This is a genomic window from Pseudaeromonas sp. HNCC25DJ182 (assembly GCF_055413365.1).
In genome coordinates this window covers 1-55,443 of record NZ_JBVAYG010000017.1, presented here as the reverse complement: position 1 = coordinate 55,443, position 55,443 = coordinate 1, and the positions used below count along the sequence as shown (strand labels likewise).

Sequence of the window (55,443 nt, the reverse complement as noted above, 5' to 3'; positions counted from 1 at the left end):
TTTTATCTGCTGTACGTGGTGAAACCGATCTTCGATTCGGCCACTATCACTCGCAAAGCCGAAATTACCCTGCCGGTGCAGGGGCAAACCGCCTTGCTGGGGATTGATGACCAGAACCAGATTGGCTACCGCTTCAGTCGAGAAGGGCAACTGGATTTTTTTGCGCTGGATAGCGGTTCGGGTTTTCCGGTTGGTCAACTCATCAAGCATGATGCGGTGGCTGGTCAGGTGACGAGCGTAACGACCACTTCGCTGGGTAAGCGTCAGGTGGTTTACGGCTTTGCTGATGGCTCCGCCCAGGTGGTTCAGCCTGATTTTGTGGTCACTTATCCCAACGACAAGCGGGTCACGGAAGCTGTGCTCAAGTACCCACTGGGGAGTGAGCCGATTGTACTCGACGAGCGTGGGCGCGCCATTACCCATCTGGCTTATGAGGCGACCAGTGCACTGGCGGTGTTTGCCGCGACCACAGCCGATGGCGAGACATTGCTGACGGCTCGCGTCGGGGAAGAGAATTTCCTTTCCGGCGAGGTGGAGTGGACGACCAAGCGTTATGCCTTGCCGCCGCTACCTGGTACCGTCGAGCAGGTCTTGCTGACGCCGGATCTGCGTTATCTGCTAGCCCGCTCCGGCAATCTGCTGTCGATTTTCGATATTCGCGATCTGGACAATATTCGTCTGAGTTCGGCGATCCAAATCAATGCCCAGGGCGGCAATGTGACCCAGGTTGCCCTGCTCAGCGGCGCATCCTCACTGTTGGTCGCCAACGACAATGGGATCATCTCCCAGTGGTTTGAAGTCCTGAGAGACGGCTCGCGACAATTTACCCATATTCGGGAGTTCCAGGCCTCCGGACCAGTCCGTGAATTGGCGGTGGAGCATAGTCGCAAGGGCTTCATCGCGCTCTCGGCGGAAAACCATGTCGATCTGTTCCATGCCACCGGTGAAACCCGTCTGTTGTCGGAAGTGATTGGCCAAGGCAGCATTGATAGTCTGGTGCTGTCGCCCCGCAATAACAGCCTGCTGGTGGAATTTGGCAATCAGTTCCAATTTTTCCATGTCCAGAACGAACACCCGGAAGTTACCTGGTCAGCCCTGTGGCAACAGGTCTGGTATGAAGGCTATCCAGAGCCACAGTATGTCTGGCAGTCCACATCAGCCTCGGATGACTTTGAAGCTAAGTTAAGTCTGGTGCCATTGGCTTTCGGCACGCTCAAGGCGGCCGCCTACGCCATGTTGTTTGCTGTGCCGATTGCTCTGGCTGGTGCCATCTTCGCCGGTTATTTCATGTCGCCAGGCATGCGCAAGGTGGTCAAACCGACCGTAGAAATCATGGCGGCATTGCCGACGGTGATCCTCGGTTTCCTGGCGGGCTTATGGCTGGCCCCCATGATCGAACAACATCTGCCCGGCATTTTCTTATTGCTGGTGGCGTTGCCGCTCTCGATGCTGCTGGCGGCATTGGCTTGGCATCACCTGCCACGCCGGATCAAGGAAAGCGTGCCGGAAGGCTGGCAGGCGTTGATGTTGGTCCCGGTTCTGGTCCTGATTGGTTACTTGTGTCTGACGATCAGCCCGATACTGGAAGGCTGGTTCATGGGCGGGAATGCCCGCGGCTTTATCACCAATACCTTGGGCATGCGGTTTGACCAACGGAATTCGCTGGTTATCGGTATCGCCATGGGTTTTGCGGTGATCCCGACCATCTTCTCGATTGCTGAAGACGCTGTGTTCTCGGTACCCAAGCACCTGACACAGGGCTCGTTGGCCCTCGGTGCCACCCCTTGGCAGACCCTGAGCCGGGTGGTCATTCTGACCGCCAGCCCGGGGATCTTCTCGGCGGTGATGATGGGGTTAGGCCGCGCCGTGGGTGAGACCATGATCGTACTGATGGCAACCGGCAATACCCCCATCATGGATATGAGCATATTCCAGGGCTTGCGGACGCTGGCTGCCAATATTGCGGTCGAGATGCCGGAGTCGGAAGTGGGCAGTTCACATTACCGGGTCCTGTTCCTGGCAGCGTTTGTACTGTTTGTCTTTACCTTCATCTTCAACAGCGTGGCCGAGTTTGTCCGTCAACGTCTGCGTGACAAATACAGCTCGATGTAATGGGCCCTCAAGGAATCAAACGACAATGAACAAGTGGTTTAAATCGGGCACTCCCTGGATCTGGATGACAGGTGGCGCCGTCAGTTTGAGTCTGATTGCCGTAGTGGGGCTGTTGCTCCTCATCGGTTGGCGTGGTCTGGTCTACTTCTGGCCACATACCATTTACCAGTGGGAAATTGACAATAATGGTCAAACAGAGCAGTTGATCGGCGAGTTGCACGATAGCGAGCTGGTGCCGACGGCTCGTCTGCGGGCCACGGGGTTGAAACTGGAAGGCGAAGAGCGCGAAGTGCTGGAGCGCTATCTGGTGAAGACCGGCAACCGGGAGTTCGTGCCGCTGGACTTCCGCTGGGTTCTGGAAACCAATATCCGTTCCCGCAGTACGCCCAAAGAACTGGCTGTGCTGGAGCGGACCACCAACGGTAACTTCTACGGTTATATCGAGCAGGTGCTGGAATCTGGTAAAGCCGTGGATGGTGATCTGCATCAGCAATTGCAACGCCGCATCGAACGGGTTGCCGAGATCAACGACCAGGTTCGCTCGTTACAGCATGCCGATATTGGTGCTATCAACTACCAGCTGGAAAAACTGCGTCTCAAGGAGCGTCGTCTGGAGTTGGACCATGCTCTGACGGCTGCGGCACAAGCGGATATCGAAGCCGAGCGCAAGGCATTGAATGACCACTATGCCCAGTTGGAGAAACAGCTGTTTACCCTGCGGGATCAGACCTTGCGGGATAGTCTGGTCGTCAAGGACATGCGTGGGCAAGCGGTGACCATTCCTCTGTCGAACGTGCTGGATGTCAATTGGCCCAACGACATGAGTCTGTTGAGCAAGATTGGATTTTGGTTCCACCAAATCGGTAAGTTTGTATCGGATGACCCCCGTGAAGCCAATACCGAAGGCGGTGTATTCCCGGCGATCTTCGGCACCGTGTTCATGGTGCTGCTGATGACAGTCATTGTCACGCCATTAGGCGTGGTGGCGGCGGTTTACCTGCACGAATATGCCGGTAAGAATGCACTGACCAAGTTTATCCGCATCGCGGTGATCAATCTGGCGGGTGTGCCCTCGATCGTGTACGGGGTATTTGGTCTGGGCTTCTTCGTCTATGTGCTGGGTGGTTCCATCGACAAGCTGTTCTATCCCGAGGCCCTGCCGAATCCGACCTTTGGTTCACCAGGGGTTATCTGGTCGGCGATTACTCTGGCGATCCTGACGCTGCCGGTGGTCATCGTCTCGACCGAAGAGGGCTTATCGCGGATCCCGAGCGCGGTGCGACATGGCTCGTTGGCTCTTGGGGCCACCAAAGCGGAAACCTTGTGGCGCATCGTGTTGCCCATGGCGAGCCCGGCTATCATGACCGGTCTGATCCTGGCGATTGCCCGGGCCGCAGGTGAAGTGGCGCCGCTGATGCTGGTCGGTGCCGTGAAGCTGGCACCCACCTTGCCGATGGATGGTAACTTCCCCTATTTGCATGTGGAGCGTAAGTTCATGCACCTGGGTTTCCATATCTTCGATGTTGGCTTCCAGAGCCCGAACGTCGAGGCGGCACGGCCGCTGGTGTATGCCACTTCGTTCCTGCTGGTGACCGTGATCGTCGGGTTGAACCTGACCGCCATCAGCATTCGTAACCATTTGCGTGAAAAGTATCGCGCGCTGGATAACTAAGCCCAGCTTTTTTTCCGAATTCGAGGTAAACGATGATTAACGTTACTCCCACAATGAGCCAGAGCGAAAGCATTGACTTGGTGAACCTGCCGACGGAAAAAACGGCGCTGGAGATCAAGAATCTGGATCTGTTTTATGGCAGCAAGCAGGCACTGTTTGATGTCAGCATGAAGATCCCCAAAGGGCAGGTGACCGCCTTTATCGGTCCGTCTGGTTGCGGTAAGTCCACCCTGTTGCGCTGCATCAACCGCATGAACGACCTGGTGGAAATCTGCCATATCAAGGGCGCCATCACCCTGCATGGCCAGAATATCTATGACAAGAGCGTCGATGTGGCGGCACTGCGCCGTCGGGTCGGCATGGTGTTCCAGCGCCCGAATCCGTTCCCCAAGTCCATTTACGAAAATGTCGTCTATGGTCTGCGTCTGCAGGGGATCAGTGATCGGCGCCTGCTGGATGAGGCGGTCGAGCGCTCCTTGCGTGGCGCCGCGCTGTGGGAAGAGGTCAAGGATCGTCTGCACGAGAATGCGTTCGGTCTCTCCGGTGGTCAGCAGCAGCGTCTGGTCATCGCCCGGGCGATTGCCATCGAGCCGGAAGTACTGTTGCTGGATGAACCGACTTCGGCGCTGGATCCGATCTCCACCCTGACCATCGAGGAGCTGATCAACGAGCTCAAGAGCAAATATACGGTGGTCATCGTTACCCACAACATGCAACAGGCGGCGCGGGTTTCGGATCAGACCGCTTTCATGTATATGGGTGAACTCATCGAGTACTCGGATACCAATACCATCTTCACCAAACCGAAGATGAAGAAGACCGAAGACTACATTACTGGCCGCTACGGCTAATTGAACTGCTTCCGAGGATATGACCATGGATAACATGAATCTGAACAAGCACATCTCCGGTCAGTTCAATACTGAACTGGAAGCGGTGCGCAACAACGTGCTGGCAATGGGTGGACTGGTGGAACAACAGCTCTCCGATGCGCTGGTGGCCATTCACGACCAGGATCTGGAATTGGCCCGGCGTATTGTGGAAACCGATCTGCAAGTCAACAGCATGGAGATCAGCATCGATGAGGAGTGCACCCGCATTATCGCCAAGCGTCAGCCCACGGCATCGGATCTGCGGTTGATCCTGATGATCTCCAAGTCGGTCACCGATCTGGAACGAATGGGGGATGTCGCCGACAAGTTGGCGCGGATGGTGATCAACAACAATAACAACCGCTCCCAGCCGCCGTTGGTGTCGCTGGAGAGCATGGGACGTCAGGCCATCAAGATGTTGCATGATGCACTGGATGCCTTTGCCCGCATGGATGTCGAAGCCGCCATCCAGCTCTACCACGATGATGACAAGATTGATCGGCAATACGAATCCATCATTCGCGAGTTGATGACTTATATGATGGAAGATCCACGCACCATTCCCCAGGTACTGGAAGTGTTGTGGGCCGCCCGCTCTCTGGAACGGATTGGTGACCGTTGCCAGCACATCAGCGACTACATCATTTACTGCGTCAAGGGTAAGGATGTCCGCCACACCAAGATTTCGGATCTGGATTCGATCTGATGTCGTGCAGCTGGCTCTGCAGAGCCACTGCTGTTGCGCAATAGACAAGGCCACCGCGAGGTGGCCTTGATGTTTATAGTGCCTGCGATTATCCCGGCTTCGGTCGTGGTTAAGGGCTTGATATCACCCACTCGACACTCAGGTGCGGGGCGCAATGCTCGGTGGCTTGTCGGACCTTCTGGCATAACCGCGTCACTTGCTGGCTATCCCAAGAGGTGTTGCGTGGATTGGCATGCAACTGGATCCGCAACCTTCGCCCTTGCTTGATAAGTCGGGGTTCGATATAAGCTCGCTCCCGCTCATCCAGACTGGCAAGGATCTGGCGCTCAATCTCGCCCTGCCAGTGCTGGTCCGCAGGAAGTTGCAACAACTCCCACAGCCCCTGGCGGCTGACTTTTAACGCGACCGGTAGAGTGATGAGCACCATCAGCAGGCTCAGGATCGGGTCAATATAAGCAGCCAGCCAGGACCAGGCACTCTGTTGCAAGAGACCGGAGATGACAAATGCCAGCGTGACGCCGAGACTTATCAGCGCATCGAAGCGGAAGTAGTGCTGCTCTGTTGCCAGAATGGGCGAGCGTAATCGCCGCGCCATACCGCCTAGCCACCAGGACAAGCCACCGCATAACAGCATGCCGAACACGCCATAGGCAATCAGGGGTAACTCCTGGGTGCTATGCCCACCTTGCCAGATGCTGTGTACCGACTTGGCGGCGGTGAGCAGGCAGATCAGCGTCAGTACCAGCCCTTTGAGCGTGACCAATAGGGGTTCGCATGCCGCCAGACCATTGGGCCTTTGGCGTGAGTCAGGCTCGCCGAGGCGGCTTACCAGGGTTGATTCAAAGGCTATCATCAGCGCACACAGCAACGAGAACAGGGCATCAAGCCAGATTGCCAGCGAATTGGCATGCAGGGCCACAAAAACACCGATCAGGGCAAAGCTGCCATCAGTGAACGCTAGGGCACGGAGAATATGGGATTCGCGAAGAGAAGATGTCATGTCGCCCCCTTAACCGAGTTGGTTAACGGGACCTTTGACATGCAACGAAGAAGAAGACCAACCGACAGGAACCGGAACAATGAAGCGGGTAAAGAGGGGAGCCGATATAGGTTCCTGCGTATCGTACAGGGTGAAGTAGGGCAGACGCTCTGTTTGCATAAGGCCTCCGAAAGGCATGGTTGGGATGGTCATGAAAAGCCTGCGCGGTTGTCGGCAAGACAGCGGCGGTAGGCGCTGTTAGTATGACAACCGACAATTTGATGAACAAGGGGCAAAGTACCCCAGGAGCCAATAGTGAACGTTATTTTTGACCTCGGAAATGTGTTGGTGCGATGGGATCCGGTCGCCATTGTTCGCTCCGTGATCGATGGCCCGGGGGCAGTGCGTCTGGCTCAGCATCTGTTTGTTCACCCGGACTGGCTGGAGGTGGATCGGGGTACACTGACTCTGGAGCAAGCCGCCGTACAAGCGATCGAGCGCACCGAGGTCGATGAGCCGATCATTCATGGGATTTACGCGGCTGTTGCCCCCTCGTTGCAGACTCTCCCTGCGAGCGTTGCTGTTCTGGATGACTTGAAAAAACAAGGACATACCCTATATGCGTTGTCCAACATGGGCCAGGTCAGTGCCGCCTACCTGCAGCAGCACGCCAGTTTCTGGTCCTCGTTCAAGGATGTGGTGATTTCATCCCGCGTTGGACTCATCAAGCCGGAGCCTGCGATTTTTGAGGCCATGCTGGTGCAATTTGGGCTGGTTGCTGCGGATTGTCTGTTTATTGATGACTCAAAAGAAAACGTTGATGCAGCACTGGCTCTGGGGCTGGATGCCTTTGTGTTTCAGGATGCCCAGCAGTGCCGCAGTGAGTTGCAAGCTCGTGGTTTGCTCGGTGTTTAATGCCTCAAAGTTGTTGTTTTTTTTAGTAAACGCTTTCAATAGTTGGCCTTTGAATCGCAGAGTCTGATCCTGGTCAAGGAAGATCCAGTTCCTTGATACTGCGGGTTTGCTCACAAAAGCCGTCTAATGGTAACTTGTGCACACTTGTCTTCGACGGGGCTTTTGAGCCCGGACAACGATGGCTATCACGTTGAGATCCTTTCTCTGCACAGGGGCAGGATGATGGCGCACGCAGGGAGCATGCCGCAGACCTTGGCACACTTTCTGATAGAGATAGTGATTGGATGTCTCGAACTGTTTGAGACAAACGTTTTTGGTGGCCATCGCTGAACACCCTAGCTTGGTGTTCACCCTGACCTTGAACAGCGTTGGTGAGGCCGTCGCCACACCTGCAGCAAAGCGAGGAGAGAATGGATACAAGTAATAACCAGACTGTACTGGTACTCAACTGCGGTAGTTCTTCCCTGAAGTTCGCTATCATCAACCCGGAAAGTGGACAACAGTACCTGTCTGGTCTGGCGGAAGCCTTGACCTTGCCCGAGGCGCAGATCAGCTGGCGTTTTGGCGATGACGGTGAAAAGCAGAAGGCTGCCCTGGCAGCGGGTGCGGATCACACGGCGGCGTTGACCTTCTTGGAAGAGCAAGTCCTCCATGGGCGTCACGATCTGCTGGACTCCCTGATTGCTGTTGGTCACCGGGTGGTGAATGGCGGCGAATTCTATTCTGAACCCGTGCTGGTCGATGACGAAGTCGAGAAGGTTATCGAGAAGTGCATTCCCCTGGCGCCGTTGCATAACCCGGCTCATTTGTTGGGGATCCGTGCGGCTCGTCGTTTATTTGCCGCACTGCCTCATGTCCTGGTCTTCGATACTGCTTTCCATCAAACCATGGCCCCGGCAGCGTTCCGCTACGCTCTGCCGGATGAGCTGTATCATCAGCATGGCGTGCGCCGTTATGGCATGCATGGGACCAGTCACTACTATGTGGCCCTCAAGGCCGCTGAGCAGTTAGGCCAACCCCTGGAAGAAACCAATGTCATTACCGCCCATCTGGGTAATGGTGCCTCGGTCTGCGCAGTGAAGAATGGTAAGAGTATCGACACCAGTATGGGCATGACCCCGCTGGAAGGTCTGATGATGGGAACCCGCTGCGGTAACGTGGATCCGTCCATCGTCTTCTTCATGGTCGATGAGCTGGGGTACACCCTGGAGCAGGTCAAGGATGTTCTGAACAAGAAATCCGGTCTGCTGGGTATTTCCGGCAAGACCAGCGATTTTCGTGGCATTACCCAGGGCGTGGAAGAGGGCGATGAGAAGGCCATTCTGGCATTCGATATGTTCTGCTATCGCTTGGCCAAGTTCATTGCCTCCTACTACGTCTCTTTGGGGCGCGTCGATGCCCTGGTGTTTACCGGCGGTATCGGTGAGAACTCTATGATGATGCGCAGTCGTGTGCTGGAGCTGCTGGCCCCCTTTGGTTACATCGAAGATGCCAAGGGCAATGAAGCGGCACGATTTGGCAATGGCGGTCTGATTACCCAAGCGGGTTCAGCCAAAGCGTTTGTCATTCCGACCAACGAAGAGTTGGTCATCGCTCAGGGAGCGGCTCGATTCGCTTGAATCTTGCTCCGTTGACGATCAAGCCTGCCCATCCGGCAGGCTTTTTTCTGTCTGCCCCGTCAGTTTTGAGGGTATGATGAGTCTGCCAAATCGTTGGCAACGGGATTTATAGACATAAGAAATAAGGAGTCATGATGGCGATCTTGGTGACCGGAGGGACCGGTTATATTGGCAGTCATACCGTGGTCGAGTTGTTACTGGCTGGCCAGCAGGTGGTAGTCGTCGATAATTTTTGCAATTCCCACCCGGTGGTTCTTGACCGAATCGAGCAAATTGCCGGCCAACGTCCTGCTTTCTATGAGCTGGATGTGCGCGATGGCGCGGCACTGGATCGGGTCTTTGCCGAACATAGCATTGATGCTGTTATTCACTTCGCCGGCTTGAAGGCCGTGGGCGAGTCTTGCCGTATTCCGCTGACCTATTATCAAAACAACATTGCCGCCACCTTGACCTTGTGTGAAGCCATGGCTCGGGCGGGGGTGTTTAATCTGGTCTTCAGCTCGTCGGCTACCGTGTATGGTGATCCTCACTCGGTTCCCATCCGGGAGGATTTCCCATTATCCGCCACCAATCCTTATGGTCGCTCTAAGTTGATCGGTGAGGAAATATTGCGCGATGTGGCCAAGGCCGATCCGCGCTGGGGCATCGTCTTGCTGCGTTACTTCAACCCGGTCGGAGCCCATCCTTCCGGGCTGATTGGTGAAGACCCGAACGGTATTCCTAACAACTTGCTGCCTTTCATCACTCAGGTCGCCGTCGGCCGTTTGCCGCAACTCTCGATCTTCGGCAATGATTATCCGACACCGGATGGGACCGGGGTGCGAGATTACATTCATGTCGTGGATCTGGCGTTGGGTCATCTCAAAGCGCTGGCGCGGATTGCCGAGGCGAGAGGTGTCTTTACCTATAACCTTGGTACCGGGATTGGCTATTCGGTTCTGGATATGGTCAAAGCTTTCGAGCGTGTCTCCGGGCAGACTATTCCTTATCAGATAGTAGCGCGCCGCGCCGGTGACATTGCCGAGTGTTGGGCCGCCCCGGCACTGGCGCTCTCCGAATTGGGCTGGCAAGCACAACGGGATCTGGATCAAATGATGAAAGATAGCTGGCACTGGCAATCGAGTAACCCATCCGGGTATCAGAGCAACTAAACTTCAGCAGGGCTACGACGAGAAGTAGCCCTGCTGTATTGGCAATATCATCAGTACAATCGTGGTGTGATCTGTTAATTCGAGTGAAGGCAATATCGGCCGTCAGGATTGGCAGATTCTTAACGTTAGCCCCCATGGCGGGGTGCAGGGCGCAGGTAAATAACGTACTATGCACATCTTGTTCTGTCTGGTTCTGGGGTCCGCTTTATTGAGCGGTAAATCACTCGCACTATGATGCCCTTTTTTCTCGCTTTCTTTGTTCTGTGTTTTGCTCTGACCGGGGTCGCTCGTCGCTATGCATTATGGCGTCATGCGTTAGCGATCCCCGAGTTCCGACATCATCATTTGGAGCCGGTTCCCCGTGGTGGTGGCATTGCTCTGGTCATCACTATGATTACCTTGAATCTGGTGATGTATCGCTATGATCTGATTGATATTGCGGCGGCCCGCAGTTTGAGTTTTTCTGGGCTATTTCTACTGCTGGCTTGTATCGCCAATGATCTTCGCCCCTTGACCTTGCGGGTGAGGTTGTTGTTGCAAGTGGTGGCGGTTTCACTGGCACTCACCTGGTATGACCGGGATTTAATCGTCATTGTGTTCGATAGCTATCTCTATCTATCCGGCTGGTGGTTCCCGCTATTGGGATTACTACTGCTGGGTTTTATCAATCTGAATAATGTGATGAATGAGGTTGATGGCCTGGTGGCCAGCCAGTCTTTCATCATGATTTTTGCGGCGGCCTCGTTGCTGGCGATTTCTGGCGAGTTACAGTGGACTATCCCGCTGATCCTGCTGTGTGCGCCTGTTTTAGGATTCCTGGCTTGGAACTGGCCGCCGGCACGGATCATGATGGGTGATGCGGGCAGTAGTTTTCTTGGCTTGTTTATCAGTCTGCTCGGGTTACACCTGGCCGGGGATACCTCGATCAATCTGTGGGTGTGGTTAATTTTGATGGCGGCATTTATCACCGATGTGGTGACCACTTTTCTGGTTCGTGCGCGTTTTGCGTTGAGCCTGATGCCATCCAGCCATAAAAATCATGCCTACCAGATCCTGGCGCGGAAATGGGATAGCCATTTCTACGTTACGGTATTGTTGTGTGCCATCTGCTGGTTGTGGTTATTCCCCTTGGCTTACTTGGCAATGGAGTTTGAAGGTTGGGGGCTAGTGTTGTTAGCTCTCGCCATCTTGCCGATTGCTGCCGCTTGCCTGTATCTCAAAGCCGGGCGTGATGATATGGACACGGAACCTGCGTTATAGGCAGTGTCTATTCCACAAGAAGGCCCGCAATGCGGGCCTTCTTGTTTTACTGTGAAACGACACTCTTTGGTTTAGCGAGTGACCGTTTTGACGCCATCCGGGCTACCGACTAGCGCAACATCGGCACCCCGATGGGCAAACAGGCCGACCGTCACGACGCCCACGATATTGTTGATCTGGGATTCGAGTTGCTTGGCGTTGGTAATGTGCAAACCGTGCACATCGAGGATCTGGTTGCCATTGTCCGTCACCACCCCAGCTCGATACACGGGGTTGCCGCCCAGCTTCTTCAGCTCACGCGCCACATATTCCCGTGACATGGGGATGACTTCGACCGGGAGCGGAAAACGCCCCATGGTCTCGACGACCTTGCCGCTATCGACGATGCAGACAAATTGGCGGGCGACTGCAGCAACAATTTTTTCCCGGGTCAGGGCGGCGCCACCGCCCTTGATCATCTCCATCTGCGGATTGATTTCATCGGCGCCATCAACATAAAGGTCGAAGCTGTCGACTTCGTTCAAATCCATCACTGTGATGCCGAGAGCCTTGAGGCGTTCGGTGGAGGCTTCGGAGCTGGATACCGCGGCCTTGATCTGATCCTTGATACTGGCCAGGGCATCGATAAAGCAGTTGACGGTGGAGCCTGTGCCAACACCGATAATGGTGTCTGGTTGCACATAGCTCAGCGCGGCCCAACCTACGGCCTTTTTCATTTCATCTTGAGTCACTTTTCTCTCCTGCTGTACTCGCTCGGGCGGATTATAGCGGAGATGGCGCTAAAGCAGCAGCCTGGATTCTACAATGGCCAATGCCAGCGACGGCTGGGAGTGATAATTTCGGGGAGCGGCACATCCCAGGTTTCTACCGGTACCTGATCGATCTGCTGGCAGTCATGGGCGATGCCAATGGGGTAGGGACCCAAGCGATGATGATGCCAACCCGCCAGTGTCCGATCATAAAAGCCGCCGCCCATCCCGAGACGATTGCCATGGGCATCAAAAGCAACCAGCGGTGTAAAGATGATGTCGATGGCAGATTTGACGATGATGGTCTGACAATTCAGCTCCGGTTCGGCAATTCCGAAACGGTTGCTGGACATAGGGGTATCAGCCTGGAAATCGACGAACAGCAGATGGCCTTTACTAAACGGATGGAGTACCGGCAAACAGACGGCAATGCCCCGGCTCCAGCACCATTCGATCACTGGGCGGGTATCGAGTTCGCCATCGCTGGCCAGATAGAGTGCGACCCGTTTGGCATGACAAATCAACGGATGTTGTGCGAATTGAGAAACGAGCTGGTTGGCTGATGCTAGCTGATAATCCGGTGCCAGATCGCGACGCATGGTGCGTAGCTGCTGGCGGATGAGTTGACGCTGTGACATGAAGAAGAACCCCGGTGGTGCCGTTGCAGTTCGTGGCCCTTGAACCCTGAGGTCCAAGGCGGAAATCTGGATCCAACCGCAGGCTTCTCGGTACGAGCCGAGCATGCTCAATAGTCGGAAAGCGACTTCCTAAGGGAAAAATATCGGCTCAGGGACTTTGATCCGCTGACGAACACCCCAGGGAGATTTACTTTAATCTTAGCCTATCGTTGCAGCAGTCTGCCTTGTTCTTTCAGGGCCTCTTCGATGGTGGCCTGAAGCATTCTGATGCGCTGATCCATAGTCTCAGAGTATTGGCGGTTCTTGTTTTTTTCAAGTGCCAATTCGTGACAAAAATTGAGTGCCGCCATGACCGCCAATTGCTCATTGTTACTACTGCGCGAACGCTGACGCATTTGAGTCAGCGTTTCGTTGAGTTCCGCTGCGGCGGAGTGCAGATGGGCACCCTGTCCTGCTTGGCAAGAGAGTTTATAGACACGCCCCATGATGTTGATTTCAACAGCTTCAATCCCGGTGGTCATGTGTTCCTCATCTAGCTTGCGGTATGAACTGGCCTGTCTCGATAAGGGGCGACTATATAGTGCAGATCTGCAAGTTTCAAGGCTTGGCTGGCCGTCTCATGGAGGCAGTGATAGGATCGTCTCCTTTACACTCATCCGTTGATGTTTTCTTGTACGAAAAGAGGCCAGACCTATGACTCATGATGTTTTACAACAATACGGTGTGGCTGCCGAGCTGCTCGATGCTCAGGATGTGATGGCGACGCCAGCGGAACTGCATGGTGTGCTGTGTGGCATGTTGTGTGGTGGTGCGCCGATCCGTCGTGATGCCTGGCTGCAAGAATTTAACGAATTGGTGAATGATGGTGTCGCGTTACCGGTGGCGGTGAACACCTGGCTCGAGGCGCTCTTTGCTGCCACCCTGGAGAGCTTGACGCTACAGGCTGGCTTGCAGTTACTGTTGCCGGAAGAGGATGAAAATCTGGAGGATCGCTTGCTGGCGATGAGCGATTGGGCCCAGGCCTTCCTGGCGGGTTTTGCCGTGATCCAGCGCGATCTGAGCCAGGCTTCGGATGAGTTGCAGGAAATGCTCAGTGATATCAGTGACATTACTCAGCTGGAACAGGAAATGGACGATGAGCCCGAGACCGAAGAGTCTTACATCGTCATTTATGAGCACCTGAAGCTGGGTGCCATGATGGCGTTTGAAGAATTTGGTCAACGACCGGCTGAATTGGTTTCCAAGACTCTGCATTAAGGTGGTGTGGCCCGAAATTTCCAACATTTTTGCCGTTCGGTTCAGTGTTTATTCGGGTCTCATCAACAGCTTGGCCTCAGCTTGCTGCAGGGCGGCGAACAGGCTCTAATGGGGTTTCACTCTTCCTTTGGCATTGGCGATGCAAGAATTTGATGTTGCGATCCTGGGCGGTGGCATGGTGGGTTCGACGCTGGCATTGGCGCTCTCCCTCCTGCGTGATCGGCAGGGGCATCCACCGCGGATACTGCTGATTGAATCCCGACGCCCGCACTCCATCGATCATCCGGGATTTGATGCCCGCGCTATCGCGCTCTCCTACGGCAGCCAACAGGCGATCGCTGAACTGGGATTGCAGGCCGAGTTCTTGTCAGACTCGGCGGCCATTCGTTCTATCCATGTCAGTGATCGCGGCCATTGGGGACGTGTCGAGCTGACGGCTCGTGAATATGGGCTCCCGCAGTTGGGCGGCGTGGTCGAGTTGCATGCCGTGGGTCAACGTTTGTTGCGACGCCTGGAGGCGAGTCCCGAGATTGGTTATCGAGCGCCAGCACACGTCCAGGCTCTCGAGTTTCACGACGACTCTGTGGTGATCCAGCAAACTGATGGCCAGAGAGCCCGGTGCCGTTTGCTGGTGCTGGCCGACGGTGGCGAGTCCTCCTGGCGTAGCAAGTTAGGTTTGAGTTGGCGGCAAGAATCATTCGAGCAAACGGCGCTGATTAGTACGATCTTGACCCAGGGGACACCAGCTGAGCGAGCCTGGGAGCGATTTACCGAATCGGGGCCATTGGCCCTATTGCCGCTGGGTACTAACCGACTCTCGGTAGTCTGGTCGCTGCGCCATGCGGAGGCCGAACAGGCCTGCGCATGGGGTCATAATCAGTTTCTCGAACGCTTGCAACACGCCTTTGGCTATCGGGCGGGCCGCTTCATGCAGGCGGGTTCCCGTGAGTTGTATCCACTGTTGCTGCGACAGACCCAAGATATCGGGCATCACCGCCTGCTGGTGTTGGGCAATGCGGCTCAGCAACTTCATCCGGTGGCCGGGCAAGGCTTCAATCTCGGTTTGCGCGATATCATGACGCTCTATCGGCAGCTACAACCGATATGGCATTCTCACCTTGATGTGGGTTCGGCATCCGTATTGCGATGTTACCGCGCCGCTCGGCGCCCGGACGTAGACGCTACCATCTGGATGACCAGTACTCTGGCCCGGTTATTTGCCTCCACCCATGTGCCGCTGGTCTCCGGTCGGACCTTGGGGTTGTTGGCGATGAGTCGTTGCGCCTCGTTCAAACAACATCTAGCCAGACAAGCCTTGGGATTAATCGAATGAAAACCGTAGATATTGCCATCATCGGGGGCGGCATGGTCGGATTGACCATTGCTGTGGGTCTGAAAGATTGTGGCTTGCGGATTGCGCTGCTGGAGCAGCATGAGCCCGGATCTCTGGTCTCTGAGGCGGCGCTACGGGTCAGCGCCTTGAACCTGGCCGCTACCAACTTTTTGAGTCGACTCGGGGCTTGGGACTCGTTAGCCCGTCGGCAAGCTTACACCTGTATGGAAGTCTGGGAGCGAGATGGTCACGCGCGTTTGCATTTTGACGCGACGTCGGTGATGCAACCGGCACTAGGACATATTGTTGAAAATCGGGCTGTGGTCGCCGCTTTATGGCGGCAACTGGCGGGCAGTGAGGTCCTGCAGCTGTGCCCTTGCTCGATTGCCTCGCTTTCCCCTTCGGCGGCCGGGACCTTGATCTTGCCTGAGCAGGGTGAGCCGTTGCTAGCTAGCGTGCTCATCGGTGCCGACGGTGCTTATTCCCGTTTACGGCAGCAGTTCAATTTTCCACTCACGCAATGGGATTACGCCCATACCGCACTGGTCGCGACCATACGTACTGCCGAGCCCCATGGCAACTGCGCGCGCCAGTTGTTTAGCTCCGAAGGCCCTCTAGCCTTGCTGCCACTGTGGGAACCCAATCTTTGCTCCATCGTCTGGTCGGTTTCTCCGGAGCGTGCCCGTCAACTGAGCGAGTTCCCGGAAGCCGAGTTTAATAAGGCGCTGCGGATAGCTGCCGATGGGGTGTTGGGGGCGTGCGAGTTGGTTGGTAAGCGAGGCACTGTGCCACTCAAGGCGCGCTATGCGCGGGATGTCATCCGTGACGGTTGTATTCTGGTTGGCGATGCCGCTCATACCATACATCCTCTGGCGGGGCAGGGGGTCAATTTGGGGTTGATGGATGCCGCCGCGCTGGTTGAGGCAATTCGGCGCCAGGTGGATGCGCAGCGCTGGAATGGCGAACTTGGTTTTCTGGCTGCCTATAGTCGCTGGCGCAAGACCGAGGCGGCGCAGATGCTGATGGCGATGGAGGCGATCAAGCGGCTGTTTGTTCCGTCTGATCCGCTGAGTCGTGGTGCTCGCGCTCTGGGAATGGGAGTGCTGGACCGATTCTCGCCGCTCAAGAGCCTGCTGATCCGTCGAGCGTTGGGGTTGAGTGGGGAGCTGCCAACGCTGGCGAGCCCCCTGGTCGAGCCCCGATTTTAACGGGCTGAGTCGAGCGTATTAACGCGCGGATATTGATAAAAGGGGGCTAGCTTGCTCAGCAAGTCGCATTCCCCAATCGGCGCCGCCAGTATATGTCCCTGCAATTGATCACAGCCCAGCTCCTGCAACCATAGAGATTGCAGGCTATTGTCCACTCCCTCGCCAACCACGCGTTTGCCCAGCGAATGGGCCATCTGGATGATGTTACCAACCAGCTGCTTATCCATTTCACAATCGAGCATCCGCAAGGTAAAGCTGCGATCCAGTTTGATGGTGTGGAAAGGCAGGCGGCTGAGATAAGTCAGGGCGGAATAGCCAGTACCGAAGTCATCCAGTGTCAGGCGATAACCTGCCTGTTGTAAGGCGGTCATCACCTGCTGGGCTTGCTGATAATTGACCCGCAATGCCTGTTCATTCAATTCCAGAGAGATGCGGGATGGGATGATGTGGTAGGTCAGGGTCAAGCGCTCTAGGGTGTTTTTTAGCTCCGGATCCAGCAATTGCTGCCCGGTCAGATTGATCGCCATCTGCAAGCCGGTCATGCCGGCGACATCCAGCTGATGCAGCTGATGCAGCGCCTGCTCCAGAACCCAGTTACCAAATTGCAGCCCCAAGCGACTGTTCTCCAAAATGGGAATAAATTCCAGCGGTGGAATGTTGCCCTCGAGAGGCAGTTGCCAGCGACTCAAGGCTTCCAATCCAATGATTTTTTGTTGTTTACAATCCTGGATCGGCTGGTATTGCAGGTAGATCTCACCACTCCGCAAGGCCTGACTCAGACGTTGTTCAATAAAGTGATTACGCACTGATTTTTCTTGAAGTTGCGGAGTGAAGACTTGATAGCGTTGGTCCGCTTGCAGTTTCACTTCGTTGAGAGCCATCTCGGCCTGACGCAGTAATTCATTGGCCGGGATCTCGCTGCTATCAATCATCACCACACCGGCGGAGAACTGCAGTGCAAAATTACGCTCCGTCAGCAGCAAGGAGGATTCTAGACGCGACTGCAATTTGGCGATGATGATGTGAACCTGGGTCTCATCTTGCAAATTACTGATCAGCAAGGCAAACATGTCTCCACTCAAATGGCAGAGCAGATCCGCCTCGCGAACCGACAGACTGAGTTCCTGAGCCACCCGCTGCAGTAGACGTTCCCCCTCCTGATGGCCAACTGAATGGCTTAGCTGCTTGAAGCCATTGATCTCGAGCAGGATCAAGGCCAGTTGCGCCGGGTAACGCTGCAATGCGGCCAACTGGCGGCCCACCTCGAACATAAAACAATCCCGATTGGGTAAACCGGTCAGAGGATCATACAAGCTGTGCTGCTGTAACAAGGTGGCTTGTTGTGCCAGAGTCGCAGAGTTGTCATCCAGTTGTTGCTGTAATGCCCGGACTTGCCGAGTCATCACCGACAATTCGTCATAAGCCAGATAGCGAGTTGGTGACAGTGGCTCACTCGAGGTATCTCCGGTGGCTAGAGCTAATAACTGCTGCAGGCGTCGGATCCGCGTCGACTGCCATCCGTACCAACCCAGCGCCGCCATGATGGCCATCCCTAACGGAAACCAGTGCCAGAGACGGGTGACTGTGTTAGATACCGGCACCTTAGCCATCAACAATAGATAGAGCGGGCCCTGGCTGGATGCATCGGTCAGCGGCGTCACCCAGATCTGGTGGGCCAACAGCGCATCGGCAAGCAGCTTACTCCATTGCCCTATAGTCAATGTGGGCGGTAGTGGTTGTGACATGAGTCGCTGCACAGCTTTGGGTAATAACGGGTTTGTGGCGCTGGATAACAGTTGGTTATATGCCTGATATGACAGTGTTTGCCATGGGGTGTCCGCTGGGGTGGTAGCAGGCAGGGCTCCCAGGAAGAAACCGGTTATGCCGCTGGCCTGCTGCAAGCGTTGCAACAGCGGGTCGAGTCGACTGATAGCGATCAAACGTCCCGGAGCCCCGAGGCGAGTGTGGGCTACCGATTGGATCAGCAGGCATTGCTGGGCACATTCAATCTGATTAGCGGGCTCTGTTTGCGCCCGCACCCATAGATCCTGCAGTACGGTATCGGCAAGCGGGGCATGGAATGAGAGAGGGGCAGAAGCCGATTCCGGATACCAATGCAAAAAAACAAAATCGTCTGAGGCATCCGACGGGCCTGTGGGCAATCGCTGGGTCATGGCCTGCTGACGTTCAGCGATCAGGGTCTGCAGCAGCTGTTGGATCCAGCGATCGGCGTTATCTTCCTGCGCCGATGCGACATCCTGTGTCGTAGCTGTCTGTTCCAGCCACATGGAGCCAGCTGCAGCCAGCACGATCAGCACGACAGCCACAAGACCTTGTTGGCGTAGAGAGAGGAATCTGGATTTTAGTGGCATTACGGCTTTCTCTTTATCGGATGATCATGCTGCAGGATCGCGATTGCTCATGGCTTATGGGCTCGATATTTCGATCCTCATTGGCTTAAACATAGAGCACTCGGGGTCATGAAACCATCTCTTCGTAGAACATGCGAGCCCTAGAAGCTCAGAACCGTGTGGTTGGCGAGACAGGATCTGAGAATTGCCGCCTGACTCAAGAAACGGATGCAAAGCTTTTCATCTTTGTCAGAGGCGCTGTCTACACTGCAAAGAGTGATGCCAAGGCGGTATGCGATCCGGTGCTCTTTGCCGTATCGCGGTTGCCTGGCCTGTCATTCATCTATGAGATTTCATCGTTGTTCATGCGTAGAGGGTGCTGATATGAGTCATATTCCGAGTGAACTGCGTTATACCTCCACCCATGAATGGGTGCGCCTGGAGGAGAACAACGAAGCCGTGGTTGGTATTACTTACCATGCCCAGGCCATGTTGGGGGATATGGTATTTGTCGAGTTGCCAGAATTGGGATCGGTGTTGCTGGAGGGGGATGATGTGGCCGTTGCTGAATCGGTGAAGGCGGCTACGGATGTGTATACCCCGGTCAGTGGCACAGTCATCGGCGTCAATGACGAGTTGGAAGCCTCGCCAGAGCAGATCAACCAGGACCCTTACGGTGCGGGCTGGCTATTCCGGGTGAGGCTGGAGGAGGCTGAAGAGCTCGATGGTTTGATGGATGCGGAGTCTTATCAACAGATGCTGGAAAATGAGTTGGATTAACGGCTGAGAAGCCGTTTTCATTGCCAAGCAAATGCCAGTTCATGCGTATATCTCGGTGAATTGTGAATTAAATCTCAATGTAAAACGTTTGCGTTGCATTTTCAGTGTGTTAATTTAGCGGCATTCAACGAGGGCGAGTCTCTTCTTGAACATGCGATCTTTGGATCGCGATTCCGTAGCACTTGTTTAGCCCGGGCATGCCCGGGCTTTTTTTATGCGGTTTTGAGCGGTTGGATTCAGCCCTGGTAGTTGCCGACATGGGGACGACGACTGGGACCGATGAGCTGGATATCGACGGGATTAAAGGCTTTGATCGCTTCGAAGCAAAAATCACCCAGCGCGTGATGCAGTGAGGCGGGCGCATGGTTGGTGATCAGGATGACGCTCTTGGACAGGTTACGGCGGCGGCGGAGCAAATGGCCGAGAAAGCTGGATTGGCTCTCCAGTAATTTGGCGCGATTTGAGCCGATCTCATCGATGATCAGCAGGTCGACCTCCTCCAGCGCACGGCGGTAGCGGTTGCGCTCTTCCTGATCTTCAATCACGCCGAAAAACAGGCGATCGACGATCGATGCCCATTGTTGGAAGATGACCGATTTTTGATGCTGGGCGATCAGCTCATGGGCTATGGCGCCGGCCAGTGTCGATTTTCCTGTCCCATAACCGCCGTAGATCAAGACACAACTGCCACCATGCTGTTCCCAGTGCTCAAAGCCACTGATGAAGGAGCGGGCGGTCTGGATGGCGTATTCCAGGGTTGGATCGGTATGATCCATGCGCGCGAATAGCCACTCGGGGTTGAGATCCGCCTGCGCAATCAGTCGTTCAATCCGGTGGCGTTGTGCCTCCTGCTGGAGCTGGCGAACCTCCCGGTTGGCGGCGGCTTCATATTGCTGACGCAAGGTTTCATAATCCAGCTCTGCATGGGCTTCAGGATTTCGGCGCAGGCGCTGGATCCGCTGCAGCAGGGTGTTCATCTGCTGCTGTAATTGCGGATCATGCTCCCGATGTACCGAATGCAAAGGCTCTGCCCGGCTCTCCTGACTCAGATGGGTTGGCTCATTCTTTTTCATCGCTCTCTCCTTGCTCGTGCGCTCGCAGACGGCGCGCGTCGGCAATCATCTGTAGGGCTCGTGGACTGGGGCCGTTGTCTGGAGTCGCCGCCACTTGCTGGTAACCCGTGCCTACCATGGGTGTCAGACTGGTTTTTGTATAGCGCCTTGCCTTCAATGCCTTGATAAATTTCAACATCCATTGATGGTCAGTGGCAAAAGTTTCCGGACGGCCCAGCCAATAGGCCATAAATTCGCCCAACTCCTCCTCGTTGAAGCGACTCTCCAGCAATCCGCACAGTTTTGCCAGATCGTGAAATGCCTCGCCAGGACGCCAACTCGGGTGCATCGGATGCGCAGCTTGCGGGATTGGCGGGTTGTTAAAAGCCTGAGTCAGGCAGGGTAATACACACTCGGCACCATGGTAATGACTTTCTTGCGGCGGGTGATCCACGCGAATGAGCCCCACCTCCTGAAGTTCGTCCAGTAGTCGGGTGAGCTGGCTGGCGTTGACCTGATAGCTAAAGCCGCCGGGTTGCTGAGGGTCTTCGACTGCCAGCGCCCGGCCCAGTTGCGGATAGCTGAGCAGGAGTGGGGCTCCGGACTCGGCCAACCGCCGCAGGTGCAGATAATAGAGGGTTCGGGCCGGATGGCTCAACCTGGGACTATTGAGTTGAAGGTACTCGGTTGGTGTCATGATCAGCAGTAGCAGGGACAGTGGCGCTATTATCGATTAATCCGCCATCAGCGCCAATCATTTGCGTGGTTTTAGCGTGCTGTGGCGAGCAAAGCGGTCGGGGCTGCCGGTGTTGCAGGGCGATGACTATCGGGATTGAACCGTTTACCAACACATTCATCGGGCAGCCGTCTAAAAACGAGCAATTCTCATCAACCCGGAACTTTTGTTCTGCCAGCAACTTGTCTACCCTCAATAGCAATAGAGTCAGAAAATCGAGACAGGTTGAAAATGTCGTACCCGGATGGGCAGCGTAAAATATTAGTCATTGAAGATGAGCCGGTGTTCCGGGCAACTTTATTGGCTTTTTTGCGACAGCAAAATCATCTGGTTTATGTTGCCGAAAATGGCTTGGATGGACTAGCTGCCGTTGCGGTTTACCACCCGGATCTGGTGTTGTGTGACCTGAACATGCCGGGGATGGATGGTCATCAGGTGATCCAGTGTATTGCCACCCGCTATCCACAAACTCCGGTCATGGTGATTTCAGGGCAAGCCAATCTGGATGATGTGACCCGAGCTTTGCGCGCTGGGGCCAAGGATTATCTCATTAAGCCGATCCGTAATTGGCCAGCACTGTCTCAAGCGATTGAGGACTGCCTGGAGTCCGTCACCGAGGCCCAGCACTATGGTGAGCTGGCAGCCCATCTCTCCCGGTTGCATCGGGATGACGTGGCGGCCACTGAGTTGCTCAGCGCCATGGCGCCGCCCCATGAACAGACGTTGCGACGCTGGCAAACCCGCTATCACAGCAGCAGTCCGCTGCTGCTCCCCGAGTTTTTAGAGCTCAATGGCCAGCTAATGTTGGTGGTGATGGAGCTGTCATTTATGGGGGCTGATGCCGCATTCATCGGTGCCATGATTAAGTTCTTGCTGCATGGCCCTTATCGCCAATATCAGCAAGGAGAGAGCCGCCTACTGGATTCACCGGGCGGCGTGTTGGAATATCTGAATTGGAATCTGTTTGAGTCTGGCTTGCGGGGCAATGTGAATATGGCGGTGATCCTGGTCTCGGAGCAGGATGAGCAGGTGCGGTTTGCCAATGCCGGCTTGACGTCACCTTCCTGGCTGCAACGAGCCAATGGTATGCCGCTGGGCATGCTGCGACAAACCGATTATCCGACCTTTCAACGGGTGATGAACAAGCCCTGTGTCTTGCAATTTCGCGCCGATAGCGGTGATGAACTCTCCGTGGAGTTGCAGCACGCCGGTTGCTAACGGGCACCAATTTAAGGTGTCGAAGGCTTGAACAGTAGCCTGAACGTATCTGGGTCAGGAGAGCAGATGGGAAAATTGAGTGTGTGCCAATTGGGACATGATCGTGCGCCACTGCTGTTCGGCCTGAACGCCTGCTTGCTGAAATACTCCGGCCATCAGTTGGCGTTGGCTTTCGGATAGACGACTTTCCAATTCCATTCCGGACTGACTGAGGGTCAGACGTTTAATCCGCCGGTCGTGCTGGTCCTGCGTGGCAAGGATGAGCCCGGATTCCTGCAGCGTCCGTAATGGACCATTCAGTGCCTGTTTACTCACCCCTAAAATCCGCAGCAAGGCATTGACGCTGAGTGCCGGGTTACGTCCTACGAAATAGAGAATGCGGTGGTGCACTCGCTGCAGCCCATGCTCCGCCAGAATGGCATCCGGACCCGTGGTAAAGGCGCGAAAGGCGAAATGAAACAACTCCAGCGCTTCATTGAGCGCGGCCTGGTTATTTTGGTCAATCATATTGACTTGATGCAATCCGGTGGCAAGATAGGTCAACTTTACTGACTTATTTACCTTGATGCGCGAGAAAATGCAACTCGTGCCTCAGCTTCATGCACACTGACAGGAGGTCGGCATGTTTGCCCAACGGATCCAGCACCTAACCTCATCCATCATTCGCGAGATCCTTGCCGCAGCCCAGCAACCGGGAGTGATTTCATTTGCCGGTGGCTTGCCTGCTGCCGCCAGTTTTCCCGAAGCGGATTGGTCCACCTTGCCGAGCTATGTCAAACAATACGGCATGAGTGAGGGCGAGCCCGAGTTACGCGAAGCCATCGCGGCCGAGGCGCGCAGCAAGGGGATCCGGTGTGATGCCAATCAGGTGTTAATTCTCTCCGGTTCCCAGCAAGGGCTGGATCTGGTCTCCAAGCTGTTTATCGATCCGGAGAGCAGCGTTCTGGTTGAATCGCCCACTTATCTGGCGGCATTGCAATCCTTCCGTCTGTTTCAAGCCAAGTGTCAGGGCGTCCCCTTGAAGGGGCCTGGACTGGATCTGGAACTGTTCGAGACTCAGGTGCGGGATCACAAACCGCGCTTTGCTTATCTCATCCCGAGTTTTCAGAATCCGTCCGGTACCTGTTATAGCGTCCAGGCTCGCCAGGACGTTGCGGCCATGCTGGATAAATATGGTCTGCCGTTGATCGAGGATGAACCTTACTGTGAGCTCGATTACGACGGGGTCGCCAAACCGCCGATCAGCTCCTTGGTGCAACGGGCGCCATGGGTCTTCCAGGGCAGTTTTTCCAAGATCTTGATGCCAGGTCTGCGAGTTGGTTATCTGATCGCTCACCCGAGTCTGATTACCCACTTGGTGCGGCTCAAGCAGGCAGCGGATCTGCACACCAATCGCCCGGGACAGTGGCTGGCACTGGAATATATGCGTTCGGCGGAAAAACCAGCCCGTCTGGCGCAGTTACAGGCTTTTTATCGCGAGCGGCGCGACGCGTTTGCCGCCGCTCTGGAGAGCGAGTTCTCGGATCTGGCCGATTGGCAGGTGCCGTCTGGCGGCCTGTTCTTCTGGTTGAAGCTCAAGCAAGTGCGGGATACCCGTCCCTTGCTGCAACCTGCACTGGCGGTGGGTGTCGCGTTCATGCCTGGCGAAGCATTCTTTGCCGAAGATGAACCGCCCCATGGCTATCTGCGGCTAAACTTCAGCCATACTGAGCCTGAGCTGATGGTGGAGGGGTTACGTCGACTGCGCCAGGTATTACTGAGTGCTGTCTGAGTAAGCAATTTCCCGGTAGAACACAGCAAAACGCCACCCCTCTTGGGTGGCGTTTTCGTTATGGTCGTTCGGCCCGCGACAGGTGTCGGATTACTTGAGGCGCAGACTGATCTGCGCGACCCGTTCACCAAAGAGTTTGGCGGTCGCCAGATCGCCGGGGAGCGGGCCTTCATCCGGACTGGAATCGGAAGGGGATTGCGCCATCAGCCCCGCAAACGAGCCTAGCCAGTTAATATCGTTGCGCACCGCCGCCTTGCTGTTGGCTGGCATCATCCCGGTACCGACCCAGATCATGCTGTGTTGCATCGCCAGCGTAATCAGGTAGTGCAGCGTCGAATGCTTATCGCCATTGATACTGGCCGAGTTGGTGAAACCGGCGGCGATCTTGTCTTTCCAGGCCTGACCGAACCAGGGGCGGGAGCTGGCATCGGCAAATTTTTTGAATTGCCAGGAGGGGCCACCCATGTAGGTGGGAGAGCCAAAAATGATGGCGTCGGCTGCTGCGAGCTCTTCAAATCCTCCGTCAGGAATATTCCCCTCACTATCGATAGCCAGCAAACTGGCTTCGACACCGCTAACCTGTCCGGCTCCGGCCAGTACGGCCTCGGCTTGTTTTTGGGTGTGACCATAACCACTGTGATAAACCACGACGAGCTTGCTCATGACGTCTCCTTGTGACGGGTACCGCAAATAGGATGGTTGATCGCTGGAACCATCGGGATGGTGACAACTGTTATTGGGGATCCGGGGTGTAGCCCGCCTCCATCAGGCGTAGGGCCAGTTCCTCCCGGCTGAGCTGGCTTTCTATCTCGACCCGGAACTGTTCCAGATCGATGTGTACTCTGGCGTGTGGATCGGCGTGGCGTATGGTGTCGGATATAGCACCGCTGCAGGCTTCGCAGATCAAATCATTGACGATAAAGGTATGCATGGCTCACCTCCTGCGGGGGTTGACGGCTGCACGGCCACTGAAATTATCAAACTGGTGTGTAGACAAGTGTGTATCGCTCCCCCCGAGATTTCCTGTTTTCGCGCGATAATTTCATCTCGAGCGCGAACAGCCTCCGTTCAACACTTCACCGAGTATCAATGCCCTTGAATGGTCGGGCTGTAACCGGCTTCTTCCAGCAAGGCCAGGATCTGGGAAATTCCGAGCTGGCTATCAATTTTCAGCAGGTGCTGGGCCAGATCGATCTCGAGCCGGGCCTGGCCATCGGCATTGAGCAAGGTGGTTTTGATCACGCTGGCACAGTGGCCACAGGTCATATCGGGGATGAGAAAACTGTGCATGGGGCGGATCTCCTGAGCCAGCAGAACCCTGCTACTGGTGTTGCTTGGCAAGCCATCATGAAGGGGCGTTTGTTGCAAAATTGTTGCTTACTGGAAGTTAGCACTCTGGCTTTGCGATGCCAATCGAAAACCGTGAATTTTTCGAGCTGGAGGCGTCAAGATGAGCGGAGTGTGTCTCGCTTTGTCATCGGCTTGACCTTCACATGATGGTAAGGTTGAAACTTGAATTATCGATATCTGTTTCCTGGTCAGTCGGAGCTTGCACATGTCCATCTTAGAGTCCGAACCATCCCCTCTGGCAGCCCCATCCGCTGCGCGTGCAACCGCGCTGTGGCGGCTGCCGATTGTCGGCATGAACTGCGCGGCTTGCGCAGCACGGTTACAAAAAGTGTTGCGGGCGACACCGCTGGTGAATCATGCCGAGGTTAATTTTGCCTCGGCTCTGGCCGAAGTGGAGGCAAGTCAGGATCTGAGCTTGTCTGCCTTGCTGGCAGTAGTTGAACGCTGCGGGTTTTCCGTGCCCTTGCTGGAGCAGAGCCTCCACATCAGTGGCATCAGTTGTGCCTCCTGCGTGCAACGGATCGAACGGGGCTTGCTCAAGGTGCCGGGTGTTGTGACGGTAAGCGTCAATCTGGCCAGTGGTGAAGCGGGGATCGGCATGTTGGCCGACACAGATCCGGCGCAGTTGCTGGCGGCTGTGCAACGACTGGGATTTGGTGCCGAACTACCCACGCCGACCCAGACGGTTGCGGAGCCGGAGGCGCGGGGCTGGCCCAGTTGGTGGCCGGTGGCGGTCGCGGCTTTGCTGACCGTGCCACTGCTGCTGCCCATGGTGGCCATGCTGTGGGGAGAGCATTGGGCGCTGCCGCCGCTGTGGCAGTGGCTGCTGGCGACACCGGTACAGTTCTGGTTGGGGGCGCGCTTCTATCGCAGTGCCTGGCAGGCTCTGCGTGGTGGCAGCGGCAATATGGACTTGTTGGTTGCCTTGGGGACCTCCGCCGCTTATGGCCTCTCGTGCTGGCAATGGCTGCTCGGGCTGCGCGCCCACTTCATGCTGCATCAGGGGGCCATGCCCGAGCTCTATTTTGAGGCTTCGGCGACCGTCATTACCCTGGTCTTGTTAGGCAAATGGCTGGAGACGCGGGCCAAGCATCAAACCACGGCCGCCATTCGCGCCCTGCAGGCGTTGCGGCCGGAACAGGCTCGGGTCTACCGGCAGGGGGAATGGCGCTGGCTGACCGTAGCTGCCCTGCAGCTAGGTGATCGGGTGATGGTGCAGCCAGGAGAGCGAATTCCGGTGGATGGACGAGTGTTGCTCGGCGAGAGCCTGGTGGACGAATCCCTGCTGACCGGTGAGAGCCTGCCGGTCAGCAAAACAGTCGGTGATACGGTCACTGGCGGCGCCGTGAATGGTGAAGGAGTGCTGGAGCTGGAAACCTTGCGTCTGGGGGCTGAAACCACATTGGCGCGCTTGATCCGGCTGGTAGAACAAGCGCAGATGACCAAGCCGCCGGTGCAACGCCTGGTGGATCGGGTCAGTGCCATCTTTGTGCCGGTGGTGGTCGGGATTGCGCTGCTGACGATTCTGGGCTGGGGTCTACTGGCCGGCGATTGGCCACAAGCGTTGCTTAATGGCGTGGCTGTGCTGGTGATTGCCTGTCCCTGTGCTCTGGGCCTGGCGACGCCGACCGCCATCATGGTGGGGACCGGCGTGGCTGCGCGGCACGGCATCCTCATCAAGGATGCGCAGGCGTTAGAGCAGGCTCAAGCCATCGGCCAGCTGGTTTTTGACAAGACCGGCACCCTGACGCTCGGCCATCCGGACCTGGTTGCCTCGGCGGTCGTCGGGTCTCTGGCGCTGCCGGCTGCGACCTCGGAGCGGGATCGGCCATCCCAGGACGACGAGCCCGAAGCTGGGCGGGCACTGCGGCTGGCGGCGGCTCTGGCGCAGGGCAGCAGTCATCCCCTGGCCAAGGCCTTGCTCCGTGCTGTCCCACCGGATGGCGAGCCTTTGCCGACGTTACTGGCCGGAACCGCATTGCCGGGACGTGGCATGCAAGGCACTGTCTCTTGCGCTGGGCAGTCGTTATCGGTGTGGCTGGGTAGTGAGCGGTTGCTGGCTGAAATGGGGGTGATTCTACCGACCTCTGCCGCTGCGGCGGTAACGGAAGCGGCGCAAGCGGGGCAAAGTCTTTCCTATCTTGGCTACCAGGATGAACAGAACCAACCCCGGGTGCTGGCCTGGTTCGGGTTTGCCGATGCCATCAAGCCCGGCGCTGTGGCGGCGGTGCAGGAGTTGCAGGCGGCCGGCATTCAGGTCGTGATGTTGACCGGGGATCATGCCTTGGCTGCCGCCAAAGTCGCCTCGGCGCTGGGGATCCGGGATTTTCAGGCTAATTTATTGCCCCAGGAAAAGCTGACGGCATTGAGTCGTTATCGCCAGCCGGGGCTCATCCAGGCCATGGTGGGGGATGGCATCAATGATGCGCCCGCCCTGGCGGCGGCGGACGTCGGAATTGCGATGGCCACCGGGAGTGAGGTCGCCATGCAGGCGGCCGGTATTACCCTGATGCGTGGCGATCCGCAACTGGTATGGGCTGCGATCGATCTCTCCCGGCGTACCTACGCCAAGATCCGCCAGAATCTGTTCTGGGCCTTTATCTACAATCTGGTCGGGATCCCCCTGGCTGCGGCCGGGTTGCTGAACCCTGTGCTGGCCGGCGCGGCGATGGCGTTCAGCTCAGTGAGTGTGGTCAGCAATGCCTTGCTGTTGCGCCGCTGGCGGTTGACCCGCTATTCGGAGGCCCGGGTGTCGCCATCCACTTCGCTCCCGACTGCCCCACCCGCAGTGACAGATAAGGAGCCCGGCCATGACCAATAATTCTCTTCGCTTACCATTCCCCCGGAGTGTGGAGCCCGAGGAGCGACGCCGCAAGGGAATGACCATCGGCGAAGTCGCCCGCAGCAGCGGCGTGACCGCCAAGATGATCCGTCACTACGAGTCGCTGGGCCTTATTCCGGCGCCGCTACGCTCGGCGGCGGGTTACCGTTATTACGATGAGACGGCGCTGCACGAGATCCGGTTTATCCGTCAGGCCCGTAGTTTGGGATTTGGTCTGCCGCAGATTGCCGAGCTGCTGATCCTGTGGCGGGATCGCGGCCGAGCCAGTCAGGAGGTCAAGGCACTGGCCGAGGCGCAATTGCAGGCGCTGGAGCAGAAGATTGTCGAGCTGCAGCAGATGCAACAGAGTCTGCGTCGTTTGGTGAGTCAGTGTCACGGCGACGAGCGACCGGATTGCCCGATCCTCGATGAGCTGGCGACGGAAAAATCGGAAAAGTCCGGAAAAAAGGGTTGCCATGACGGCGGGGGATGATCGAAGCTGGGGTCTGTTGTCGCGCTGTTTTTGTGATCCTTTGGAGTCCCCATGAAACTCTACTACACCCCTGGAGCCTGCTCTTTAGCCTCTCACATTATTCTGTGTGAGACCGGTCTGCCTTATACCCTGGAGCGGGTTGATTTGCGCAATAAAACCATCGCCGATGGTCGTGATTTCCTGGCCATTAACCCCTTGGGCTATGTGCCGGTTCTGGAGCTGAATAATGGCGAGATCCTGACTGAAGGCTCGGCAATCCTGTTTTATCTGGCCGATCTGGTTCCGGCAGCAGGCTTGGTACCACCGGCCGGGCAGGTGGCCCGCTATCGTCTGTTGGCCTGGCTGAACTTTATCGGCAGCGAGTTGCATAAAAACTTTTCGCCGCTGTTTGGTAAGCAAACTCCCGAAGAGTACAAAGCCCAGATCAGTGAACGACTAGCCGCCCGCTTCGCCCATGTCGATGGCGTGCTGGCCTACTCGCCCTATCTGGCGGATGGCACCTTCAGCATTGCCGATGCCTATCTGTTGGTGGTCAGTAACTGGGCGGCGATTGTCGGCTTTGATCTCAGCCCCTATCAGCACCTGCTGGCCTTCCGGGAGCGGGTATTGGCGCGCCCTTCGGTACAAAGAGCCATGCAAGAAGAAGGATTGCTCTAATCCTGGCGGTCCGAGAATAAGGCAAAACAACACGGGCGCTTCGGCGCCCGTGTTGTTTTTGAGATCCCGCGTTGTTTTGGCAATCTTGCTGCGACATGGTCAACCGATCCTGTGTTCGGTGACTGGCGATTCTACTGGGTGCCGTTTCTACTGCGTGGCGTTTCTACGGCCTAGAGGTTAGTTCTCGGCACCTGCCGTAGAGGCAGGATGAGCCGCACGATACAGGGCCCACTCCTCGACGACCCGGCCATCGGGCAGGTGACAGTTACTGCTTTGTCCGGCTTCCGAGGTCACCGGCTCACTCTTGCCGCCTTGCTGGGCACAATAGACGGCCGCTGGATTGGCCATACCAATGGCGGGGGGGCGCTCGGTGGTTTTGCCACAGCCGCCGAGCAACAGCAGGCCACTGGCTAAAACGGTCAACGGGAATCGCATTGTTCTCATAAGGGGCTCCTGTGGCTGACTGCCGGGTGAGCATGGCAAGGCAAAGGTCAGATCCCTGCGCACGATGCAGATCATCATGCTAGCGGGATCTGCGCTGTGGCCCAAGTCGGGATTATGGATTCGTTAAGCTACCGTTTACGTTTCATACCTATTGCGGTAGGTTAATAGGCTGTTAATTTGCTCAAATTATCATCTCTTGTGCTGTATTTTTCTGGTTTTTCCGATCGTTGCTCGGCATTATTCCCGATTGCCAGCGGTAGTTTCTGTCCTGACAGGCGGATATTGCCGCATCTTAGTTCCATCGAATCTGGATGATCCCGTATGAAAATGAACAAACTGACAGCTGCGATCCTGATCAGCATGCTGCTTGGCATTCTGGTTGGCCACCTGGTACGTGCCCTGGCGCCGGATGCTGCCACCATTACCAGCTTTACTGCCAACATCACCATTTTGACCGATATCTTCTTGCGTCTGATCAAGATGATTATTGCCCCCTTGGTGTTCAGTACCCTGACGGTGGGAATTGCCAAGATGGGGGATAGCAAGACGGTTGGACGCATTGGTGCGAAAACCATGGGCTGGTTTTTGACCGCGTCGCTGATCTCCCTGAGTCTGGGTCTTATCATGGTCACCCTGCTGCAGCCGGGGGTGGGTCTCGCCTTAAGTGTGCCGGACACCTCCGCCAGCAGCGGTATCTCGGCTGGTGCCATTACCCTGAAAGATTTCGTGACTCACGCTATTCCCAAGAGCGTGGTCGAGGCGATGGCCAATAACGAGATCCTGCAGATTGTCGTCTTCTCGCTGTTCTTTGGCTTGGCTGCCGCCTCGTTGGGCGATAAAGCCAAGCCTGTGGTCAAGCTGATGTCCGCCACCGCCGATATCATGCTCAAGGTCACCGGTTTTGTGATGGCATTTGCGCCGCTGGCCGTCTTCGCGGCCATTGCGGCCATGGTCGCCAAAGAGGGGATGGGTATCCTCTCCACCTATGGCACCTTTATGGCACAGTTCTACCTCTCTATCGGTGTGCTGTGGTTTGTGCTGTTGGGAATGGGGGCTCTGTTCCTGGGGGGACGTGTACTGCGCCTGCTCAAGAGTATTCGTGAACCGGCCCTGTTGGCGTTCTCGACCGCCAGCTCCGAGGCCGCCTATCCCAAGACTCTGGAGCGCCTGGAGCACTTTGGTTGTTCCAAGCGTATCGCCAGTTTCGTGCTGCCCATGGGTTATTCGTTCAATCTGGACGGCTCCATGATGTATTGCACCTTTGCCACCCTGTTTATTGCCCAGGCCTATGGCATCGATCTCTCCTTCGGCCAGCAGATCACCATGTTGCTGCTATTGATGGTGACCTCCAAGGGCATGGCCGGGGTGCCTCGGGCCTCTTTGGTGGTGATTGCTGCCACCCTGTCCCAGTTCCATATTCCTGAAGCGGGCATTTTGCTGTTGCTGGGTATCGACCATTTCCTGGATATGGGCCGTTCGGCGACCAATGTACTGGGCAATGCGATTGCCGCTGCGGTGGTCGCGCGTAGCGAAGGGGCTTTGGGTGAGGAGCTGAGCGAGGAAGAAATTCTCGCTTTATCCAGTCAGCCGGTTGCGACCGAGCCGGTGCTCGAGCAGGCATAATCCACAATCCCTGTTGGTTTGAAGCAAAACCCCGGCCTGCGTGCCGGGGTTTTGTTTTTGCGCTATCCCGATGACGTGTTGCATGAGCAGACTCTCGAAATGGGCGTGGAGTCTGCGATTCGTCCTGACTCCATCGCTCCTCATGTCCAACGGGTCACCGGGAAATAGCCTTTGTGTGGGGTTGGCAGGCCGGGGCCAACTGCCATGCCAGTGCGACAATGGCTGTGTCGGTTGTTGTACTTTTCCGTACAAATAGCGCGTGTTTGTTTTCTTCCTCGCTGCCCAAAGCCAGTCATTCAAATAAAATATCTATATAAAACAATAATTTATTTGTTTTTCTGCAATTGGTACAAGCCGTGCAATTAGATAAGCGTCAACTGTCAACAAGGAGATATCGACATGGCGCTTCGTCAATGTGCAATTTACGGCAAGGGTGGGATCGGCAAGTCCACAACTACCCAGAACCTGGTCGCCGCTCTGGCTGAAATGGGCAAGAAGGTGATGATCGTCGGTTGTGACCCCAAGGCCGACTCTACCCGTCTGATCCTGCACGCCAAGGCCCAGAATACCATCATGGAAATGGCCGCGGAAAAGGGTTCTGTAGAAGATCTGGAACTCGAAGACGTGCTGCAGATCGGTTACGGCGGCGTGCGCTGTGCCGAGTCTGGTGGTCCTGAGCCAGGAGTTGGTTGTGCCGGTCGTGGTGTTATCACCGCCATCAACTTCCTGGAAGAAGAAGGCGCGTATGAAGCCGACCTCGACTTCGTATTCTATGACGTGCTGGGTGACGTGGTGTGTGGCGGTTTCGCCATGCCAATCCGCGAAAACAAGGCACAAGAAATCTACATCGTCTGCTCTGGCGAAATGATGGCGATGTATGCCGCCAACAACATCTCCAAGGGCATCGTGAAGTATGCCAAGTCCGGTAGCGTGCGTCTGGGGGGCCTGATCTGTAACTCCCGTCAAACCGACCGTGAAGATGAACTCATCATCGCCCTGGCCGACAAGCTGGGTACCCAGATGATTCACTTCGTACCCCGTGACAACGTGGTACAACGCGCCGAAATCCGCCGCATGACCGTCATCGAATATGACCCGAATGCCAAGCAAGCCAACGAGTACCGCACTCTGGCCCGCAAGGTGGTGGACAACAAGCTGCTGGTGGTCCCGACCCCGGTCACCATGGACGAACTCGAAGCGCTGCTGATGGAGTTCGGCATCATGGACGAGGAAGACGAAAGCATCATCGGCAAGACCGCAGCAGAAGAAGCGGTAGCCTGAGTCCTGTGATTTCCGCGGCCGGCGCTGGTCGGCCCGGAAATCCTCCGCAAGGGAGAGAAAGCAATGACAGACAGAACGCGTGAACAGAATGAAGCGCTGATCCAGGAAGTGCTGGAGATCTACCCCGAGAAGGCGCGCAAAGATCGTAAAAAGCACCTGACCGCCAATGACCCCTCATTGGAAAAGGCCAGCAAGTGCATCACCTCCAACCGTAAGTCCCTGCCGGGCGTCATGACCGCTCGTGGTTGTTCCTACGCCGGCTCCAAGGGCGTGGTCTTCGGCCCGATCAAGGACATGATCCACCTGTCCCACGGTCCGGTCGGTTGTGGCATGTACTCCAGCGGTGGCCGTCGTAACTACTACACCGGTGTCACCGGGGTGGACAGCTTTGGCGCCATGAACTTCACCTCCGATTTTCAGGAGAAGGACATCGTATTCGGTGGCGACAAGAAGCTGCTGAAGATTGTCGAAGAGATGGAAATGTTGTTCCCGCTGACCAAGGGGATCTCGGTACAGTCCGAGTGCCCGATCGGCCTCATCGGTGATGACATCGAAGCCGTCTCCAAGCAAGCGAGCAAGAAGATCGACAAGCCGGTGGTTCCGGTGCGTTGCGAAGGCTTCCGTGGTGTTTCCCAGTCCCTGGGTCACCATATCGCCAACGACGTGATCCGTGACTGGATCCTGCCGAACCGTGATGGTGAAGCATTCGAAGGCACCCCTTATGACGTCGCCATCATCGGTGACTACAACATCGGTGGTGACGCCTGGTCCTCCCGCATCCTGCTCGAAGAGATTGGTTTGCGTGTGGTGGCTCAGTGGTCCGGTGACGGTACCCTGCCGGAGATGGAAAACACCACCAAGGTGAAGATGAACCTGGTGCACTGCTACCGCTCCATGAACTACATCTCCCGCCATATGGAAGAAAAGTACGGGATCCCATGGATGGAGTACAACTTCTTCGGACCGACCAAGACTTCCGAGTCGCTGCGCAAGATTGCAGCCCAGTTCGATGAAACCATCCAGAAGAATGCCGAAGCGGTCATCGCCAAGTATGAAGCACAGACTGCGGCCGTGATTGCCAAGTACCAGCCACGTCTGCAAGGCAAGAAGGTGATGTTGTATGTGGGCGGTCTGCGTCCTCGCCATGTCATCGGTGCCTATGAAGATCTGGGTATGGAAATCGTCGGTGCCGGTTATGAATTCGGCCACAACGATGACTACGACCGGACTTTGCCGGAGCTCAAAGAAGCCACCTTGCTGTATGACGATGTCACCGGCTACGAGATGGAAGAGTTCGTCAAGGCCATCAAGCCTGATCTGATCGGCTCTGGCGTCAAGGAAAAGTACATCTTCCAGAAGATGGGTATTCCATTCCGTCAGATGCACTCCTGGGATTATTCCGGCCCGTACCACGGCTATGACGGCTTTGCCATCTTCGCCCGCGATATGGACATGACGTTGAATAATCCGTGCTGGTCCCAACAGACCCCACCATGGAAGAAGTCTGCCTAAGGGCAGGATGGCAATCCTTGTAACCCGTTAGTTCACAGATGAGTGGCGCGGGAGGAGATGGATATGAGTCAGAATATTGAGAACATCAAACCCTGTTATCCCCTGTTCGAACAGGAGGAATATCAGAATCTGTTTGCGGCGAAGAAGAGCCGTTTCGAAGAAGCCCATGGCGAGAGCAAGGTTCAGGAAGTCTTTGACTGGACGACCACGGCCGAGTACCAGGAGCTGAACTTCAAGCGTGAAGCGTTGACCATCAACCCGGCCAAAGCCTGCCAGCCTCTGGGCGCCGTGCTGTGCTCCCTAGGGTTTGAGAAGACACTGCCTTATGTGCATGGTTCACAAGGCTGTGTGGCGTACTTCCGTACCTATTTCAATCGTCATTTCAAGGAGCCGGTCGCCTGCGTGTCTGACTCCATGACCGAAGACGCGGCTGTGTTCGGTGGCCATGCCAACATGAACGACGGTCTGCAGAACGCCTATGCGCTCTACAAGCCGGAAATGATCGCGGTATCGACCACCTGTATGGCGGAAGTTATCGGTGACGACTTGCAAGCCTTCACCAACAACGCCAAGAAAGACAACTTCATCCCGAGCGAAGTGCCGGTGCCTTATGCGCACACGCCAAGCTTCGTCGGTAGCCATGTCACCGGTTGGGACAACATGTTCGAAGGCTTCTGCCGCACCCTGGCACCGGAAGCCAAAACCGTGGGCAGCAACGGCAAGCTGAACCTGGTCACCGGTTTTGATACCTATCTGGGCAACTACCGGGTACTCAAGCGCATGATGGCCGAAATGGGCGTCTCCGCGTCCTTGCTCTCCGACCCGTCAGAAGTGCTGGATACCCCGGCCGATGGTGAATATCGCATGTATGCCGGTGGTACCACCCAGGCAGAAATGGTGGATGCACCGAACGCCATCGACACCCTGTTGCTGCAACCCTGGCAGTTGGTGAAGACCAAGAAAGTGGTCACCGAGACCTGGGGTCAGCCTGGCTCTGCCCTGAACGTGCCCATCGGCCTGGAAGCCACCGACGAGTTCCTGATGAAGGTCAGCGAGCTGACCGGCAAGCCCATCCCGGAATCACTGGCTACCGAGCGCGGCCGTCTGGTGGATATGATCACCGACTCCCACACCTGGCTGCACGGCAAGAAGTTTGCCCTGTACGGGGATCCGGACTACGTGATGGGTCTGACCAAGTTCCTGCTGGAGCTGGGTGCCGAGCCGACCGTGATCCTGTGCCACAACGGCTCCAAGAAGTGGGAAAAGACCCTGAAGAAGGTGCTGGACGCCTCTCCATATGGTCAGAACAGCGAGATCTACGTCGGTTGCGATCTGTGGCACCTGCGCTCCTTGATGTTCACCAACAAGCCGGACTTCCTGATTGGCAACTCCTACGGCAAGTTCATCCAGCGCGACACCCTGGCCAAGGGCAAGGCGTTTGAAGTGCCGTTGATTCGCCTGGGCTTCCCGATTTTTGACCGCCACCACCTGCACCGCATGACCACCTGGGGTTATGAGGGCGGCATGTACATCGTCACCACCCTGGTGAACGCGGTACTGGAGCGTCTGGATCAGGAAACCATGGAACTGGGCAAGACTGACTACAACTTCGACCTGGTTCGCTAAGGCGACAACGGGCGGGAGCTTGGCTCCCGCCCGTATTTTTGTGTGCGATTGTCTGGCCGGTTCCTGCTGCAGGAATGGGTCATCAAGGAGAGACCATGCCCAACATCATGTTTCGTCAGCAGGCCGATGGCCTCTACTGTTACATCGCCAAGCGGGATCTGGAAACCAAGATCACCGCCATCGAATTTGAACAAGAGGATTGCTGGGGCGGGCGTATTGACCTGGCTGACGGCCAATCCTTCTATCTGGCACCGCTGGCAGCAATGCCCTCGCTGCCGACCACTCTGCGCCTGACCCGGGCCCAGGGTGAGGATTAACGACACCTATGTTTGTTGCGATGACACCGCTGCTGCGATGATGCCGCGGTTACGATGACAAGGAGCTCCCCATGAGTACGCTGTTGGAAAGTCAGGTTTATTGGCGTCTGCTGGCGCTGGCACAACAGGTTCCCGATCTGGATCAGGTCAAACTGTTTGATTGGGTCTGCTCCTTGCTGAGCGGGCCGCTGAATACGGCCGGGCTCGATGCCTTGACGCTGGAGCAGCTCAAGGAGCGGGCATTACCGGAGCTGGCACAGCGTGATGCCAGCCTGTGGCCGCAACTGCTGGCGACGTTGCACGGGGAATTGCCGGCGCATCTGGATCCGCGCCCGCTGCCACCTGGTGAAGGGGGTGGCCAGTTACGGGTTGCCTTTGCCTCCACCGATGGCGTGCTGGTCAATGGCCACTTCGGCAGTTGCCCGCTGTTCTTCATCTATCAAGTGAGTGATCAGGGTACCCGGCTTATCGACATCCGCCGCTACTCGGCGTGGAAACAGGAGACCGGAACCTCTGGCAGTGAAGGTAACGAGGCTCGGGCCGAGTTGTTGCAAGGCTGCCACCTGCTGTTTTGTGAAGCCATTGGCGGCCCTGCCGCGGCTCGGGTGATCCGCCACGGTATTCATCCGGTGAAGATCAAACGCGATCCCACCATCCGGACCCAGCTGGAGGATCTGACCCAACTGCTGCAAGGTCAACTGCCGCCCTGGCTCGCCAAGGCGCTCGGCCGCAAGGATGACCTGGCCAGCCGTTTCGATCTGGAACTCGAGGAATAAGGCTGAACCCTGCTGGGGGGGGAGCACGTAGCGCCAGCCCGAACTCCGGGCGCACATCCATAAGCGGTGCGGCATCTTACTTCAGCAGATCCGAACCCGTCATGGCAGGGATTTTTCTGGTTTCCCTTGTCTTCCATGCCGGTCGCTCAATCGGCCAGCCTCCAGAGGGAAGCTGGCTGCACCTCGCGGAAATCTCATCACAGGTTTACAAGGCTCGGGACGACTCTTGGCTGGGGGGCGGGTCGTCCCGATGCCTTCCCTCCGGGGAGGGCTTCCCGGTGTGGATGCAGAAGACGTATCCCCGGTGCTGTGGCGACTGACGCTGTGGTGACGGATCTGTGGTGAATAGTACAAGCGTTGGCACTTGTCGCTCATGTCTGAAACGCTACAAAAATAAAACTATAAAAATCATTGTCTTATATTTGGTTTGTCCCTTGCAGTACCTCTTGCAGGCTTATCTCGAGGGTAAGCAATCGGTTCGGTCGTATCCCACAAGGAGTGGTTATGAAGGGAAATGAGATCGCTGCATTGATGGATGAGCCTGGGTGTCAGCACAACGGTAAATCCAAATCGGGCTGTAGCGCGCCCAAGCCGGGGGCCACGGCGGGGGGCTGTGCCTTCGATGGTGCCCAAATCACTTTATTACCCATTGCCGATGTCGCCCATGTGGTGCACGGCCCCATCGGTTGTGTCGGTAGCTCCTGGGATAACCGCGGGACTCACAGCTCCGGGCCGACCCTGTTCCGGTTGGGGTTTACCACCGACTTGAGCGAGCAGGATGTGATCATGGGCCGGGGTGAGCGACGTCTCTACCACGGCATCAAACAGATCGTCGAGCGCTACCAACCGGCGGCAGTCTTTGTTTACAACACCTGTGTTCCGGCGATGGAAGGCGATGATATCGAGGCCATCTGCCGGGTCACCGCCGACAAGCTGGGCGTGCCGGTGATCGCGGTCGATGCCGCCGGCTTCTATGGCAGCAAGAATCTCGGGAACCGGATTGCCGGCGATGTGATGGTGGATCGGGTGATCGGCCACCGGGAGCCGGCGCCCTGGCCGGAGCATTTTGCCATCCCCGCCGCACGGGGCCACAGTATCGCGCTGGTGGGCGAGTTCAATATCGCCGGAGAGTTCTGGAATGTATTGCCGCTGCTGGATGAGCTGGGGGTGCGGGTGCTCTGCACCCTGGCCGGCGATGCGCGCTTTGCCGAGGTGCAGACCATCCATCGCAGTGAACTGAACATGCTGGTCTGCTCCCGGGCGCTGATCAATGTGGCGCGAAAATTAGAAGACCGCTTCGGCACTCCCTGGTTTGAAGGCAGTTTCTACGGCGTGCGCGATATGTCCGACTCCCTGCGAGCCATCGCTCAGGGACTGCAGGATCCGGATCTGCAGGCGCGTACCGAGGCGCTGATCGCCCGCGAAGAGGCGCGGGTCGAAGCGCAGTTGGCAGAGTTCCGGCCTCGGTTGACCGGTAAACGGGTGTTGCTCTACACCGGCGGCGTCAAGTCCTGGTCCGTGGTGTCGGCGTTGCAGGATCTGGGGATGATTGTGGTAGCCACCGGCACCCGCAAATCTACTGAAGAGGACAAGGCGCGGATCCGCGAGCTGATGGGGGAGGATGCCATCATGCTGGATGAGGGCAATCCGCGTCTGCTGCTGGATGTGGCCCACGAGCAGCGCGCCGATCTGATGATTGCGGGGGGCCGCAACATGTATACCGCCTACAAGGCCAAGCTGCCGTTTTTAGATGTGAATCAGGAGCGGGAACATGCCTTTGCCGGTTATGACGGCATGGTGGAGTTGGCGCGGCAGATTTGTCTGACCCTGGAAAGCCCGATCTGGCCCCAGGCCAAGAGTCGTGCGCCATGGCACACGACGGTTCAGGGATAGGAGGTTGTTATGGCGCTGATCATCAAACCGAACAAACCGGTTGCCACCCGCCCGATCAAGAGCGGACAACCGCTGGGGGCCATCCTCGGTAGTCTGGGACTGGATCGCTGCATTCCGCTCATTCATGGCGCGCAAGGCTGCAGTGCCTTTGCCAAGGTGTTCTTTATCCAGCATTTTCATGAGCCGGTGCCCTTGCAGTCCACGGCTATGGATCCCATCACCACCATCATGGGCTCCGACGACAATATTCTGCAGGCACTCGCGACCCTGTGCGAGCGCAGCAATCCACGCATTGTCGTGCTGATGAGCTCGGGGCTGGCCGAGGCCCAGGGCGCCGAGATGACCCGGGCCATCAAGGCGTTCCGCCTGAGTTATCCCAAGCATGACCGGATCGAGGTGGTGCACCTCAACACCCCCGATTTCTATGGCTCCATGGAGAATGGTTTTGCCACCCTGGTCGAAGCCTTGATTGAGCAACTGGTGCCCGAGCAGGCGGTGCGTACCTTGCGCAAGAAGCGGGTGAACCTGCTGCTCAGTCATATGCTGACTCCCGGCGATATCGAGCTCATCCGCAGTTATGTGGAAGCCTTTGGCCTGCAGCCGGTACTGGTACCGGATCTGGCTCACTCCATGGATGGTCATCTGGCCCGTGGTGACTATTTGCCGGTGTCACAAGGCGGCACCGATGTGCTGGCACTGCGCCAGCTGGGGCAGAGTGCCGCCACTCTGGTGATCGGCCCGTCTCTGGCTCGAGCCGGTCAGCTGTTACAAAAACGCACCGGTGTGGAGAGCCATAGTTTTGCCCATCTGATGACGCTGGCCGAGATGGATCGCTTCATTCTCACCCTGCAGCGCCTGGCCGAGCGCCCGGTGCCGGAGTGGATCGAACGCAGTCGCGGCCAGTTGCAGGATGCCATGATCGATACCCACACCTGGGTTAATGGTCGGCGCATGGCGATCGGTGCGGAGGCTGACTTACTGATGGCCTGGGTCAGCTTTGCCCAGAGCGTCGGTCTGCACCCCTGCAGCGTGGTGGCGCCGGTGAATCAGCCGTGGCTTGCCGGGCTGCCGGTGGAGTCGGTCCGCATCGGCGATCTGCAGGATCTGGTCGATGGCATAGACCCGCGTGCGTCAGGGCCGTTAACCGCCCGTGCGGTGGATTTATTGCTCAGCAACTCCCATGGCGCTGATTTGGCGGCCGAGCTGGATATTCCGCTGCTGCGTATCGGCTTTCCCATTTATGACCGCATGGGCGAGTTCCGGCGCACCCGTCAGGGGTATGCCGGTATGCGCGATACCCTGTTCGAGATTGGCAATCTGATGCAGGAGCGCTGTAATGGCCGTGCGGTACACCATTCTCCGCTCAAACAACAATTTACTGCCGAGTTGATGGCCGAGGAGCTGCGCTATGTCTGATCACATCAAGGGGTCTGATCACATGAATGGTTCTGATCACACCAAGGGGGCTAGTCACATCGAGGGGTTTAACCATATCGAACGGCAATTAACCCTGAGTGATCCCCAGACGGCAACCTTGAAAGTGGCGTTTGCCAGTGCCGACCACAAGCGTGTCGATCAGCATTTCGGCTCCTGCGAGGCTCTGCTGGTGTATGGCGTCGAGCCAGAGCGCGCCGAGTTGCTGCAGGTGACCGAATTTCGTATCGAGCAGGGACACAGCCTGGCCAAGCTGGAGAGCCGGATGGAGGTGATCCACGACTGTTTCGCCGTGTTTTGCGTAGCGGTGGGGGAGTCGGTGTTCCGTCAACTGCTGGCGGCGGGTATTCGCGCCATCCGGGTGGACGCGGGAACTCCCATCAGTCAGTTGATCCGCCAATTGCAGTTGCAGTGGCCTGCCGCAGCGCGTCAGGCCGCCCCCGAGCGCAAGAGCCGGAACCGCGATCCCGACCGCATCCAGGCGCTGGAGCATTCCAGCTGGGATGAGGAGTAACCCGTTTTCCAACCACAAGGAGAGTTGTGCCCATGACCACCACCATTACCGGTCTGACCCGCGGCGGCAAGCCGTGGCAGCCGAAGTTTGTGACCGCTGTGAACTACGCCACCTGCATCGGCTGTGGCCGTTGCTATAAAGTTTGTTCACGGGATGTTTTTGATTTAAAAGAAAAAAGTGAAGTACTGGGGGACGACTTCGATGATGAAGATCAGGATGATGTCGCCATGGTGATGACCGTCAGCGATGCGGATGACTGCATCGGCTGCGGCGCCTGCTCCCGGGTCTGTCCGAAGAACTGCCACAGCTACAGCTAGGAATTACTCCTGGCGATACCACATGTCCGGCCCCGGGCATGTGGTAGCCACTGCTTCTGTCCGATGGCGGCTGTTACCGCGGTGGAGGGCTTATTTCTGCAGATCCGGCAGCATGCTGGCCTGCAGATCGAGCAACACCTGATCGGCGGCGGTAATGGTGAAGAGCCCCAAGCGGGGGAATTCCATATCGACAATCACATAGATGCATAACGACATGATGCAGGCGAAGGCGACGCAATGGAGCCAGCTGCGGTGCGGATTTTCCGCCATCTCGTAGCCAATCAGTAACGAGCCCATCAGACTCAGAAATGCCAAGAGCAAAAATATCACCAGCGGCGGATGGTTCTGGGTCACCATCCAGCGGGTGGTGGTGATGTCGATCATCTCGTTCAGGGCCGGTACCAACAGCATCATGGCGTGGGCAGGGGCTTCAGGTGCCCGAGCGGCAAGCAGGGTCTGTTGCCAGATTTGATTCTGCAGCCGGGTGGTTTCATTTAGTCGTTGCTGTACTCCCACCAGGTCTTTGGCATTGTGATACACATGCCCTCGCACCCCGGTATAGTCGTAAAATAATTTCTGTAGCCGGGATTGGCTGGCGGCAGGCAATAGATCGAGGCGCAGATAGGCGGTGCCGATGGCATTGGCCTCCTCGGTGATGAGATGGCGCCTGTCCTCAAAACGGCTGGCGGCACCGGAGAAGGTGAACGCGATCAGCAGGCCCAACAGGGCGAAGACGGCACCTTCTGCCGTGCTGACGCCACGCGCCAAGCCTCCTTCACGGGCCAGGTGATGCAAGCCAATCCGGCGACCGATCTCCAAAAACAGCAGCATGCCGAAAAACAGCCCGAGCGTGGCGCTACTAGCCATCTGGATCAGATCCATGATGCGTTCTCCATGACGAAGTGGGCGGGTGGCACCCGCGGCTTGATGATGCACGCCTTGATGAATCAAGCATAGCAGGCTGTCTGGTCCGCTTACCGGGCGGTTGCAGAGGCCTGGAGCCTCAATGGCAAGCACGGGTTCAGGCGCTGCAGGCCTGGGTCAGCACAGGAGAAGGCGAGGGGATGATCGTGACCAATCAGCTGGCGGGGGAGGAGACCTGTTATCCGCGTGCCAAGTAGTGCTCAATCAGATTCGGCAGGGCGTCATTGAGCTGACTCTCCAGGGCATCGAGATCTTTGCCCAGCGCCGCCAGCAGACGTGCGGCTTTTTCCTTGCTCAGTCCTCGTTCGCCAATCCGATATTCAGTTTCCGGTAACTGCTTGTCGAAACGGGGAATTATCTCCAGCACCACGGTGCGCTGGTGGGTCTGCTCGAAGGCTTTTTGCACCAGCAGGCAGAACTCCTCGATATAGTCTTTGCCATCCGGTCCCAGGCAGCCGGGTTCGATCCGGAATACCAGGGTGAGTTTGCCTCCCGGCAACGAGGTTGTTTCGGCTGGCATAAGAGCTCCGCAAGTGGCTGACCGGTCAGTCTAAGGGTAGAAGAGGTTGCCTTTTTTGCATAAAAATACGGGCAAATCAAGCAGATAAATGGAGAATTGCCGGTCTCGGCTGGAACATATCGGTGAGCGGTGAGCGGTGAGCGGTGAGCGGTGAGCGGTGAGCGGTGAGTAGTGTGTCGGGGAGTGAACGGCCCTCGCACAGGACGAGGGGCCATTCAAGGACGACAGGCCTCAGGCCTTCTTCACAAATTCGGATTTGAGCTGCATGGCGCCGATGCCGTCAATCTTGCAGTCGATGTCATGATCACCATCCACCAGACGGATGTTCTTGACCTTGGTACCGACCTTGATCACCAGGGAGGAGCCTTTGACTTTCAGATCCTTGATCACCGTGATGGTATCGCCATCTTGCAGTTCGTTACCGACCGAGTCGCGGATCACGCGCTTTTCTTCGACCTCTTCGACGGCGTTCTGAGACCATTCATGGGCGCATTCCGGGCAGACATACATGCTACCGTCTTCATAGGTAAATTCTGAACTGCACTGGGGACACTGGGGTAAATTGCTCATGCTGCACCTTTCATCAATGGAATAAATCGGCCGGGCCAAACGACCCATGCTGCGGGGATGGATCAGGACAGCGGACTGTCCAGGGGGCGCTATGATAGCGCTTGTCGCCCTGTTGGTGTACCCACAGCGACAAGAAGGTTTTCTCGGCCATGAAAAAAGCCTCTTTCGAGGCTTTTTATCCCGGATTGCGCGATGCGTCAGAACATCCAGCCGCTAGGATTCGGGTGGGCTTCCTTGGCATCCAGGAATTTCATGCCCTTGACGGCGCGAACGATGAGCCAGACCACCCAGAACAGGATCACCAGCCAGCCGATCAGGATCACGGAGAGCAGGGTGCCGATCAGCAGATAGAGACCGCCAATCCAGAAGGTGCGGATCTGGAATTGGTAATGGCTTTTCAGCCAGTCCGGGGCCTCGTCTTTGTTGATATACGCCATGACGACGCCAACAATACCGGTAATACCAAAGACGATACCGACCAGATATAAAATATAAACCAGCTTGGCAGTGCCTTCGGTGGTGGGTTTGATTGCTACCGAGTTATCCATACGTTGTGCTCCCTGATTAAAATAATGGTTCATGAATTTATCATGATTAATTCATCGGCCATCTAATGATGTGAATATTTTTTCAATATTCTGAACTCGCTCTATTGCGACGTTCATCTTCATCGCGGATCAAGTCGCCAATATGAATACTGGATCCTGCTTAGTCCTATATTGTTCATTCAACGACGATCCGTGTTGAGGCGTTATCCATAACTGCGAATGCAATTACGCCCGGATTGTTTCGCCTGATACAGAGCCGCATCGGCTTGGCGAACCAGTTCGACGGGGGAATAGTCGCTGCTCGGGATCATACTGGCCACACCCAGGCTCACCGTGACAATACCCGGGCTGGTCTGGTGATGGGGGATTGCCAAATCCGTCAGCACGCGTTGGATATGGCGGGCGGTATCCAGGGCGGCCCGGCTATCGGCATTGGGCAGCAGGACGACAAATTCCTCGCCGCCATAGCGGGCGATCAACTCTCCGGCACGACGGCCAGACTGGCATAACGCATGGGCCAGCCGTTGTAGGCAAGCATCACCCGCCAGGTGACCATAGTGGTCGTTGAACCGTTTAAAGTAGTCAATATCGAGCATGATCAAGGCTAACGGCGTTGCAGCGCGATGACCGCGATTCCACTCTTCTTGCAATACGCGATCGAAGTAGCGGCGATTCCCGATGTTGGTCAAGCCATCGGTATTGCTGAGGATCTCCAACTGCCGGTTGGCTTCCGCCAACTCCTGGGTCCGCGCTTCAATCAGCTGCTCCAGCTCGCGCTTGCGCTCCTCCAGCCGGGTCATGGGATAAATTTCGCCGCCATGGGCCAGGCCATAGGGGATGGAGATACCGCTGTGCGCAATCATCCAGGTTTCGCCTTCGAGGCGGAATATCAGCACCAGGCGGGCGGTTTCGCGGGAGAGTATTTCTTCCGGGTCGGGCAGATGAATATGGAAAAACGCGGTAATGACCAGAATATCGTCGGCGAGATCCTGCAGGGATAAATCCAGCATCTCGATGCGCAGGGGTTTTGGCACTTGAGCGAAGTCGAGGCGGGTAATACGTATCCACTCGGCTTTGTCGGTCACGAGAATATCGCTGCTACCGGCATAACCACTGAAGTTATCACTAAATCGCGTGGTTAATCGATCATCCCTCGAGGCATACATGGTGATGTATTCGTCGAATAATGAACGCATCAATCCCTGTCGTTCATGCGCCATACTGCAAATTCCATAGCAAGACTTTCAATTGGATCCTGATTGTCAACATCAGGGGCCGTATCGGCAAAGTAAAAGCATCAGTGAACAGTCGGCGAATAGTCGCGTGCGCAAAGAATATCACGGGTCGCCATCCTGACTGATAGTAGTGAGGGTTAGTGATAAAGCAATGGGTCAGCTGACGAGTGAAAGTATTTATTTGCGAAAGCCAATCCTGTTCAAAAAACACAACACTCACAACCGGGGCGCAATTCAAGCATCGATTCTTCTCCCCGGCTGACGTGGCGATTAGCGATGAACAAACGACAGCAGGGATGCCGCCCCTAAAAATAGACTGGCGAAGCTGCGGTTTAATATCCGCTGTTGCCGTGGCGTCCGTAAAAATAATAACACCTTGACCGCCAAACAGGTATATCCGGCCATGACGATCATATCCACCGCAATCATGGTCAGCATCATGATGCCGTATTGGGGGATTAACGCCTGCGCCGGATCGATAAATTGTGGCAATACCGCCAGCATAAAGACAATGGCCTTGGGATTACTGATATTCACCAGAAATCCTTTCACGATCATGGCCAGTGGATCGACCTGCGGCTGCTGCTGTTCGGTGGTAATGGTGGATGGTTGTTGTTGCCACTGCTTGATGGCCAGGTAGACCAGATATGCCACGCCGAACCATTTAATCAGATTAAAGGCCAGCGCCGAGGCGGTTAATACCGCACCGACGCCAGCGGCGACGATGAGGATCTGCACCGCCAGCGCTAACTGCAGGCCGATGACGTTCCAGTAGCCACGCAAGAAGCCAAACTGCAACCCGCTGGACATGGAGGCGATGGCTCCCGCGCCCGGGGAAAGACTGATCACCCAACAGGCGGTAAAAAACGCTAACCAGATATCAAACGCCATCATCAGGACTCCTTTCACTGTTTGCTCGACCATACCGCAACCGAAGGGACTATGGCTACCAGTAAGAGCTCGCTGGATGGCGTCTGGACTCAAGCGGCAGTGAAATGGCGCGGGTGAGCCGGAGTCCCGGTTACTTGCGCCACTTCGCCCAGGGATCCACTTTGCCTTCGGCGTTGGTGGGAACTTCAGATGCTGCGCGACGGGGCTCGCTACGAGAGCCCGAGCCTGAGCGTGCATTCGAGCCGGAGCGCGCACTGTTGCCACGGTTTGCCTGATGGCTTGCCGCTTTCTGGGCCCGTTTTTCCCGCAAACGTTCGGCATCTTCCAGGCTCAGCTCGGCCGGAGCCCCTGGCTTGTCGGTGGCAGGAACGATCCGATCGCGCGGCGGCAGTTCAAACTGCTCCGCCGAGGCGCGGGGTAGGCTCTTGAACTGGTACATATAGAAGGCTTCTACTTTTTCGCGCGCCCAATCGGTTTTTTTAAGGAATTTAACGCTGGAATCGATACTGGGATTGCTTTTAAAACAATTGATATTTAAATAAGCATATAAAATGGTAAAACCATAATGCTCGACCAATTCTGTGGTCAGTTGTTTTAAACTCAAACCGTGCAGTGGGTTATTGCTATAATCAATTTCTTTGGTCATGATAGATCCGGCGATAACTATATTTTGCGCATTATACCATGACTTGCGGTGAAAAGGCATTGCGGCGACATATGGTGTTTATATTTCTCTGATGGCAGTATTTAATGTTTGTCATTGTTGGGGTTTGATGAAATATAATTTGTTTTTGTAGTGACAATAATATGGGTGGCAGATAACAACAGAGCTCCGAGCGTATAAGCGAGCAAATCCATACCATCGAACGTCGAGCCAATGACAATGCGCGCGATAGGATATTGCGCCAATCCCAGCCATTGCGCCAACTGGAAATACTGGCCTATCTCCACCGCATAAGAAAAAATCAGCACTCCAAGAATCAAGCACTGGTTATTGATCTGAATAACGGTACGCAAAAGGCAGAATAAGAACATCACCACCAGAACATCGCCGATAAATGGACGGATCAGGGTGTCATGAACCCAGAGGGCGATAACCAACTCCACGCCAAATAGCAGAACAGCCAGCAGCGCATAATATTTATTGAAACCAATAGCCATATATTTCTCGTATTTATATACCTGAAGTCTCAATCGCCGGTCCTAACTATGCGCCATCGACCAGGAAGCCAGGCTGACCTGTCGTGAACTCCGCCATGGGGGGCATCACGCCATCCTTGGCGCCCCCGCGCAGTGGCGAGCGATCGGCTATTCGGGACATCTCGTTAGTCTGAATAGGGAGTGCCATCTTTATGGCTGATGGCCCAGGTGCCATCGGCGCGGGCGTTAAACGCCAGGTCATCCTCCGGATAGGTGACGGCATCGCCTGGAGTCCGGTCGCCAACTTCCAGATAGACCACCTCTTCGGCAGAGCGGTTGACTAATTGATGGCCCAGGGGGCTGCCGGCTTTAAAACCCATACAATCCCCCGCCGTCATGACTTGTTCGTTGTCACCCAAGCGCAGAATAGCGGTGCCGGAGAGAATGTAGATGAACTCATCTTGCCGGGAATGGTGGTGACTGAGTGCCGATATGGCACCCGGTGCGAGCTGGGTCAAGTTGACGCCGAAGTTCGTTAATCCGAACTGCTCCCCGAGTTTGCGTTTGCTCCGGCCCGCGACCAGGGCGGCAAAGGGTTCGGGATACAGGGTTTTTACGCTGTTGATGGCGACATCGGCGGCCGGGATGGGTTTAAGCGCGGTCATCATGGACTCCTTACCTTACACATTGTCTTATTCATTCATCGTCATGGTTGGCCGTTAGATGTGGCTGTGTTGCGCTCGGGCCGCCATAGCATCTGGTAGCTGTGTGTGTCTTCGCCATCAATGACGAAGCCGACGCGCTGGTAAAGCCGCAGCGCGGGATTGCTCTTGAACACACTGAGCTGGACTGCAGCCTGCGCTTGACGAGCCTGGTGCTGGATCTGACGCAGGAGCCGGCTTCCCAGACCGCTGCCCTGTACTTCGGGAGTGAGCTGCAACTGGATCAGATCCCAGATGGCCCCCTCCTGGACCAGCTTGAGCAGCCCCACCGGCTGTCCGCCGAGCAGGATCAGCTGGGCACAGTCATAACGCAGACGGATCCGCAGCCAATGGTCCGACTCGGCGCAGGGGAGCCCGGCAGCGTGAAAGTGCGGATCCATGGTGCGTTGGCGCAACGCGAGCAGATAGGGCAGATCGGCGTCGCTGGCTGGACGAAATTGCACGATGGCTGGCTCAGGGGTCATCGTCATCGGGCTCCTCGCTGTGACGGTTGCTTGTCATCCTATCGCAGCGCACAACGCGAGTGTAGCGTTGGCGCTGGAACCTGCGCAGGGGCCAACTCTGCTAGCACACCGCACCGATGCCGCGGCTGGTGATGCCGTCTCGGCGCTATTCCTCCCGCGACTGTGCCACATGGCTGACGGCCTCGACCACGGAGAGCGCCTGCTGCTGGATGTCGGCAATGACCTGATCGGCCTGCTGAACCCTGGCAACCCCCTGCTCGGCCTGCTGCTGGTTGGCCTCCATGCCCGCCACCACGGCTTGAGTTAATTGCTGATTGTGTTTTACCACCTCCACAATCTCCTCGGTTGCCTGGCTGGTACGGGCGGCCAGGCTGCGGACCTCATCGGCAACAACGGCAAATCCACGGCCAAACTCACCGGCGCGTGCAGCTTCGATGGCCGCATTGAGGGCCAGCAGATTGGTCTGGTCGGCGATGCTGCGGATGGTGCCGACTATGTTGCTGATGCGATCCGATTGCTGGTTCAATGCCGTGATAGCGGCCGCGGCCTGCTGCAGTTGTGATGCGATCGTTAACATCATTTGCGCACTCTCATTCACCACCTGGCGGCCGTGCTTTGTACTGTCGCTGGTTTGCAAGGCGGAGGCATACGCTTGGCGGGCCGCTTCACTTTCCAACTGATTTCGGCGGATCTGGGTGGTGACATCCGTGGCAAACTTGACGATTTGATAGAGCTTGCCTGATCCATCGAACACCGGGTTGTAGGTTGCGCGTAACCAGATGACATCGCCAGTACGAGTACGTCGTTCAAACAGGCCACTAATAAACTCGCCTCGATTCAGCTGTGCCCAAAAATCAAGGTATTCGCTGCTGGTCGCCAAACCGGGGGGACAGAAAATTCTATGGTGTTGGCCACGAAGCTCCGCCAGCCGGTAGCCCATCACCTGCTCAAAATTTTCATTGGCCGTCAGCACTTCTCCTTGTGGATTGAAGGCAATGACGGCCATCGAACGATTGATGGCCGTGATCAGCGCATGTTGTTGCTGGGCGTCGTCGACTGCCGCGGTAATATCGGCCGCCAACTTGATGACCTGAGACACACTGCCGTCTGCCGCGCGCACCGGCATATAGCTCGCCTCGAGCCAGACACGACGGCCAGACTTGGTCTGGCGTTGGAACTTATCGGTGAAGCTTTCGCCGCGAGCCAGACGTTGCCAGAACAACTGGTAGTCGCGACTCGCGGCCAATTCTGCCGAGCAAAAGAGGCGATGATGAACGCCCTGTACTTCCTCCAACCGATACTCCATCAGGTGTAGAAACTTGTCGTTGGCATCCATGACGAGTCCCTGGGGAGTGAACACAATCATGGCCATCGCCTCGCGAATGGCGGTCATGCGCGCACTCAGGGCCGCGTTTTCTTGCTGACAGGCGCGCAGCTCGTCTCGTTGCTTACCCCACTGGAACATACACTTCTCCTTTGGATATAGGGCGACAGGAACGGTTGTTTACAAAACCGATGTGCATCGGTTGCTTCGCGCGATAACCGGCCCCTCAATGACGATAATCGTGGGTGACAACAGAGCGTTAAGCCAGTGTCTCCCAGGATAAACACCGTTTTGAAAATCAGAGGGTCAGATACGTGGCGCCCAGAAGAAAGGATCAAGGGGCGCCATTTTTAGCGATGGGGTGCGTGCTGTTGCGCGTCCGATGAGAGGGAAGTGAAGAGGTAACTATTGGTTCACTGTTTGGCCGTCACATAAGGTGTATGCCAAATCGTTTCACAATCGAGGCAAATAACACGAATGAAATAATTGTAATTAAAATGCACGCTATCAACGTAAGAATGAAGCCAAACTTGGCGTGTAAATAGGGGAACAGAATAAACATGGGTAATGTCGGTATTACATACCAGAAGGTGTAATACGCATGGTTGCTGATTTTTGATTCAGATTGCCCTTCAATATAGAGCCAGATTAAGGTCAATAGCGTCACCAGTGGCAAGGAGGCAACCACAGCCCCCACGCGATCACTGCGCTTTGCTAATTCGGATATCAAGACGATCATGCCAGCAGTGATAAGATATTTCGAGATAAGGTAGAGCATGATATTCCTTTGCTGCTAATCCAAACTCTTAATTTCGGTGACTTCAATCATCACACTCTTCTATTCACATAACGTATGTTTAACCGGCTGGCCAGCAGCAGACCATGCCCACGTTGAACCGATGGTTAGGGGACAGGGAATAGAGCTCATACTTTAGTATCTAGGAGTGTCGAAGAAACTATTAGCGTTAGCGTAATAGTAACGAGCGACAGCCTCCATGGTGTGCACAGCGGCTTTCGGATTTCGCTCAGCAGCTTTTCCGTTAGGTGACCAGGTTTCGTTGTTTCCCATGTATGCAGCAAAAAGACCAAGCTGCGGCTGTTTGCTGTTCACCTCAAGACGTCTAAAGCATCGATGGATTAGATCCGACGGCAGCATGTCCCGGACAACCGCCCAAGGCTCCTCAACGGTGCCTGCCTTCGCATCTATTACTCGTGTAGCCAACACAGTGCGCCATTTGTCTTCCGGGCTACTGTCCGACACTATGAGATGGCCAACGGCTACAAATGGGAAGCCCTTTTCCAGCATTGCCGTAGCCTGAGAGAAGCCGTATTGGTTCGGTGACTTTCCCTGCTTTGCATACGTTGCCCTAACGGCTTTCAACTCTACCGTTAGCGTTTGTGAGACGATAAGCTCATCGCCCTCATAGGGAATTATCAGTAGATCTATGTCCCCTGGGAACGTCATCTCTGGGAGAACTTCATCCGAGGGAACGAAACTGCGAATCATCACCCCGCTGTCGCGTCCCATCGAAGTGAAATACTTGGGCATCAAGGATCGAAAGCAGTAACCAAAAAGTCTACGGTTGCAGACTAGCTGTAGGCCTAGAAACATTTCATCGCTTTTCTCGACCATCGATTTTGGAACTTCAAAGACTTGCTCACCGTCCTTAAAGCGGGCGGGGCGCACCTGCATCGGAAGCCTTATTTCTGACATACGACAGCTACTCTAAAAAAGCCGGAATTGGAACCTCAGACGGCTGTTTTAAGCGATTGGCTGCAACCGGTTTTGAATAAGGAACGGCTGCGTATAGCCAGTCCGGTGTTTAAACTTTTGTTGTGCCGTAACGATGAAACCAGCTACGCCAGCCGCTTGGGCAACAACGGAATAGAGCTGCCGAAACAGATTGGCCTGAACGGCATCATTGTTGGTATTCGAACTGAACGCCCGCCAAGATGCTGTTGATAGCGCATTGGTTTGGATGATTCACCTAACCTCAATGACCGAGCTCTAAGGCCATCAGGATTCAATATTGCCTGATATTGCAACCACTCTTGCTACTACCACTCAATTACTTGGCAAACCGCACCATATTATAGTTATGGGGCGCGCGTTTTTATGCGCGTCCCAGTGAGCGAAGCGAGCGGCTTGAACTAATAGTTAGACAGGCTCATATTCACTTGGTGAAGCAGTGATTTTTCCCTACTGGCTAGAAATATTCATACAGGTGCCGCCTGGTGTTATTCCTGCAGCAACTACTTCTGCTGCGCCTGGGTCAATGTAGTCAATTTTGAAACTTGTAGACCCTTGTTCCTGATCATCAGATTGCCAGCCAGCAAAAAAGTAGCCATTATTCAAATATGTAAGACCGAGAAATAACTTTTTCTGTGGGGCTGGGACTTTGGCAATTTCCATGTAGGATTCTTCTTTAGTGTTCATATCCTTAGCTACGAGTACGCGTGAGGATACTTTATTTTTCCCTGATGTTATGAGTTGAAGGGATATGGGTGGCTTGTCATTTTTATCTCTTATTATGATTGATATGTTGGATAAGTCCCTATCTTTCGAGTTTTGCTCGTCAAATAATAGGCTGCAAACAATTGAGTTTTTTGTTGGGGAAAGATTTGTGCTAAATATGCTTTTGGCATCTATCTCGGTTGGTTTGTTTTCAAAGGGTGCTTTCGTGGTGAATCCAGAATTTAATAATAAAATTATTGGTGCTAGTGCGTATAGGTATTTCATAAAACTCCGTATTGGCTAACATCTAATTAATGGGCGCCGCTTGCGGTGTCCCAAGTGAGCGTAGCGAACGAATTAAATTTGTTGTTATGCAAAGCCTAATGTATCGTAACGATAAGCTTACCTTCCGGTATATTCGGTCTTGTATAGGTAGTCCCACAAGCATCTCCATTAATAGGACTAAATCTGTTTCCATCCCAGCAATATGATTTTGATTGCCCAAAATATTTACTTGATGTATGTATAAGGATATATGCCGTTTCCTTCGGTAGATCAAAGCTCCCTTCATATCCAACAGATATATCTAATGCGGCAAGGTTGTCGTTGACAGTAAAGTTGTTGGCAATTTCTCTTTTTATATGGAAAAATTCCTTGTCATAAAATTCAACAATGGGAACAAAGAATCCACCTTGGGAAATCCTCATTCCAGAGTTTGTTTCAAAACTTTTTATTTTTATGGATAGGTTATTTTCTAACTGTGGAAGTGCCAATGATAGAACATATGACTTATCACCATTAAAATTAAAAACCTGGCTGTTTTCATCAATAATATGGTAATGTGATGAATCATATGTAAAAAATGGGACTTCCCCATAAGGGATTTTGTCTACTTTTTCATAGTTGATGCACGACTCTCTCTGACAGTCTGTTGTTTTACTATTTAATGTTTGAATCATCTCCCTGTCTGTTTTTTTGAATGACTCAATATTACTGCATCCGCAAATTAGCATTGCCATATATATTATGAAAAACCATCTCATGGTGAAGCTCCAGATGTTAGATAAATCCCCACTCAAAAGCATAACATTTTAGTTATGGGGCGCGCGGCTTTTATGCGCGTCCCAGTGAGCGAAGCGAACGACTTAAACTATTTGTTAGGTGTCATATGGATATCGTCTTTCTATGCACGAGAGCGATGATGTCATGAATAGTTTTGGTGTTCTCAGCTTCTTTATCCAAGATTGTAATCTTGAAGCGCTTCTCGAGTCCTTCGATAAGAGCAACATCAATCATTGAATCGTTGTCCAAGAGGAATCGCAGGTTACCCGAGAAGTCATCATTGGGAATCATCCGAGTCACATCAACATTAAGTTCCTCCGCAAGGACTTCCCTTACGCCTGAAACTATCTCGCATGAAATGCCGGAGTCTTGAAAAAAAGCTGCGTAGAAGTCGTTATCTGAGAACGACGGTCTATCGCGAAATATGTTTTCAATCTCCCGCTTCATCCGTCGCTTTTCGAAGAATAACCAAGCGACCACAGTCAGGGTTAGGACGGCAATTCCGAGCATAGTATTCATGATACCGCCGAACGTCTGTTTAACCGGCTGGCTGCAACCGGTGTTGGATAAGGAGCGGCTGCGTATAGCCAGTCCGGTGTTTAAACTTTTGTTGTGCCGTTGCGATGAAGCTAGCGACACCAACCGCTTGGGCAACAACGAAATATCGCTGATGAGACAGATTGGCCTGAACAGCGTCACGAAGAATAGAACGCCGAAATATCCGAACCTGACCAGCCTGATAAAACAAAGAACTGCCACTGATGCAAGCATGGTTCTCGGATTTATTTGGAACAAAGAAGAGCAGGGCACTGATGCTGATGTTTAACCTGGACTGCTAACACCACAGAAGAAAACAGCGCCATTGCTGGTATCCAAACTGCACTCTAATTGCCCGCCAAGATGCTGCTGCCAACGCATTGGTATGGTTGATTCACTCAACCCCAACGACCGAGCTCGAAGACCAGCAGGATTCAATATTGCCAGCTATTGAAACCGCTCTTGCCACTACAACTCGATTACTTGGAAAACCGCACAACATTTTAGTTATGGGGCGCGCGGCTTTATGCGCGTCCCAGTGAGCGAAGCGAACGACTTAAACTATTTGTTAGGTGTTTTTTTCACCAAGCCGACTTCGCAAATTTTGAACATGCTCCACATCGGTTTCTTTAGTTAATTTCATTCTGAGTCTTTCAATTCTGCCGATGCAAAATTGAAGTCTATTTTCAGACAGAATTTCAGTTGTCATCGAGTTATAGTAATTGATGAATTTTCTAGGTGTATATACACCACCTGGGATGTTCGTTTTAAACTCAGCATCACCCGTAAAGACGACTGCAGAATGAACGAAACCAGGAGGTAAGAAATCGAGCAGAGATTCGATGGCTTTTAAGTGTTTATAGTTTTGGCGTATTGGATTCTGAAACCGAAATTTCTTTCTAAACAACACCTGCGTCCATTGTTTGTCATGCTCATTTGCATATAACCAACCAGAGTAATGCTTTGTTTCGATAACAAAGACGCCATATCTAGAGATAATTATATGGTCTATTTGAGTTGTCGAACCATCAGGAAGTTTGACTGTAATGTTATTTAAAATGTGAAATGCGTTGCCGTTAATTGCTAGTTCGCCTTTGATTTCCTTGATAAATAATGCTTCGCCAGTGTTTTGCTGAAGAAATGATTTATATCTACCTGCGTTATAGCCAAAAGTTATGGCGGCAATAATGATGGTTATCTCGAGGAACACTTTAAATACCTAACGTCTGTTTAACCGGCTGGCCGCAACCGGTGTTGAATAAAGAGCGGCTGCTTATAGCCAGTCCGGTGTTTAAACTTTTGTTGTGCCGTAACGATGAAACCAGCTACGCCAGCCGCTTGGGCAGCAACGAAATAGAGCTGATGAAACAGATTGGCCTGAACAGCGTCACGAAGAATAGAGCGCTTTAATATCCGAACGATCTCAACCTGAAAAAACAAAGAACCGCCGCTGATGCAGGCATGGTTCACGGATTTATTTGGAACAAAGAAGAGCAAGGCGCTGGTGCCGATGTTTAACCTGGGCCTGCTAACACCCAAGAAGAAAGCAGTGCCATTGTTGGTATTCAAACTGAACCCTAATCGGCCACCAAGATGCTGCTGACAGCGCATTGG

General features: G+C 55.2%; 56 protein-coding genes, 1 other RNA gene and 2 pseudogenes (1 of these 59 only partly in view). 28 read left to right on the top strand and 31 right to left on the bottom strand.

From position 1 onward, the window contains the following. The 4 genes in view from ACZYUB_RS13635 to phoU are tightly spaced (at most 53 nt apart) and all read left to right on the top strand, a layout consistent with a single transcriptional unit that may run on beyond the window. Positions 1–2,112, top strand: partial view of an ABC transporter permease subunit gene (locus tag ACZYUB_RS13635; RefSeq protein WP_463948706.1) — the 3' portion only. 126 nt of this gene lie to the left of the window's left edge; only the last 2,112 of its 2,238 coding nucleotides appear in the window; the start codon falls outside the window, past its left edge; it ends in the stop codon at positions 2,110–2,112. A gap of 25 nt (positions 2,113–2,137) precedes the next feature. Next, positions 2,138–3,784, top strand: a complete 1,647-nt coding sequence (pstA, locus tag ACZYUB_RS13630; protein WP_463948704.1) for a phosphate ABC transporter permease PstA — start codon at positions 2,138–2,140, stop codon at positions 3,782–3,784. Positions 3,785–3,837: 53 nt separating this feature from the next. Continuing rightward, positions 3,838–4,635 carry a phosphate ABC transporter ATP-binding protein PstB gene (gene pstB, locus ACZYUB_RS13625; protein WP_463948702.1) on the top strand — a complete coding sequence of 266 codons (798 nt, stop codon included), beginning with the start codon at positions 3,838–3,840 and terminating at the stop codon, positions 4,633–4,635. A 25-nt stretch (positions 4,636–4,660) separates the two neighbouring features. After that, on the top strand, positions 4,661–5,362 hold the full coding sequence (gene phoU, locus ACZYUB_RS13620) for a phosphate signaling complex protein PhoU (protein WP_460884313.1): 702 nt from the start codon (positions 4,661–4,663) through the stop codon (positions 5,360–5,362). 109 nt (positions 5,363–5,471) lie between these two features. On the opposite strand, the gene ACZYUB_RS13615 is transcribed toward phoU, so the two are convergent. Continuing rightward, on the bottom strand, positions 5,472–6,362 hold the full coding sequence (locus ACZYUB_RS13615; RefSeq protein ID WP_463948701.1) for a cation efflux transmembrane domain-containing protein: 891 nt from the start codon (positions 6,360–6,362) through the stop codon (positions 5,472–5,474). Positions 6,363–6,656: 294 nt separating this feature from the next. Between ACZYUB_RS13615 and ACZYUB_RS13610 the strand changes: the two genes are divergently transcribed. The 4 genes from ACZYUB_RS13610 to ACZYUB_RS13595 all read left to right on the top strand — a co-directional run bounded on the left by ACZYUB_RS13610 (position 6,657) and on the right by ACZYUB_RS13595 (position 11,286). Further along, positions 6,657–7,256 carry an HAD family hydrolase gene (locus tag ACZYUB_RS13610; RefSeq protein WP_463948699.1) on the top strand — a complete coding sequence of 200 codons (600 nt, stop codon included), beginning with the start codon at positions 6,657–6,659 and terminating at the stop codon, positions 7,254–7,256. 410 nt (positions 7,257–7,666) lie between these two features. Beyond that, complete coding sequence (locus tag ACZYUB_RS13605) at positions 7,667–8,875, top strand: acetate kinase (RefSeq protein WP_460884317.1); 1,209 nt, start codon at positions 7,667–7,669, stop codon at positions 8,873–8,875. A gap of 134 nt (positions 8,876–9,009) precedes the next feature. After that, positions 9,010–10,026, top strand: coding sequence for a UDP-glucose 4-epimerase GalE (galE, locus tag ACZYUB_RS13600; protein WP_463948698.1), 1,017 nt, complete (start codon positions 9,010–9,012; stop codon positions 10,024–10,026). A gap of 231 nt (positions 10,027–10,257) precedes the next feature. After that, on the top strand, positions 10,258–11,286 hold the full coding sequence (locus ACZYUB_RS13595; RefSeq protein WP_463948696.1) for an MraY family glycosyltransferase: 1,029 nt from the start codon (positions 10,258–10,260) through the stop codon (positions 11,284–11,286). A gap of 71 nt (positions 11,287–11,357) precedes the next feature. On the opposite strand, the gene rpiA is transcribed toward ACZYUB_RS13595, so the two are convergent. The 4 genes from rpiA to zapA form a co-directional block, all read right to left on the bottom strand. Continuing rightward, positions 11,358–12,017, bottom strand: coding sequence for a ribose-5-phosphate isomerase RpiA (rpiA, locus tag ACZYUB_RS13590; RefSeq protein WP_463948695.1), 660 nt, complete (start codon positions 12,015–12,017; stop codon positions 11,358–11,360). A gap of 68 nt (positions 12,018–12,085) precedes the next feature. Then, positions 12,086–12,673, bottom strand: a complete 588-nt coding sequence (locus ACZYUB_RS13585) for a 5-formyltetrahydrofolate cyclo-ligase (RefSeq protein WP_463948693.1) — start codon at positions 12,671–12,673, stop codon at positions 12,086–12,088. Positions 12,674–12,677: 4 nt separating this feature from the next. Then, positions 12,678–12,860, bottom strand: a non-coding RNA gene (ssrS, locus tag ACZYUB_RS13580) — 6S RNA. A 16-nt stretch (positions 12,861–12,876) separates the two neighbouring features. Further along, entirely contained in the window at positions 12,877–13,194 is a 318-nt protein-coding gene (zapA, locus tag ACZYUB_RS13575; RefSeq protein WP_463948692.1) for a cell division protein ZapA, read from the bottom strand. Between the two features lie 172 nt (positions 13,195–13,366). On the opposite strand from zapA, the gene ACZYUB_RS13570 reads away from it, so the two are divergent. The 3 genes from ACZYUB_RS13570 (at position 13,367) to ACZYUB_RS13560 (ending at position 16,471) form a co-directional block, all read left to right on the top strand. Beyond that, entirely contained in the window at positions 13,367–13,930 is a 564-nt protein-coding gene (locus ACZYUB_RS13570) for a UPF0149 family protein (RefSeq protein WP_460884322.1), read from the top strand. Between the two features lie 139 nt (positions 13,931–14,069). Next, positions 14,070–15,263, top strand: a complete 1,194-nt coding sequence (ubiH, locus tag ACZYUB_RS13565; RefSeq protein WP_463948690.1) for a 2-octaprenyl-6-methoxyphenyl hydroxylase — start codon at positions 14,070–14,072, stop codon at positions 15,261–15,263. After that, positions 15,260–16,471: an FAD-dependent oxidoreductase gene (locus ACZYUB_RS13560; protein ID WP_463948688.1), complete on the top strand. Its 1,212-nt coding sequence runs from the start codon at positions 15,260–15,262 to the stop codon at positions 16,469–16,471. Before ubiH ends, ACZYUB_RS13560 begins: the two co-directional genes overlap by 4 nt. On the opposite strand, the gene ACZYUB_RS13555 is transcribed toward ACZYUB_RS13560, so the two are convergent. Then, on the bottom strand, positions 16,468–18,843 hold the full coding sequence (locus ACZYUB_RS13555) for a putative bifunctional diguanylate cyclase/phosphodiesterase (protein ID WP_463948687.1): 2,376 nt from the start codon (positions 18,841–18,843) through the stop codon (positions 16,468–16,470). The two genes, ACZYUB_RS13560 and ACZYUB_RS13555, sit on opposite strands and share 4 nt — an antisense overlap. A 363-nt stretch (positions 18,844–19,206) precedes the next feature. Here ACZYUB_RS13555 and gcvH point away from each other — a divergent pair, with 363 nt between their 5' ends. After that, complete coding sequence (gene gcvH / locus ACZYUB_RS13550) at positions 19,207–19,602, top strand: glycine cleavage system protein GcvH (RefSeq protein ID WP_463948686.1); 396 nt, start codon at positions 19,207–19,209, stop codon at positions 19,600–19,602. 236 nt (positions 19,603–19,838) lie between these two features. Here gcvH and ACZYUB_RS13545 read toward each other — a convergent pair whose 3' ends face one another. Both ACZYUB_RS13545 and ACZYUB_RS13540 read right to left on the bottom strand, forming a co-directional pair. Next, positions 19,839–20,675: an ATP-binding protein gene (locus tag ACZYUB_RS13545; RefSeq protein ID WP_463948685.1), complete on the bottom strand. Its 837-nt coding sequence runs from the start codon at positions 20,673–20,675 to the stop codon at positions 19,839–19,841. After that, positions 20,662–21,351 carry a DnaT-like ssDNA-binding domain-containing protein gene (locus ACZYUB_RS13540; RefSeq protein WP_463948683.1) on the bottom strand — a complete coding sequence of 230 codons (690 nt, stop codon included), beginning with the start codon at positions 21,349–21,351 and terminating at the stop codon, positions 20,662–20,664. Before ACZYUB_RS13540 ends, ACZYUB_RS13545 begins: the two co-directional genes overlap by 14 nt. Positions 21,352–21,621: 270 nt before the next feature. Between ACZYUB_RS13540 and ACZYUB_RS13535 the strand changes: the two genes are divergently transcribed. After that, a complete protein-coding gene (locus ACZYUB_RS13535; protein ID WP_463948681.1) occupies positions 21,622–22,608 on the top strand; it encodes a response regulator in 987 nt (328 codons plus the stop codon). Positions 22,609–22,662: 54 nt separating this feature from the next. On the opposite strand, the gene ACZYUB_RS13530 is transcribed toward ACZYUB_RS13535, so the two are convergent. Beyond that, entirely contained in the window at positions 22,663–23,115 is a 453-nt protein-coding gene (locus tag ACZYUB_RS13530; protein WP_463948679.1) for a MarR family winged helix-turn-helix transcriptional regulator, read from the bottom strand. A 115-nt stretch (positions 23,116–23,230) separates the two neighbouring features. Here ACZYUB_RS13530 and ACZYUB_RS13525 point away from each other — a divergent pair, with 115 nt between their 5' ends. Beyond that, the gene (locus ACZYUB_RS13525; RefSeq protein WP_463948678.1) at positions 23,231–24,379 is read left to right on the top strand and encodes an aminotransferase-like domain-containing protein; all 1,149 of its coding nucleotides are present in this window, start codon (positions 23,231–23,233) and stop codon (positions 24,377–24,379) included. A gap of 90 nt (positions 24,380–24,469) precedes the next feature. On the opposite strand, the gene ACZYUB_RS13520 is transcribed toward ACZYUB_RS13525, so the two are convergent. The 3 genes from ACZYUB_RS13520 to ACZYUB_RS13510 all read right to left on the bottom strand — a co-directional run bounded on the left by ACZYUB_RS13520 (position 24,470) and on the right by ACZYUB_RS13510 (position 25,669). Next, a complete protein-coding gene (locus ACZYUB_RS13520; protein WP_463948677.1) occupies positions 24,470–25,042 on the bottom strand; it encodes a flavodoxin family protein in 573 nt (190 codons plus the stop codon). Positions 25,043–25,112: 70 nt separating this feature from the next. Next, entirely contained in the window at positions 25,113–25,310 is a 198-nt protein-coding gene (locus ACZYUB_RS13515) for a heavy-metal-associated domain-containing protein (protein ID WP_463948675.1), read from the bottom strand. Positions 25,311–25,465: 155 nt separating this feature from the next. After that, entirely contained in the window at positions 25,466–25,669 is a 204-nt protein-coding gene (locus ACZYUB_RS13510) for a heavy-metal-associated domain-containing protein (RefSeq protein WP_463948673.1), read from the bottom strand. A 265-nt stretch (positions 25,670–25,934) separates the two neighbouring features. Between ACZYUB_RS13510 and ACZYUB_RS13505 the strand changes: the two genes are divergently transcribed. Genes ACZYUB_RS13505 through gstA form a run of 3 tightly spaced genes read left to right on the top strand, consistent with a single transcriptional unit; the run spans position 25,935 to position 29,700 of the window. Next, the gene (locus tag ACZYUB_RS13505; RefSeq protein WP_463948671.1) at positions 25,935–28,550 is read left to right on the top strand and encodes a heavy metal translocating P-type ATPase; all 2,616 of its coding nucleotides are present in this window, start codon (positions 25,935–25,937) and stop codon (positions 28,548–28,550) included. Continuing rightward, positions 28,540–29,043, top strand: a complete 504-nt coding sequence (gene cueR / locus ACZYUB_RS13500) for a Cu(I)-responsive transcriptional regulator (protein WP_463948669.1) — start codon at positions 28,540–28,542, stop codon at positions 29,041–29,043. Before ACZYUB_RS13505 ends, cueR begins: the two co-directional genes overlap by 11 nt. A 51-nt stretch (positions 29,044–29,094) precedes the next feature. Continuing rightward, positions 29,095–29,700 carry a glutathione transferase GstA gene (gstA, locus tag ACZYUB_RS13495; RefSeq protein WP_463948667.1) on the top strand — a complete coding sequence of 202 codons (606 nt, stop codon included), beginning with the start codon at positions 29,095–29,097 and terminating at the stop codon, positions 29,698–29,700. A gap of 177 nt (positions 29,701–29,877) precedes the next feature. Here gstA and ACZYUB_RS13490 read toward each other — a convergent pair whose 3' ends face one another. After that, a complete protein-coding gene (locus ACZYUB_RS13490; RefSeq protein ID WP_463948665.1) occupies positions 29,878–30,144 on the bottom strand; it encodes a putative hemolysin in 267 nt (88 codons plus the stop codon). 321 nt (positions 30,145–30,465) lie between these two features. Between ACZYUB_RS13490 and ACZYUB_RS13485 the strand changes: the two genes are divergently transcribed. The 10 genes from ACZYUB_RS13485 to fdxB all read left to right on the top strand — a co-directional run bounded on the left by ACZYUB_RS13485 (position 30,466) and on the right by fdxB (position 41,437). Further along, positions 30,466–31,767, top strand: coding sequence for a dicarboxylate/amino acid:cation symporter (locus tag ACZYUB_RS13485; RefSeq protein ID WP_463948663.1), 1,302 nt, complete (start codon positions 30,466–30,468; stop codon positions 31,765–31,767). Positions 31,768–32,166: 399 nt separating this feature from the next. Next, the gene (gene nifH, locus ACZYUB_RS13480; RefSeq protein ID WP_460883814.1) at positions 32,167–33,048 is read left to right on the top strand and encodes a nitrogenase iron protein; all 882 of its coding nucleotides are present in this window, start codon (positions 32,167–32,169) and stop codon (positions 33,046–33,048) included. Positions 33,049–33,111: 63 nt separating this feature from the next. Continuing rightward, the gene (gene nifD / locus ACZYUB_RS13475) at positions 33,112–34,560 is read left to right on the top strand and encodes a nitrogenase molybdenum-iron protein alpha chain (protein ID WP_463948661.1); all 1,449 of its coding nucleotides are present in this window, start codon (positions 33,112–33,114) and stop codon (positions 34,558–34,560) included. A 63-nt stretch (positions 34,561–34,623) separates the two neighbouring features. Beyond that, complete coding sequence (gene nifK / locus ACZYUB_RS13470; RefSeq protein ID WP_463948659.1) at positions 34,624–36,186, top strand: nitrogenase molybdenum-iron protein subunit beta; 1,563 nt, start codon at positions 34,624–34,626, stop codon at positions 36,184–36,186. A gap of 95 nt (positions 36,187–36,281) precedes the next feature. Next, positions 36,282–36,503, top strand: coding sequence for a putative nitrogen fixation protein NifT (nifT, locus tag ACZYUB_RS13465; RefSeq protein ID WP_463948658.1), 222 nt, complete (start codon positions 36,282–36,284; stop codon positions 36,501–36,503). Between the two features lie 71 nt (positions 36,504–36,574). Then, positions 36,575–37,279, top strand: coding sequence for a NifB/NifX family molybdenum-iron cluster-binding protein (locus ACZYUB_RS13460; RefSeq protein WP_463948656.1), 705 nt, complete (start codon positions 36,575–36,577; stop codon positions 37,277–37,279). Between the two features lie 504 nt (positions 37,280–37,783). Then, complete coding sequence (gene nifE / locus ACZYUB_RS13455; protein WP_463948653.1) at positions 37,784–39,172, top strand: nitrogenase iron-molybdenum cofactor biosynthesis protein NifE; 1,389 nt, start codon at positions 37,784–37,786, stop codon at positions 39,170–39,172. 9 nt (positions 39,173–39,181) lie between these two features. After that, entirely contained in the window at positions 39,182–40,588 is a 1,407-nt protein-coding gene (gene nifN, locus ACZYUB_RS13450) for a nitrogenase iron-molybdenum cofactor biosynthesis protein NifN (protein WP_463948649.1), read from the top strand. Further along, positions 40,581–41,120 (top strand): NifB/NifX family molybdenum-iron cluster-binding protein, encoded by a 540-nt coding sequence (locus ACZYUB_RS13445; protein ID WP_463948648.1) that lies wholly within the window; start codon positions 40,581–40,583, stop codon positions 41,118–41,120. Before nifN ends, ACZYUB_RS13445 begins: the two co-directional genes overlap by 8 nt. Before the next feature lie 32 nt (positions 41,121–41,152). Continuing rightward, positions 41,153–41,437 (top strand): ferredoxin III, nif-specific, encoded by a 285-nt coding sequence (gene fdxB, locus ACZYUB_RS13440; protein ID WP_463948647.1) that lies wholly within the window; start codon positions 41,153–41,155, stop codon positions 41,435–41,437. 90 nt (positions 41,438–41,527) lie between these two features. Here the strand turns inward: fdxB and ACZYUB_RS13435 are convergent, their stop codons facing one another. The 16 genes and pseudogenes from ACZYUB_RS13435 to ACZYUB_RS13360 form a co-directional block, all read right to left on the bottom strand. Continuing rightward, a complete protein-coding gene (locus tag ACZYUB_RS13435; RefSeq protein ID WP_463948645.1) occupies positions 41,528–42,319 on the bottom strand; it encodes a bestrophin-like domain in 792 nt (263 codons plus the stop codon). Positions 42,320–42,539: 220 nt separating this feature from the next. Further along, on the bottom strand, positions 42,540–42,881 hold the full coding sequence (locus ACZYUB_RS13430) for a hypothetical protein (RefSeq protein ID WP_463948643.1): 342 nt from the start codon (positions 42,879–42,881) through the stop codon (positions 42,540–42,542). A 231-nt stretch (positions 42,882–43,112) separates the two neighbouring features. Beyond that, positions 43,113–43,451 (bottom strand): zinc ribbon domain-containing protein YjdM, encoded by a 339-nt coding sequence (locus ACZYUB_RS13425; protein WP_463948642.1) that lies wholly within the window; start codon positions 43,449–43,451, stop codon positions 43,113–43,115. 197 nt (positions 43,452–43,648) lie between these two features. Beyond that, complete coding sequence (locus ACZYUB_RS13420; protein ID WP_463948640.1) at positions 43,649–44,032, bottom strand: DUF4870 family protein; 384 nt, start codon at positions 44,030–44,032, stop codon at positions 43,649–43,651. 170 nt (positions 44,033–44,202) lie between these two features. Further along, positions 44,203–45,219, bottom strand: a complete 1,017-nt coding sequence (locus ACZYUB_RS13415) for a GGDEF domain-containing protein (RefSeq protein ID WP_463948639.1) — start codon at positions 45,217–45,219, stop codon at positions 44,203–44,205. A gap of 285 nt (positions 45,220–45,504) precedes the next feature. Beyond that, positions 45,505–46,128 (bottom strand): LysE family transporter, encoded by a 624-nt coding sequence (locus ACZYUB_RS13410; RefSeq protein WP_463948637.1) that lies wholly within the window; start codon positions 46,126–46,128, stop codon positions 45,505–45,507. A gap of 430 nt (positions 46,129–46,558) precedes the next feature. Next, a pseudogene (locus ACZYUB_RS13405) lies at positions 46,559–46,771 on the bottom strand (VF530 family protein); the annotation flags it as partial. A gap of 101 nt (positions 46,772–46,872) precedes the next feature. Next, positions 46,873–47,286: a ribosomal maturation YjgA family protein gene (locus tag ACZYUB_RS13400; RefSeq protein WP_463948635.1), complete on the bottom strand. Its 414-nt coding sequence runs from the start codon at positions 47,284–47,286 to the stop codon at positions 46,873–46,875. A 164-nt stretch (positions 47,287–47,450) separates the two neighbouring features. Beyond that, positions 47,451–47,933 carry a cupin domain-containing protein gene (locus tag ACZYUB_RS13395; protein WP_463948633.1) on the bottom strand — a complete coding sequence of 161 codons (483 nt, stop codon included), beginning with the start codon at positions 47,931–47,933 and terminating at the stop codon, positions 47,451–47,453. Positions 47,934–47,971: 38 nt separating this feature from the next. Beyond that, complete coding sequence (locus tag ACZYUB_RS13390) at positions 47,972–48,457, bottom strand: GNAT family N-acetyltransferase (protein ID WP_463948631.1); 486 nt, start codon at positions 48,455–48,457, stop codon at positions 47,972–47,974. Positions 48,458–48,662: 205 nt separating this feature from the next. Continuing rightward, positions 48,663–49,811, bottom strand: a pseudogene (locus ACZYUB_RS13385) (methyl-accepting chemotaxis protein); the annotation flags it as partial. A gap of 391 nt (positions 49,812–50,202) precedes the next feature. Then, positions 50,203–50,553 (bottom strand): DUF3147 family protein, encoded by a 351-nt coding sequence (locus ACZYUB_RS13380; RefSeq protein ID WP_463948629.1) that lies wholly within the window; start codon positions 50,551–50,553, stop codon positions 50,203–50,205. A gap of 153 nt (positions 50,554–50,706) precedes the next feature. Beyond that, on the bottom strand, positions 50,707–51,489 hold the full coding sequence (locus tag ACZYUB_RS13375; protein WP_463948627.1) for a hypothetical protein: 783 nt from the start codon (positions 51,487–51,489) through the stop codon (positions 50,707–50,709). Between the two features lie 486 nt (positions 51,490–51,975). Next, complete coding sequence (locus tag ACZYUB_RS13370; RefSeq protein WP_463948625.1) at positions 51,976–52,515, bottom strand: hypothetical protein; 540 nt, start codon at positions 52,513–52,515, stop codon at positions 51,976–51,978. A 95-nt stretch (positions 52,516–52,610) separates the two neighbouring features. Continuing rightward, on the bottom strand, positions 52,611–53,273 hold the full coding sequence (locus ACZYUB_RS13365; RefSeq protein WP_463948624.1) for a hypothetical protein: 663 nt from the start codon (positions 53,271–53,273) through the stop codon (positions 52,611–52,613). A gap of 121 nt (positions 53,274–53,394) precedes the next feature. Next, a complete protein-coding gene (locus ACZYUB_RS13360) occupies positions 53,395–53,811 on the bottom strand; it encodes an acyl carrier protein (protein ID WP_463948622.1) in 417 nt (138 codons plus the stop codon). Between ACZYUB_RS13360 and ACZYUB_RS13355 the strand changes: the two genes are divergently transcribed. Continuing rightward, positions 53,810–54,118: a hypothetical protein gene (locus tag ACZYUB_RS13355; RefSeq protein ID WP_463948620.1), complete on the top strand. Its 309-nt coding sequence runs from the start codon at positions 53,810–53,812 to the stop codon at positions 54,116–54,118. The genes ACZYUB_RS13360 and ACZYUB_RS13355 overlap by 2 nt on opposite strands. A 279-nt stretch (positions 54,119–54,397) precedes the next feature. On the opposite strand, the gene ACZYUB_RS13350 is transcribed toward ACZYUB_RS13355, so the two are convergent. Together ACZYUB_RS13350 and ACZYUB_RS13345 are read right to left on the bottom strand one after the other, a co-directional pair. Next, positions 54,398–55,039: a nuclease-related domain-containing protein gene (locus ACZYUB_RS13350; protein ID WP_463948619.1), complete on the bottom strand. Its 642-nt coding sequence runs from the start codon at positions 55,037–55,039 to the stop codon at positions 54,398–54,400. Between the two features lie 20 nt (positions 55,040–55,059). After that, a partial coding sequence (locus ACZYUB_RS13345) for a hypothetical protein (protein ID WP_463948617.1) occupies positions 55,060–55,443 on the bottom strand: 384 nt, incomplete at its 5' end.

What these genes read in the sequence shown, in the direction of transcription:
- ACZYUB_RS13605 (WP_460884317.1), top strand. Translation starts at nt 7,667, where the DNA reads ATGGATACAAGTAATAACCAGACTGTACTGGTACTCAACTGCGGTAGT.
- ACZYUB_RS13355 (WP_463948620.1), top strand. Translation starts at nt 53,810, where the DNA reads ATGATACCGCCGAACGTCTGTTTAACCGGCTGGCTGCAACCGGTGTTG.
- ACZYUB_RS13540 (WP_463948683.1), bottom strand. Translation starts at nt 21,351, where the DNA reads ATGACACCAACCGAGTACCTTCAACTCAATAGTCCCAGGTTGAGCCAT.
- nifK (WP_463948659.1), top strand. Translation starts at nt 34,624, where the DNA reads ATGAGTCAGAATATTGAGAACATCAAACCCTGTTATCCCCTGTTCGAA.
- fdxB (WP_463948647.1), top strand. Translation starts at nt 41,153, where the DNA reads ATGACCACCACCATTACCGGTCTGACCCGCGGCGGCAAGCCGTGGCAG.
- ACZYUB_RS13380 (WP_463948629.1), bottom strand. Translation starts at nt 50,553, where the DNA reads ATGCTCTACCTTATCTCGAAATATCTTATCACTGCTGGCATGATCGTC.
- ACZYUB_RS13375 (WP_463948627.1), bottom strand. Translation starts at nt 51,489, where the DNA reads ATGTCAGAAATAAGGCTTCCGATGCAGGTGCGCCCCGCCCGCTTTAAG.
- ACZYUB_RS13365 (WP_463948624.1), bottom strand. Translation starts at nt 53,273, where the DNA reads ATGAGATGGTTTTTCATAATATATATGGCAATGCTAATTTGCGGATGC.
- ACZYUB_RS13595 (WP_463948696.1), top strand. Translation starts at nt 10,258, where the DNA reads ATGATGCCCTTTTTTCTCGCTTTCTTTGTTCTGTGTTTTGCTCTGACC.
- phoU (WP_460884313.1), top strand. Translation starts at nt 4,661, where the DNA reads ATGGATAACATGAATCTGAACAAGCACATCTCCGGTCAGTTCAATACT.
- nifN (WP_463948649.1), top strand. Translation starts at nt 39,182, where the DNA reads ATGGCGCTGATCATCAAACCGAACAAACCGGTTGCCACCCGCCCGATC.
- ACZYUB_RS13505 (WP_463948671.1), top strand. Translation starts at nt 25,935, where the DNA reads ATGTCCATCTTAGAGTCCGAACCATCCCCTCTGGCAGCCCCATCCGCT.
- cueR (WP_463948669.1), top strand. Translation starts at nt 28,540, where the DNA reads ATGACCAATAATTCTCTTCGCTTACCATTCCCCCGGAGTGTGGAGCCC.
- ubiH (WP_463948690.1), top strand. Translation starts at nt 14,070, where the DNA reads ATGCAAGAATTTGATGTTGCGATCCTGGGCGGTGGCATGGTGGGTTCG.
- ACZYUB_RS13410 (WP_463948637.1), bottom strand. Translation starts at nt 46,128, where the DNA reads ATGATGGCGTTTGATATCTGGTTAGCGTTTTTTACCGCCTGTTGGGTG.
- ACZYUB_RS13360 (WP_463948622.1), bottom strand. Translation starts at nt 53,811, where the DNA reads ATGAATACTATGCTCGGAATTGCCGTCCTAACCCTGACTGTGGTCGCT.
- nifH (WP_460883814.1), top strand. Translation starts at nt 32,167, where the DNA reads ATGGCGCTTCGTCAATGTGCAATTTACGGCAAGGGTGGGATCGGCAAG.
- ACZYUB_RS13510 (WP_463948673.1), bottom strand. Translation starts at nt 25,669, where the DNA reads ATGCACAGTTTTCTCATCCCCGATATGACCTGTGGCCACTGTGCCAGC.
- ACZYUB_RS13445 (WP_463948648.1), top strand. Translation starts at nt 40,581, where the DNA reads ATGTCTGATCACATCAAGGGGTCTGATCACATGAATGGTTCTGATCAC.
- ACZYUB_RS13490 (WP_463948665.1), bottom strand. Translation starts at nt 30,144, where the DNA reads ATGAGAACAATGCGATTCCCGTTGACCGTTTTAGCCAGTGGCCTGCTG.
- ACZYUB_RS13535 (WP_463948681.1), top strand. Translation starts at nt 21,622, where the DNA reads ATGTCGTACCCGGATGGGCAGCGTAAAATATTAGTCATTGAAGATGAG.
- ACZYUB_RS13415 (WP_463948639.1), bottom strand. Translation starts at nt 45,219, where the DNA reads ATGGCGCATGAACGACAGGGATTGATGCGTTCATTATTCGACGAATAC.
- nifT (WP_463948658.1), top strand. Translation starts at nt 36,282, where the DNA reads ATGCCCAACATCATGTTTCGTCAGCAGGCCGATGGCCTCTACTGTTAC.
- ACZYUB_RS13555 (WP_463948687.1), bottom strand. Translation starts at nt 18,843, where the DNA reads ATGCCACTAAAATCCAGATTCCTCTCTCTACGCCAACAAGGTCTTGTG.
- ACZYUB_RS13585 (WP_463948693.1), bottom strand. Translation starts at nt 12,673, where the DNA reads ATGTCACAGCGTCAACTCATCCGCCAGCAGCTACGCACCATGCGTCGC.
- ACZYUB_RS13460 (WP_463948656.1), top strand. Translation starts at nt 36,575, where the DNA reads ATGAGTACGCTGTTGGAAAGTCAGGTTTATTGGCGTCTGCTGGCGCTG.
- ACZYUB_RS13515 (WP_463948675.1), bottom strand. Translation starts at nt 25,310, where the DNA reads ATGCATACCTTTATCGTCAATGATTTGATCTGCGAAGCCTGCAGCGGT.
- ACZYUB_RS13425 (WP_463948642.1), bottom strand. Translation starts at nt 43,451, where the DNA reads ATGAGCAATTTACCCCAGTGTCCCCAGTGCAGTTCAGAATTTACCTAT.
- zapA (WP_463948692.1), bottom strand. Translation starts at nt 13,194, where the DNA reads ATGACCACCGGGATTGAAGCTGTTGAAATCAACATCATGGGGCGTGTC.
- galE (WP_463948698.1), top strand. Translation starts at nt 9,010, where the DNA reads ATGGCGATCTTGGTGACCGGAGGGACCGGTTATATTGGCAGTCATACC.
- pstA (WP_463948704.1), top strand. Translation starts at nt 2,138, where the DNA reads ATGAACAAGTGGTTTAAATCGGGCACTCCCTGGATCTGGATGACAGGT.
- ACZYUB_RS13370 (WP_463948625.1), bottom strand. Translation starts at nt 52,515, where the DNA reads ATGAAATACCTATACGCACTAGCACCAATAATTTTATTATTAAATTCT.
- ACZYUB_RS13390 (WP_463948631.1), bottom strand. Translation starts at nt 48,457, where the DNA reads ATGACGATGACCCCTGAGCCAGCCATCGTGCAATTTCGTCCAGCCAGC.
- ACZYUB_RS13570 (WP_460884322.1), top strand. Translation starts at nt 13,367, where the DNA reads ATGACTCATGATGTTTTACAACAATACGGTGTGGCTGCCGAGCTGCTC.
- ACZYUB_RS13485 (WP_463948663.1), top strand. Translation starts at nt 30,466, where the DNA reads ATGAAAATGAACAAACTGACAGCTGCGATCCTGATCAGCATGCTGCTT.
- ACZYUB_RS13530 (WP_463948679.1), bottom strand. Translation starts at nt 23,115, where the DNA reads ATGATTGACCAAAATAACCAGGCCGCGCTCAATGAAGCGCTGGAGTTG.
- ACZYUB_RS13520 (WP_463948677.1), bottom strand. Translation starts at nt 25,042, where the DNA reads ATGAGCAAGCTCGTCGTGGTTTATCACAGTGGTTATGGTCACACCCAA.
- nifE (WP_463948653.1), top strand. Translation starts at nt 37,784, where the DNA reads ATGAAGGGAAATGAGATCGCTGCATTGATGGATGAGCCTGGGTGTCAG.
- pstB (WP_463948702.1), top strand. Translation starts at nt 3,838, where the DNA reads ATGAGCCAGAGCGAAAGCATTGACTTGGTGAACCTGCCGACGGAAAAA.
- ACZYUB_RS13525 (WP_463948678.1), top strand. Translation starts at nt 23,231, where the DNA reads ATGTTTGCCCAACGGATCCAGCACCTAACCTCATCCATCATTCGCGAG.
- ACZYUB_RS13615 (WP_463948701.1), bottom strand. Translation starts at nt 6,362, where the DNA reads ATGACATCTTCTCTTCGCGAATCCCATATTCTCCGTGCCCTAGCGTTC.
- ACZYUB_RS13400 (WP_463948635.1), bottom strand. Translation starts at nt 47,286, where the DNA reads ATGGCTATTGGTTTCAATAAATATTATGCGCTGCTGGCTGTTCTGCTA.
- nifD (WP_463948661.1), top strand. Translation starts at nt 33,112, where the DNA reads ATGACAGACAGAACGCGTGAACAGAATGAAGCGCTGATCCAGGAAGTG.
- ACZYUB_RS13560 (WP_463948688.1), top strand. Translation starts at nt 15,260, where the DNA reads ATGAAAACCGTAGATATTGCCATCATCGGGGGCGGCATGGTCGGATTG.
- ACZYUB_RS13395 (WP_463948633.1), bottom strand. Translation starts at nt 47,933, where the DNA reads ATGATGACCGCGCTTAAACCCATCCCGGCCGCCGATGTCGCCATCAAC.
- ACZYUB_RS13420 (WP_463948640.1), bottom strand. Translation starts at nt 44,032, where the DNA reads ATGAACCATTATTTTAATCAGGGAGCACAACGTATGGATAACTCGGTA.
- gstA (WP_463948667.1), top strand. Translation starts at nt 29,095, where the DNA reads ATGAAACTCTACTACACCCCTGGAGCCTGCTCTTTAGCCTCTCACATT.
- ACZYUB_RS13545 (WP_463948685.1), bottom strand. Translation starts at nt 20,675, where the DNA reads ATGAAAAAGAATGAGCCAACCCATCTGAGTCAGGAGAGCCGGGCAGAG.
- ACZYUB_RS13430 (WP_463948643.1), bottom strand. Translation starts at nt 42,881, where the DNA reads ATGCCAGCCGAAACAACCTCGTTGCCGGGAGGCAAACTCACCCTGGTA.
- ACZYUB_RS13435 (WP_463948645.1), bottom strand. Translation starts at nt 42,319, where the DNA reads ATGGATCTGATCCAGATGGCTAGTAGCGCCACGCTCGGGCTGTTTTTC.
- gcvH (WP_463948686.1), top strand. Translation starts at nt 19,207, where the DNA reads ATGAGTCATATTCCGAGTGAACTGCGTTATACCTCCACCCATGAATGG.